The organism is Streptomyces sp. NPDC054783, assembly GCF_053611725.1.
In genome coordinates this window covers 217011-267780 of the sequence record NZ_JBSHAY010000011.1, presented here as the reverse complement: position 1 = coordinate 267780, position 50770 = coordinate 217011, and the positions used below count along the sequence as shown (strand labels likewise).

Annotated in this window: 45 protein-coding genes and 1 pseudogene (1 of these 46 running past the window's edge); 35 read left to right on the top strand and 11 right to left on the bottom strand. The window is 70.9% G+C overall.

Translation table 11 applies throughout. From position 1 onward, the window contains the following. The first annotated feature begins 179 nt into the window (after positions 1-179). Positions 180-1142, top strand: a complete 963-nt coding sequence (locus tag ACWGJ5_RS21645; RefSeq protein WP_453311291.1) for an alpha/beta fold hydrolase — start codon at positions 180-182, stop codon at positions 1140-1142. 224 nt (positions 1143-1366) lie between these two features. Here ACWGJ5_RS21645 and ACWGJ5_RS21640 read toward each other — a convergent pair whose 3' ends face one another. Both ACWGJ5_RS21640 and ACWGJ5_RS21635 read right to left on the bottom strand, forming a co-directional pair. After that, positions 1367-1843 (bottom strand): (2Fe-2S)-binding protein, encoded by a 477-nt coding sequence (locus tag ACWGJ5_RS21640; RefSeq protein ID WP_453311290.1) that lies wholly within the window; start codon positions 1841-1843, stop codon positions 1367-1369. 8 nt (positions 1844-1851) lie between these two features. Then, on the bottom strand, positions 1852-4161 hold the full coding sequence (locus ACWGJ5_RS21635) for a molybdopterin cofactor-binding domain-containing protein (RefSeq protein WP_453311289.1): 2310 nt from the start codon (positions 4159-4161) through the stop codon (positions 1852-1854). A gap of 172 nt (positions 4162-4333) precedes the next feature. Here ACWGJ5_RS21635 and ACWGJ5_RS21630 point away from each other — a divergent pair, with 172 nt between their 5' ends. From ACWGJ5_RS21630 to ACWGJ5_RS21620, 3 genes are all read left to right on the top strand, one after another. Further along, positions 4334-5536, top strand: coding sequence for a PucR family transcriptional regulator (locus ACWGJ5_RS21630; RefSeq protein WP_453311288.1), 1203 nt, complete (start codon positions 4334-4336; stop codon positions 5534-5536). Between the two features lie 130 nt (positions 5537-5666). Beyond that, a complete protein-coding gene (locus ACWGJ5_RS21625; protein WP_453311305.1) occupies positions 5667-6488 on the top strand; it encodes an SDR family NAD(P)-dependent oxidoreductase in 822 nt (273 codons plus the stop codon). A gap of 93 nt (positions 6489-6581) precedes the next feature. After that, entirely contained in the window at positions 6582-7313 is a 732-nt protein-coding gene (locus ACWGJ5_RS21620; RefSeq protein ID WP_453311287.1) for a DUF7873 family protein, read from the top strand. A 487-nt stretch (positions 7314-7800) separates the two neighbouring features. Here ACWGJ5_RS21620 and ACWGJ5_RS21615 read toward each other — a convergent pair whose 3' ends face one another. Then, the gene (locus ACWGJ5_RS21615; protein ID WP_453311286.1) at positions 7801-9870 is read right to left on the bottom strand and encodes a SpoIIE family protein phosphatase; all 2070 of its coding nucleotides are present in this window, start codon (positions 9868-9870) and stop codon (positions 7801-7803) included. A 201-nt stretch (positions 9871-10071) separates the two neighbouring features. Between ACWGJ5_RS21615 and ACWGJ5_RS21610 the strand changes: the two genes are divergently transcribed. The 6 genes from ACWGJ5_RS21610 to ACWGJ5_RS21585 all read left to right on the top strand — a co-directional run bounded on the left by ACWGJ5_RS21610 (position 10072) and on the right by ACWGJ5_RS21585 (position 18708). Then, on the top strand, positions 10072-11040 hold the full coding sequence (locus tag ACWGJ5_RS21610; protein ID WP_453311285.1) for a cyclase family protein: 969 nt from the start codon (positions 10072-10074) through the stop codon (positions 11038-11040). A gap of 130 nt (positions 11041-11170) precedes the next feature. Next, positions 11171-13987: a SpoIIE family protein phosphatase gene (locus ACWGJ5_RS21605; RefSeq protein WP_453311284.1), complete on the top strand. Its 2817-nt coding sequence runs from the start codon at positions 11171-11173 to the stop codon at positions 13985-13987. A gap of 153 nt (positions 13988-14140) precedes the next feature. Continuing rightward, positions 14141-15664: a sugar ABC transporter ATP-binding protein gene (locus ACWGJ5_RS21600; protein WP_453311283.1), complete on the top strand. Its 1524-nt coding sequence runs from the start codon at positions 14141-14143 to the stop codon at positions 15662-15664. Beyond that, positions 15661-16707, top strand: coding sequence for an ABC transporter permease (locus ACWGJ5_RS21595; protein WP_453311282.1), 1047 nt, complete (start codon positions 15661-15663; stop codon positions 16705-16707). The genes ACWGJ5_RS21600 and ACWGJ5_RS21595 overlap by 4 nt, the downstream gene beginning before the upstream one ends. 40 nt (positions 16708-16747) lie before the next feature. Continuing rightward, complete coding sequence (locus ACWGJ5_RS21590) at positions 16748-17911, top strand: substrate-binding domain-containing protein (RefSeq protein ID WP_453311281.1); 1164 nt, start codon at positions 16748-16750, stop codon at positions 17909-17911. A gap of 5 nt (positions 17912-17916) precedes the next feature. Then, positions 17917-18708: a DUF429 domain-containing protein gene (locus tag ACWGJ5_RS21585; protein WP_453311280.1), complete on the top strand. Its 792-nt coding sequence runs from the start codon at positions 17917-17919 to the stop codon at positions 18706-18708. 210 nt (positions 18709-18918) lie between these two features. Here ACWGJ5_RS21585 and ACWGJ5_RS21580 read toward each other — a convergent pair whose 3' ends face one another. The 3 genes from ACWGJ5_RS21580 to ACWGJ5_RS21570 all read right to left on the bottom strand — a co-directional run bounded on the left by ACWGJ5_RS21580 (position 18919) and on the right by ACWGJ5_RS21570 (position 22480). Then, complete coding sequence (locus tag ACWGJ5_RS21580; protein WP_453311279.1) at positions 18919-20610, bottom strand: tetratricopeptide repeat protein; 1692 nt, start codon at positions 20608-20610, stop codon at positions 18919-18921. A gap of 239 nt (positions 20611-20849) precedes the next feature. Beyond that, positions 20850-21434: a TetR/AcrR family transcriptional regulator gene (locus ACWGJ5_RS21575; protein WP_453311278.1), complete on the bottom strand. Its 585-nt coding sequence runs from the start codon at positions 21432-21434 to the stop codon at positions 20850-20852. A gap of 167 nt (positions 21435-21601) precedes the next feature. Beyond that, a complete protein-coding gene (locus tag ACWGJ5_RS21570) occupies positions 21602-22480 on the bottom strand; it encodes an SDR family NAD(P)-dependent oxidoreductase (RefSeq protein WP_453311277.1) in 879 nt (292 codons plus the stop codon). A 193-nt stretch (positions 22481-22673) separates the two neighbouring features. Between ACWGJ5_RS21570 and nthB the strand changes: the two genes are divergently transcribed. Genes nthB through ACWGJ5_RS21555 form a run of 3 tightly spaced genes read left to right on the top strand, consistent with a single transcriptional unit; the run spans position 22674 to position 24297 of the window. Next, positions 22674-23345, top strand: a complete 672-nt coding sequence (nthB, locus tag ACWGJ5_RS21565) for a nitrile hydratase subunit beta (protein WP_453311276.1) — start codon at positions 22674-22676, stop codon at positions 23343-23345. Beyond that, complete coding sequence (nthA, locus tag ACWGJ5_RS21560; RefSeq protein ID WP_453311275.1) at positions 23342-23944, top strand: nitrile hydratase subunit alpha; 603 nt, start codon at positions 23342-23344, stop codon at positions 23942-23944. Before nthB ends, nthA begins: the two co-directional genes overlap by 4 nt. Then, entirely contained in the window at positions 23941-24297 is a 357-nt protein-coding gene (locus ACWGJ5_RS21555; protein WP_453311274.1) for a nitrile hydratase accessory protein, read from the top strand. The genes nthA and ACWGJ5_RS21555 overlap by 4 nt, the downstream gene beginning before the upstream one ends. 152 nt (positions 24298-24449) lie before the next feature. Here ACWGJ5_RS21555 and ACWGJ5_RS21550 read toward each other — a convergent pair whose 3' ends face one another. Next, positions 24450-25067, bottom strand: coding sequence for a TetR/AcrR family transcriptional regulator (locus ACWGJ5_RS21550; RefSeq protein ID WP_453311273.1), 618 nt, complete (start codon positions 25065-25067; stop codon positions 24450-24452). Positions 25068-25166: 99 nt separating this feature from the next. Between ACWGJ5_RS21550 and ACWGJ5_RS21545 the strand changes: the two genes are divergently transcribed. Together ACWGJ5_RS21545 and ACWGJ5_RS21540 are read left to right on the top strand one after the other, a co-directional pair. After that, the gene (locus tag ACWGJ5_RS21545; RefSeq protein ID WP_453311272.1) at positions 25167-25607 is read left to right on the top strand and encodes a nuclear transport factor 2 family protein; all 441 of its coding nucleotides are present in this window, start codon (positions 25167-25169) and stop codon (positions 25605-25607) included. Then, positions 25604-26452 (top strand): NAD(P)H-binding protein, encoded by an 849-nt coding sequence (locus tag ACWGJ5_RS21540; RefSeq protein WP_453311271.1) that lies wholly within the window; start codon positions 25604-25606, stop codon positions 26450-26452. The genes ACWGJ5_RS21545 and ACWGJ5_RS21540 overlap by 4 nt, the downstream gene beginning before the upstream one ends. 209 nt (positions 26453-26661) lie before the next feature. Here the strand turns inward: ACWGJ5_RS21540 and ACWGJ5_RS21535 are convergent, their stop codons facing one another. Together ACWGJ5_RS21535 and ACWGJ5_RS21530 are read right to left on the bottom strand one after the other, a co-directional pair. Next, positions 26662-28155, bottom strand: a complete 1494-nt coding sequence (locus ACWGJ5_RS21535; protein WP_453311270.1) for a carboxylesterase/lipase family protein — start codon at positions 28153-28155, stop codon at positions 26662-26664. Positions 28156-28194: 39 nt separating this feature from the next. Then, entirely contained in the window at positions 28195-28842 is a 648-nt protein-coding gene (locus ACWGJ5_RS21530; protein ID WP_453311269.1) for a TetR/AcrR family transcriptional regulator, read from the bottom strand. 238 nt (positions 28843-29080) lie between these two features. Here ACWGJ5_RS21530 and ACWGJ5_RS21525 point away from each other — a divergent pair, with 238 nt between their 5' ends. From ACWGJ5_RS21525 to ACWGJ5_RS21495, 7 genes are all read left to right on the top strand, one after another. Then, positions 29081-30097 (top strand): extracellular catalytic domain type 2 short-chain-length polyhydroxyalkanoate depolymerase, encoded by a 1017-nt coding sequence (locus ACWGJ5_RS21525; protein WP_453311268.1) that lies wholly within the window; start codon positions 29081-29083, stop codon positions 30095-30097. A 238-nt stretch (positions 30098-30335) separates the two neighbouring features. Further along, entirely contained in the window at positions 30336-31352 is a 1017-nt protein-coding gene (locus ACWGJ5_RS21520) for a GlxA family transcriptional regulator (RefSeq protein ID WP_453311267.1), read from the top strand. Further along, complete coding sequence (locus ACWGJ5_RS21515; RefSeq protein ID WP_453311266.1) at positions 31349-33100, top strand: thiamine pyrophosphate-binding protein; 1752 nt, start codon at positions 31349-31351, stop codon at positions 33098-33100. The genes ACWGJ5_RS21520 and ACWGJ5_RS21515 overlap by 4 nt, the downstream gene beginning before the upstream one ends. Beyond that, positions 33072-33725 (top strand): SRPBCC family protein, encoded by a 654-nt coding sequence (locus ACWGJ5_RS21510; protein ID WP_453311265.1) that lies wholly within the window; start codon positions 33072-33074, stop codon positions 33723-33725. Before ACWGJ5_RS21515 ends, ACWGJ5_RS21510 begins: the two co-directional genes overlap by 29 nt. Then, positions 33722-34741, top strand: coding sequence for a 3-oxoacyl-ACP synthase III family protein (locus ACWGJ5_RS21505; RefSeq protein WP_453311264.1), 1020 nt, complete (start codon positions 33722-33724; stop codon positions 34739-34741). Before ACWGJ5_RS21510 ends, ACWGJ5_RS21505 begins: the two co-directional genes overlap by 4 nt. 3 nt (positions 34742-34744) lie before the next feature. Continuing rightward, positions 34745-34957: a hypothetical protein gene (locus ACWGJ5_RS21500; protein ID WP_453311263.1), complete on the top strand. Its 213-nt coding sequence runs from the start codon at positions 34745-34747 to the stop codon at positions 34955-34957. Between the two features lie 506 nt (positions 34958-35463). Next, positions 35464-35724: an aldehyde dehydrogenase family protein gene (locus tag ACWGJ5_RS21495; protein WP_453311262.1), complete on the top strand. Its 261-nt coding sequence runs from the start codon at positions 35464-35466 to the stop codon at positions 35722-35724. 70 nt (positions 35725-35794) lie between these two features. Here ACWGJ5_RS21495 and ACWGJ5_RS21490 read toward each other — a convergent pair whose 3' ends face one another. Beyond that, positions 35795-36793, bottom strand: coding sequence for a 4,5-dihydroxyphthalate decarboxylase (locus ACWGJ5_RS21490; RefSeq protein ID WP_453311261.1), 999 nt, complete (start codon positions 36791-36793; stop codon positions 35795-35797). Between the two features lie 107 nt (positions 36794-36900). Between ACWGJ5_RS21490 and ACWGJ5_RS21485 the strand changes: the two genes are divergently transcribed. Continuing rightward, entirely contained in the window at positions 36901-37755 is an 855-nt protein-coding gene (locus ACWGJ5_RS21485) for a LysR family transcriptional regulator (protein WP_453311260.1), read from the top strand. Between the two features lie 55 nt (positions 37756-37810). Continuing rightward, positions 37811-38092: a GMC oxidoreductase gene (locus ACWGJ5_RS21480; protein WP_453311259.1), complete on the top strand. Its 282-nt coding sequence runs from the start codon at positions 37811-37813 to the stop codon at positions 38090-38092. Positions 38093-38489: 397 nt separating this feature from the next. Here ACWGJ5_RS21480 and ACWGJ5_RS21475 read toward each other — a convergent pair. Then, positions 38490-38629, bottom strand: a pseudogene (locus ACWGJ5_RS21475) (transposase family protein); the annotation flags it as partial. 228 nt (positions 38630-38857) lie between these two features. Between ACWGJ5_RS21475 and ACWGJ5_RS21470 the strand changes: the two are divergent. From ACWGJ5_RS21470 to ACWGJ5_RS21420, 11 genes are all read left to right on the top strand, one after another. Continuing rightward, the gene (locus ACWGJ5_RS21470) at positions 38858-39871 is read left to right on the top strand and encodes a L,D-transpeptidase (RefSeq protein ID WP_453311258.1); all 1014 of its coding nucleotides are present in this window, start codon (positions 38858-38860) and stop codon (positions 39869-39871) included. Between the two features lie 45 nt (positions 39872-39916). Continuing rightward, positions 39917-40423: a SigE family RNA polymerase sigma factor gene (locus ACWGJ5_RS21465; protein ID WP_453311257.1), complete on the top strand. Its 507-nt coding sequence runs from the start codon at positions 39917-39919 to the stop codon at positions 40421-40423. Then, positions 40416-41138, top strand: a complete 723-nt coding sequence (locus ACWGJ5_RS21460) for a hypothetical protein (protein WP_453311256.1) — start codon at positions 40416-40418, stop codon at positions 41136-41138. The genes ACWGJ5_RS21465 and ACWGJ5_RS21460 overlap by 8 nt, the downstream gene beginning before the upstream one ends. A 157-nt stretch (positions 41139-41295) precedes the next feature. Further along, positions 41296-42663 carry a D-alanyl-D-alanine carboxypeptidase/D-alanyl-D-alanine endopeptidase gene (gene dacB / locus ACWGJ5_RS21455; protein ID WP_453311255.1) on the top strand — a complete coding sequence of 456 codons (1368 nt, stop codon included), beginning with the start codon at positions 41296-41298 and terminating at the stop codon, positions 42661-42663. A gap of 126 nt (positions 42664-42789) precedes the next feature. Next, positions 42790-44022: a cytochrome P450, cyclodipeptide synthase-associated gene (locus ACWGJ5_RS21450; protein ID WP_453311254.1), complete on the top strand. Its 1233-nt coding sequence runs from the start codon at positions 42790-42792 to the stop codon at positions 44020-44022. A gap of 112 nt (positions 44023-44134) precedes the next feature. After that, positions 44135-44527: a nuclear transport factor 2 family protein gene (locus ACWGJ5_RS21445; RefSeq protein WP_453311253.1), complete on the top strand. Its 393-nt coding sequence runs from the start codon at positions 44135-44137 to the stop codon at positions 44525-44527. A gap of 247 nt (positions 44528-44774) precedes the next feature. After that, complete coding sequence (locus tag ACWGJ5_RS21440) at positions 44775-46775, top strand: AAA family ATPase (RefSeq protein WP_453311252.1); 2001 nt, start codon at positions 44775-44777, stop codon at positions 46773-46775. A 137-nt stretch (positions 46776-46912) separates the two neighbouring features. Further along, complete coding sequence (locus tag ACWGJ5_RS21435; protein ID WP_453311251.1) at positions 46913-48400, top strand: MFS transporter; 1488 nt, start codon at positions 46913-46915, stop codon at positions 48398-48400. A 54-nt stretch (positions 48401-48454) separates the two neighbouring features. Continuing rightward, positions 48455-48895, top strand: coding sequence for an SRPBCC family protein (locus ACWGJ5_RS21430; RefSeq protein ID WP_453311250.1), 441 nt, complete (start codon positions 48455-48457; stop codon positions 48893-48895). 33 nt (positions 48896-48928) lie between these two features. Next, on the top strand, positions 48929-50293 hold the full coding sequence (locus ACWGJ5_RS21425) for a carotenoid oxygenase family protein (protein ID WP_453311249.1): 1365 nt from the start codon (positions 48929-48931) through the stop codon (positions 50291-50293). 81 nt (positions 50294-50374) lie between these two features. Continuing rightward, on the top strand, positions 50375-50770 hold the start of the coding sequence (locus ACWGJ5_RS21420; RefSeq protein ID WP_453311248.1) for an alpha/beta hydrolase family protein. The gene runs 897 nt beyond the window's last position; 396 of the gene's 1293 nt are visible here — the first part of the coding sequence; the start codon lies at positions 50375-50377; its stop codon lies off the right edge, out of view.

Here is a 50770-nt window from a genome sequence, read left to right as displayed (position 1 = left end):
GCCGGCCGGCGCTCTGCCCGTACGTCCGCGACAGGCGCGACCAGGCAGATCACGGGCCGGGCCCCGGCTGCTCGAGTGCGCTGTAGGGTTGAACTCAACGTCAGGTTCAATAATTGCAACCCCCCGTCGAGTGAGGCGCGTTCGCTCGGTGGATCAGCCGATTGGCGGTGCGCTGGCACATGACGACGAAGGCCTCACTCGCGGACTGGGAGCGTCTGGAGTCGCGTGATGTCGCGACGAACGGCATCACTCTGCGCGTCTTCGAGCACGGCCGGCGCAGGCCCGGCACACCGCCGGTCGTGCTGTGCCACGGGTTCCCCGAGCTCGCCTTCTCCTGGCGCCATCAGGTCGTCGCCCTGGCCGAGGCCGGGTACCGGGTCCTCGCGCCCGACATGCGCGGCTACGGAGGAAGCTCACGGCCGGGGGACGTCGAGGCGTACGACGTGGTGAACCTGTGCGGGGACCTCGCGGGTCTCCTCGACGACGTCGGCGCCGAGGACGCGGTCTTCGTGGGACACGACTGGGGAGCGAACGTCGTATGGCACATGGCCCGGCTGCACCCCGAACGGGTGCGTGCCGTGGCCGGCCTGAGCGTCCCCGTCACCCCGCGCTCCCCCGTCCCGCCACTGCCCGTCCTTCGCTCGCGTCTGGGCGACGACTTCTACATGGTGTGGTTCCAGGAGCCCGGAGTCGCGGACGAGGCCCTGGCGCGGAACGTCCGCAGGACGCTCGTCGCACGGGAGATCTACTCCGCCGAGTGGGCGTCGCGCGAGGAGACGGAACTCCCGCCCCCGCCGTGGCTCAGTGAGGAGGAGCTGGCCCATTACGTCAAGACGTTCGAGGAGACCGGCTTCACGGGTGGCCTCAACTACTACCGCAACATGGACCGCAACTGGGCGCTGACCGGGGAACTGGAGGGCCGCCCCATCACGCAGCCGTCCTTCTTCCTCACCGGCTCCAGGGATCCCGTCGCCATGTTCATGCCCGCACAGCACCTCGGTGCCGTCCTCACCGACCTGCGCGAGCACGTCGTCCTGGAAGGCGCCGGACACTGGGTCCAGCAGGAGCGCCCCGAGGAGGTCAACGCCGCGCTCCTCCGCTTCCTCGGCTCCTGCATCGGCGTCCCAGGCACCGGCTCCTGACGGCTCCCGGCAACCGCTCGCCCCGCGCAGCAGGCGGGGCGAGCGTACGCGCAACACGCTTCATCGCCGCGGCGCGCGAGGTCTTCCAACGCGCTGGTCATCTGCGACCCGCAGGGCCAGGAAGTCGTCGGCGATGAGCGGTCTGGCGTCGGTGAGCGGGGCGTCGAGGCACTACGGCTGAAGCCCACCGGCGACGCAGGGCACCGTCGTGGCCGGTCAGCCGCTCAGTACTTCTTCGCTCCGGCCGTGATCGCCTGCCGTATGCGGTGATAGGTGCCGCACCTGCAGACGTTGCGGATCTCGTCGAGGTCGGCCTCGGTGATCTCGCGGCCCTCCTCGCGGGCCAGGCGGACCTTGGCGACGGCGGTCATGATCTGACCGGGCTGGCAGTAGCCGCACTGCGCGACGTCGTGCTCCAGCCAGGCCTCCTGCATGGGATGCAGGTCACGGCCGACGGTGCCGGGCAGGCCCTCGATGGTGGTGATCTCGTCGTCGGCGCCGATGTCCTGCACCGGCACCGAACACGGGTTGAACGCCTTGCCGTTGATGTGGCTGGTGCAGGCCTGGCAGACGCCGAGACCGCAGCCGTACTTCGGCCCGGTGACGCCGAGGACGTCTCTGAGCACCCACAGCAGCCGGACGTCGTCCTCGATGTCGACGGTCACCCGCTTGCCGTTGAGGATGAAGGTGTGTTCGGGCACGTGGTCTCCTAGAAGGCGCGGTCGAGTCCGTCGGTGGGGGACGCGGGGATCGGCGGCGTGGTGGGCAGCGGCTCGAAGCCGAGCGGCCCGGCGTGGTTGATCGGGAAACTCGTCGGCATGGTGCCGGTGGCCCGGCCGTAGGCGCAGGCCACGGCGGCGGCCGCACCCGCCACGGCCAGCTCGCCCGCACCGCCGGGCTCCCCGGTGGTCGGCGGCATGACGACGATGTCCAGCTCGGGCGGGGTGTTCCACTGCCTGGTGTAGAAGTAGTTGTCCCAACTGCCTTCCAGGAAGTGGCCGTCTGCGAGGTGGAGGCCGGAGCTGAGGGTGATCGCGATGCCGTCCATGACGCCGCCCATCATCTGCGCCTCGAGGCCTCGCGGGTTGACCGCGAGACCCACGTCGACGGCGCACACGACCTTGGTGACGCGCGGACCGGTGCAGGCGTCGCGGATCGTGCGGCCGGTGGTCTCCGGCCGGCAGTCGATCTCGGCGAGGACGGCGACGCAGGCGTGGTACTCCGGATGGAGCGCGATGCCCTGCGCCGTCCCGGCGGGCATGCTCCGCCCCCAGTTCCCGACCTCGGCCACCTTGTCGAGGACGGCCCGCGCCCGCGCGTCCTTGAGGAACTCCCGGCGGAACCGGTACGGGTCCTTGCCCATCCTCCTGGCCAGTTCGTCGACGACCAGTTCCTGCGCACAGCGCACGTTGGGCGAGTAGATGTTGCGCATGGAGCCGGTGTTGAAGCCCTTGTCGGTCTCGCCCAGCAGCTGGGTGACGACGCCGAAGTCGTACGGCGTCTGCTGGCTGAGCGCGAAGATCGTCTCGGAGAAGGTCAGATCACCGACGGGCAGCCGCGCCGCCTGCGCGGTGATGATCTCGCCGACACCGTGGCCGAAGTCGGTGGCGACGGAGGTGTGCCGTTGGTCGTAGGTGAGCACCTGGCCGAGCGCGTACGTGGCGCGCACGCGCGAGGTGGCCATCGGGTGGGTGCGGCCCTGCCGGAAGTCGTCGGTGCGGTGCCACATCAGCTTGACCGGCTTACCCATCGCCTTCGAGACCTCGGCGGCCTCCGCGGCCGCGTCGTGGAAGAGCTTCCGGCCGAAGGAGCCGCCGCCCTCGGTGACATGGACCTTCACCGCGGAGATGGGCAGCCCCAGCTTCAGCGCGATCTGCTCCTGGGCGACGACCGGGGACTTCAGGCTTCCCCAGATCTCGGCCGAGTCGTCTCGTACGTCGGCGACGGCACAGTTGGTCTCCAGCGCGCTGTTGCTCGCGAAGTGGAAGGTGAACCGGGCGTCGACCGACTTGGTCAGCAGGTCCAGTGCGGGAAGCGGGAGTTCGGCCTTGCGCAGTTCGTCGCGGATGGTGTCGTCGCTCTGCGCGTCGGCCGTTCCGGGACCCCAGGAGACCTTCAGTGCCCGCACGGCGTCGATGCACTGACCGAACGTACGGCCGCGGACGGCGACACCGGTGGAGACGGCCACGACGTCCGTGACGCCGGGCATCACCCGCACCTCGGCGAGGTTCTCCACCGCGCGCACGGTGCCGTTGATCGTCGGGGGCCGGCACACCATCGTCGGCAGGGCGTCGGGGATCTGCAGGTCCATGGCGAACGTCTTGCGCCCGGTCACCGCTTCCCTCGCGTCGATACGCCCCTGCGCGGTGCCGATGACCTCGAACTGCGCGGCCCCCTTGAGCGCGACCGAGACCTGACTTGTCGTCACTGACGCGGCCTTTTCGGCGAGTTCACCGTAGGTGAGGCTGCGACCGCTCGACGACGAGGTGACGACCCCGGCCTTGGCGGTCAGGGTGTCCAGGGCCTCCCCGAGTTCCAGGGCCGCCGCCCTCAGCAGCCGGCCCCTGGCCACCGCGGCGGCCACCCGGATCGGCGTGAAGGTCGAGATCGTGGTGTTGGAGCCACCGGTGAGCTGGTTGAACAGCAGCTCCGGCCGCGCGTCCGCGAGCGTGACCCGGATCCGCTCCAGCGGCAGGTCCAGTTCCTCGGCGATCAGCATGGCGCTGGACGTCGTGATGCCCTGCCCGACCTCCGCACGGGGCAGCGCGAAGGAGGCCGTGCCGTCGCTGTCGATCCGGATCGTGATCAGGTTCGCCGTCGGCAGTGCCGCATCGGTGAGCATGTCGTTGAGGTCGTAGATCTCCGCCGGACCGGGCACGGAGGGCACGACGGCCGCCGCCTCGTCCGGCGCGAGCACGGCCTCACCGAGTTCGGCGGCCACGGTCAGCGTCGAGGCGGCCAGCACATACCCGAGGAATCTCCGCCGCCCCATCCCGGCCGTTCCGGGTACGCCGTCCATACGATCTCCTTCGATCCGCCACGACTTGTGCACATGCCCGATCCGCGCAACGCCGGTGAGACGCGCCGCCGGTGATTCCACCTCTCGCCACCGGTTTCGGCCATAGGCGGGGGACGGGAAAAGGCGCCGCGGCACTGTGCCGGCGCACAATCCCCCGGACTACACTGCGCCCGTGACGACGCAGCTGAGGGCCGCCGACCGGGTCGTCGAGCTGGTCGGCCGCCTGCTGACGGAGATTGACCGGCTCGCGGAGGACCTCACCGACGAGATCCTCGGAGGCGAGCACTCGTACGCCGAGAGCACGCTGATCGGCCGGGAACAGCTGCGCGTCGTGGTGCGAGACAACCTGTCCACGCTGTTCGCGGCGCTGCAGGGGCGGCCCACGACGCTCGAGGCACCCCGCGCCGCCGGCCGGCTGAAGGCCGCACAGAGCATCCCGCTGGCCGCACTCCTGCACGCCTACCGGCTGGCCGGCCGCTTCGTCTGGGACCGGCTGCTCGCGACCGCCGTGGACGAGGAGAGCACGGTCCAGCTGCTGCACATGGCCTCCGACATCTGGGCGGCCATCGACGACTACTCCAGTGCGGCCGCCGACGCCTACCGGGCCACCGTCGAGGAACAGTCGCGTCGCGACGCCACGGCCCGGGGCACGATGCTCACCACGCTGCTCGACGGCAGGGCCGGCACCGGTGCGAGCGCGTGGGAGATCGCGCGCGTGCTGGACCTCGACCGGCAGGGCCCCTTTCTGGTGGTCTGCGCCGAAGTCCACGACGGGGTCGAACCACTGCCCAGCGTGCGCAGCCGCCTGCGTGCCGCCGGAATCGGCTCCGAGTGGATTCAGCCGATAGGGGCCTGGGTGGGCCTGCTGTCCCTCCCCAACGAACAGGCCATCACGCATGCGGTCGGCCGGCTGTCCGACATCGCGCTGTCCCGTGTCGGGGTCAGCCGCGCCTTCACCTCGCCCGTGAAAGCCCCGGGGGCCTGGCGGCAGGCCCAACTGGCCGTGCAGTGCCTGCCGTACGGCACGGGCGGCACCCATCTGTACGGCAGCGCGCCGGTCTCGCTCCTGGCGGCCGCGTCCCCCGACATGGCCGAGGAAGTCGCCCGGGCGGTCCTCGGCCCCCTTCTCGCCCTGCCCCCGCGGGAACAGGCCACCCTGCTGGAGACCCTGCACGCCTGGTTCGCCTGCGGCGGATCGACGACGGCGGCGGCCGGCCGACTGCACTGCCACCGGAACACGGTCCTGTACCGCCTCAACCGCATCGCCGAACTGACCGGCCGCCGCGCCACCGACGCGGAGTCGTCCGCCGAGCTCTACATCGCCCTCGAGGCCGTACGCCTGAATGGGCGGCCGGGGCCACCCGCCCCGCACTGACCGGTCCTCGGCGCCCGGGCCCCGGGACCGCACCCCCCTGTCTCAAGACCGCCGGTGACGGGAGGCCGGGTGTGCGGTCGCTTCTACGATCGGTTTCCCGCGTGCTCCCGGAACAGAAAGCTGAACCAATCTGATGGACGAGCGAGTTGTCATCGTGACCGGCGCCGGCTCCGGCATCGGCGAGGCCACCGCCCGGTTGCTGCGCGAGCAGGGGCACCAGGTGGTGGTCTCCGGGCGCCGGGCGGAACCGCTGCGGCGGCTGGAGGACGAGACCGGCGCACTGGCGTACCCGTCCGACGTGGGCGACCCCGACGCCGCCGAGGGCCTTTTGCGTACGGCCCTCGACGCGCATGGCCGACTGGACGGTGTCGTGCTCAACGCGGGCATCGGACGCGGCGGCACCGTCGGGAACCTGTCGCCGGTGGACTGGGACGAGGTGATGCGCACCAACGTCACCGGCCCGATGCTGCTCCTGCGCGCGGCGATCCCCCATCTGGTACGCGCGCGTGGCGCGGTCGTGGCGGTCGCGTCGGTGTCCGCCCTGCTCAACGGCCCGGGCAACGCCCCGTACGCCGTGTCCAAGGCCGCCCTGCTGTCGCTGTGCCGTTCCGTGGCCGTCGACTACGGGCGCGAGGGGGTGCGCGCCAACGTGGTGTGCCCCAGCTGGGTGAGGACCGAGATGGCCGACCGGCGCATGACGCGTTTCGCCCGGGAAGCGGGTCTGGGGGACGGCGGTGTGGACTCCGCCTACGCGGAGGCGACCAGGCCGCTGCCCATGGGCCGGCCGGGCGAGCCGCGTGAAGTCGCCGAGACCGTCGGCTGGTTGATCTCCCCGGCGGCGTCCTATGTCAACGGTGCGGTACTCACGGTCGACGGCGGGGCGACGGCGCTGGATCCCGGGACCCTCGCGTTCGACTTCCACATCGCACCACGCACCGACGCGGACCTCTGACACCGGCGGGGCCACCCCCCTGGCGTGCGAAAAGCGAGTGCGCGTGTTCGAGCCGGTGAGGTACGTTCCTGCGTGTTCGAAGGGGGAGCCGAAGTGGCGAAGTTGAACCAGATCATCGCTGTCGAGAAGGGTGTCAAGAGCAAGTCGCTCCAGGACATCACCGCGGCGCACCACAAGGTGCAGAAGCCGGCGTTGCTGGCCGGCATCTCACGTACGTACCAGCCGAAGGACGAGGAGGGCGAGCAGCTGCCGCCCGAGTCCACGCGGGTGCAGGTGCAGGCCGAGGACGTGCTGCGGGAGATGTCCGGGTCGCTCACCCGGCTGTTCGACGTGACCGCCACCAAGGACTGGGCGAACTGCACCGCCCGCGCGGACGTCACGGTCGACGGCCGGACGATCCTCGCCGACGTCCCGGTCAGCTATCTCCTCTTCCTGGAGAAGCAGCTGACCGACCTGCACACGTTCGTCAGGAAGCTTCCCACCCTGGACGCCGCCGAGTCCTGGTCGCACGACCCGTCCACGGACTGGTGGAAGACGGACCCGGTGCGCACGATCCGCACCAAGAAGGTCCCCCGCAACCACGTCAAGGCGGAGGCGACCGACAAGCACCCGGCGCAGGTCGAGGTGTACTACGAGGACGTGCCCATCGGGTACTGGACGACCGTGAAGTTCTCCGGATCGCTTCCTGCGCGGCGCGTGAACGAGCTGGTGGAGCGGGTCGAGAAGCTCCAGCAGGCGGTGAAGTTCGCCCGCGAGGAGGCCAACGGCACCGAGGTCACCGACCAGCGGGTCGGCGACGCGGTGTTGGGCTACCTGTTCGGCTGACACCGGCCACGGGTAGCATCCACGATCGCCCCCGCGTGCGAGCGCGGGGGTGCGCAACAGGCGCGAGCCGGATTGAGGCCTGGTTCGCGTGATGAGCGCAAGCTGACACTGAAGTTCAGCCTGAAGACACGGTGACAGTGAAGGTTCGAGTCCTTCCCCCGGCACAGCGCCCGCAACGGGCTGGGGTGGCCCAACATGGCAGAGGCAGCCGTGATCAGTCTCAGACTCTCGCTCCAGTCTCAGCATCGCCGCCGATCGCCGGATCGACGGGGCCGGACGAACGCCGTCGGATGCGAGTTCGACTCTCGCCTGCACCTCTCACACGGTGCGGTAGTTCAAAGGAAGAACACGACGGCATGATGACTGATCCGTCCTCTTAAACGCCGCCGGCGTGCGCAATTGGGTGGCATCCCCAGGGGCCCGGGAGCTGGATACGACTCCCGGGCCCCGCCACGTTCATCGCCGTCGTCAGGTCTGTCCGTCGACGTCAAGGCTGGGCTCGGGCGATGAGCAGAGCGACGTCGTCCTCGCCGCCGGGCGGCCGCAGGACCTCCAGGATGCAGTCGCAGGTGTCTTCCAGATCGTGGCCACGTGTCGCGGTGAAGGCGTCGAGCAGGGCGTCCAGGCGGGCGTCGATGGGTTCGCTTCGGGTTTCGACCAGGCCGTCGGTGTAGAGGGCCAGTTCGTCGCCGGGGCGGAAGGCGATGGTGGTGGCCTCGAAGGGGACCCCGCCGACGCCCAGCGGTGCGCCGGTGGGAAGGTCGAGGAGCCGTGCCGGGTGGCCGACCCGCAGCAGGGCCGGGGGCAGGTGGCCGGCGAGGCATATCTGGCACTGACCCCGGTGAGGGTCGTAGACGCAGTAGATGCAGGTGGTGATGGCCTGCTCGACGCCCTCGGTCAGGTGGTCGAGGTGCCGAAGGGCCTCGGCGGGCGCGAGATCGAGTTCGGCGAACGCGCGGGCGGCACTGCGGAGTTGCCCCATGGTGGCGGCGGCCTTGATGCCGCAGCCCATGACGTCGCCGACGACCAGGGCCGTTTTGTCCCCCTGCAGGGGTATGGCGTCGTACCAGTCGCCGCCGATCTCGTACGTGGCACCGGCGGGCTGGTAGCGGCAGGCGGCCTCCAGGCCCGGCAGGTGCGTCGGGGGCTCGGGAAGCAGACTGCGCTGGAGGGTGAGGGCCGTGTGGCGCTGGGCCTGGTATCCGCGGGCGTTGTCGATGCAGACCGCGGCTCGGGCGGCCAGCTCGCAGGCGAGGAGCGCGTCGTCGTCATCGAACGGTATGGGGTTCCGGGTGCGTTTGAGGTCGAGGGCGCCGAGGACCCGGCCCCGGGCCATGAGCGGTACGGCCAGGTAGGAGTGCACCCCGGCCGTCGCGAGGAGGGAGGCGGCCTCACCGTGGCGGGCGATGCGCCCGAGGTCCCGACGGGTGGCGTGGGGCAGCAGAACCGGTTGACGGGTGCGCACGCACTGGGTGATCAGGCGGTCGCTGTCGTAGGTGGCGACTCCCCCTGGCGGATCGGCCGCGTGGACGGCCTCGGTGGAGTGGGCCGCGCTGACGGCGAGGGCGCGGAAGACGGCCGGGCCCTCGTGGGACGCGGTCCGGTCGTCGAGGGCGCTGTCGAGTATGTCCACGGCCGCCACATCGGCCAGGACGGGTACGACGACGTCGGCGAGCTCGCACGCCGTGGTTTCCAGGTCGAGGGTGGTCCCCACGGAGGCGGAGGCCGTGGCGATCAGCGCCAGGCGTTGCCGGGCCTGTGCCGCCTCGGCGGCGGCGCGATGACGCTCGGTGACGTCGATGACGGAGTAGGCCAGGCCCAGCACCCGCCCACCGGAGTCCTCCAGCCGGTAGTACGAGACGGACCAGGCGTGCTCGTGGTCCGGGTCGCCGGGGGGACGACAGACGATCTGCCGGTCCACGACCGACTCGCCCGTCTCCAGGACACGGCGCAGACGTGCCTCGGGGTCCGTGTCCAGGAAGGTCAGGACCTCGCCGGCCGTCCGGCCGAGACGCTCGGCGGCGGACTGACCGGTGATGCGTTCCAGTGCGGGGTTCACGGCCAGGTACCGCAGGTCCGGGTCGAGAATGGCGAGCCCTACCGGGGACTGGGACACCAGGCGCATGGCCAGGGCGGCATCCCGCTCGACCCGCTCCACGGCTGCCTGGTCCGCCGCAAGACCCAGGGCGTAGCTGTCACCGAGGTCGTCCAGCAGCCGCATGTTGCGGAACTCCACCAGTCGCGTGCTGCCGTCCTTGTGCCGGATCGGAAAGGCCCCGGCCCAGTCGGTGCCGGACTTCATGACCTCGGCGAAGAGCTTGATCACCTCGTCCCGGTGTTCCTCGTGGACGGTCAGCTCAGCCGCGTACTGACCCAGCGCCTCCGCCGGGGTGTAGCCGAACAGTTCCTCGGCCTTCGGGCTCCAGAAGACCACCTGGCCCAGCGGGTTCAGCACCACCGCGGCGACGCTGAGCAGATCGAGCAGGCCGCTGGGCGGCGCGGCGGAACCGGTCACCGACCGGCCGGGGCCTGCCCGGGAGGAGTCCGTCGTGCCCATGGTTCCTTTTCCCTCCGCTCGGCGCCTGGGCTTTTGGCCCACCGGCGAGCGTGCTGCCTTCATCCATGGTCGTCCCAGACCGGCGGCCGAGCACGGCCGAGCGGCGCTGCCGATGTGCAAAGCTGGAGTTGATCACGAGCACCGGGCTCCTCCGCGTCCGCCCGGAGAACGGTGAGCACAGGTGAGTACAGGTGAGTGCCGATGACCGCGAAGCCCGCCGGTGACCCCGGGCCCGGATCACCCGTGACCGGCAACGGGCCCGCCGTCTCCCGCCGGGAGTTCGACGCGCTCTTCGAGGCGGTCCGCACATGGGGCCGCTGGACGCCGGCCGACCGCGGTGCCTGGAACCGGGTGACCGCGGACCATGTACGGCGGGCCACGGCCGCCGTGCGGTCCGGGATGGTCGTCCCCTTGGCGCTGCCCTGGAACACCCGGCCCGGCCCCGACAACCGCAGGCCCGCTCTGCACCACATGACCGACCTCGGTGACGTGGAGAGCCCGGAACCTTCCACCCACAAGGACTTCATCGCCGCCGACTACCACGGCAAGGGCGTCACGCATCTCGACGCCCTGAGCCACATCGCCTACCGGGGCCAGCTCTACGACGGCCGGACGGCCCGCGACGTCGTCGGCACCGCGGGCGCCCGCTTCGGAGCCGTGTCGGCGCTCGGGGCCCTCGTCACGCGGGGTGTGCTCCTCGACCTCCCCGCTGTCCTCGGGATCCGCTGGCTGGAGCCGGGGCGGGCGGTGCACGCGCGGGACATCACCGCCGCGGAGCGGGCGCTCGGTGTGACGATCGGCGAGGGTGACGCGGTGCTGCTGCGGTCCGGGCACGTCCGCCGCCGCACGGCGCTCGGCGCCTGGGACCCGGACACGGCGAGCGCGGGCTTCCACGTGGGCGCCGTACCGCTGCTGGCGGAACGTGGCATCGCGCTGCTCGGTGGTGACGGCGACAGTGATGTACGGCCCTCGCCGGTGGAGGGCGTGCACTCGCCGGTCCATGCCCTGGCCGTGGGCGCCATGGGGGTGCCGTTGCTGGACAACCTCGATCTGGAAGCCCTCTCCGCGGCAACCGCTGAGGCCGGGCGGTACGAGTTCCTGCTGGTCGTGGCACCGCTGAACGTACCGGGCGGGACGGGCTCGCCCGTGAACCCGGTGGCGGTCCTGTGACGAACGGACCAGCAGGACATGCACATGAAGAATCAGAGCGCCTTTAATCGTGACCCCCACCCCCAATGTCCGTATTCTCGTTTATGTCAGATTGGTTCCGGAAAGCGGACTATCGCGAGTGAGGCACAGCGTGGTTCGGTTCGACGGGGCACCGACTCCGACGGGGCGTGCGACAGGCGGCACGGGACCCGTTCGTTCGCGTGAGCGCTTCCTGGAGGGTGGGACGATCGAAGCGGGCGTGCGTACGCCCATCTCTCATTCATGGCAGCGCTGCCGGTCCCTGGGGCTCTCGCCGGACCGGTCCGACCTCCCCTTCCGGGAGGACTTCGACACGGAAGCACGGATCATCCGCGCGGCCGTGCCGGTGCTCGACCGGCTGCAGTACAGGTTCGCCGGCAGTCACATGAACATCAGTGTCGCCGACGCGAGCGGAACGGTCCTCCTGCGCCGTTTCGGAGAGCCGTCTTTGGCCAGAAGCCTCCCGGCGATCCAGCGCCTGCCGGGGTTCGTGTTCGCCGAGCAGGTCGCCGGCACCAACGGCATCGGTCTCGCGCTGGCGGAACGGCAACTCATCCGGGTGTACGGTGCCGAGCACTTCGCCGAGCGCTCCCAGGCAAGTGCCTGCCGCGCGCTCCCGGTCCGCGACCCGCTCAGCGGCCGTATCGAGGGCGTCCTGTGCTTCGGCTATCCGCGCAGCTTCGACGACCCCGCGCTGGCCACCGTGCTGCGCAAGGCGGCGCGAGCCATCGAACGGCGGCTGCTCAGCCGCAGCTCCGCACGCGAGCGCGCTCTGCTGCGGGCGTACCTGGACACCGAGGCCGAAGCCGCCGTCGGCGGGCAGCGCACCATCGGCCTGGACGACCTGTCCCTCGGACAGCATCCCCGTGACCACGCGATCCTCATGGAGAAAGCCACCGAGTTGATCTCCTGCGCGCAGCGGGCCGCCGCCCACGTCACCCTGTCCGACGGCCGGCGTGTCACGCTGCTGAGCCGTCCGATGACGAGTGCCACCGGGGTGGAGGGCCTGGTCATCGAGGCCGTCATGCCCGGCCCCGCACCACGGAATCTGCTCGGCCCGCCGCAGCGGCTCGACGAGTTGCCGGGCTTCCACGGCGAGCCTGCCGCCTCCCCCGTCGTCCTGATGTCAGGAGCCGTTCCCGTTGCAGCACCGGGCGCGGCCGCCACCGGCGGCAAAAGTGTCACACCGGTCGGAGCGGAGGCCGATCACGCTGCCGCCATGCGCCCGTCGAGAGGGCTGCTGCTCGTGGGGGAGCCGGAGGTGGGACGGCACGCGCTCGCCGCACGGCGCCGCCTGGAGCTGCTGTCCGAGGCCAGCACGCGCATAGGCACCACCCTGGACGTGCGCCGCACCGCCCAGGAACTCGCGGAGACGGCGGTGCCGCGACTCGCCGACTACATCACGATCGACCTGCCCGAGGCCGTACTGCACGGCGAGGAGGCCGCCGACCCACACGGCGACCTGCGCCGCACGGTGGTCCACGGCGTCCGCGACGACTGCCCCTTCCATCCGGTCGGCAAGCAGGTCGACTACGGCCCGGCCACACCACAGCTGCGCTCCCTGACCGACGGGGAGGCGGTGCTGGAACCGGACCTGAGGGTCGCCGCGGGCTGGCTCGCCCACGACCCCGAGCACACCGAGGAGCTGCTGACCCACGTCCACTCCCTCGTCGCGGTCCCGCTGGTCGCCCGCGGGGTCGTCCTGGGCGTCGCCGCGTTCTACCGCGGCCGGGACCCGGCCCCCTTCGGCGACGACGACCGTTCGCTGGCCCAGGAACTCGCCGCCCGGGCCGCCCTGTCCATCGACAACGCCCGGCGCTACACACGCGAACGCACCATGGTCCTGGCCCTGCAGCGCAGCCTGCTCCCGCACGGGCTGCCCGACCAGGACGCCGTCGAGGTCGCCCATCGCTATCTGCCCGCGGAGTCCGACGTGGGCGGTGACTGGTACGACGTCATCCCCCTCTCCGGCACCCGTATCGGCCTCATGGTCGGGGACGTCGTCGGCCACGGCATGCTCTCCGCCGCCACCATGGGCCGGCTGCGCACCGCCGCACGCAGCTTCGCCGAACTCGACTTCCCCCCGGACGAGGTCCTCACCCACCTCGACAACCTGGTGGGACGCCTGGACCGGGAGGACCCCGACGGAGCGGACATCATCGGCGCGACCTGCGTGTACGCCATCTACGACCCGACCACCCAGCGGTGCACCATGGCCCGCGCCGGGCATCCTCCCCCCGCGCTGGTCCGCCCCGACGGCACGGTTTCCTTCGCGGAGCTGCCCGCCGGGCCTCCGCTCGGCCTGGGGGGCCTGCCCTTCGAAGCGGTCGAGACCGACCTCCCCGAGGGCAGCCAGCTGGTCCTCTACACCGACGGACTCGTCGAGGACCGGTACCACGACCTCGACGGGGCCCTCGACCGGTTGCGCGCGGCCCTGGCCCACCCGGATCGCGCGCCCGAGGAGACCTGCCAGGTGGTCCTGAACAGCGTGGCGCCCGCCCACCCCTGTGACGACATCGCCCTGCTCGTGGCCCGTACCCGTGCCCTGGCCCCCGACCGGATCGCCACCTGGGACCTGCAGCCCGACCCGGCCCTCGTCGGCGAAGTGCGCGCCGCCGCCATGCGCCGGCTGGCCGACTGGGGCCTCGACGAAGCCGCCTTCGCCGCGGAACTGATGCTCAGCGAGCTGGTCACCAACGCCATCCGCCACGGCTGCGGCCCCATCCGCGTACGGCTGCTCCACGACCGCACCCTGATCTGCGAGGTCTCCGACACCAGCAACACCGCCCCGCACCTGCGCCGGTCCGCCAGCACCGACGAGGGCGGCCGCGGCCTGTTCCTCGTCGCCCAGCTGGCACGGAGCTGGGGTACGCGCTACCTGCCCCAGGGCAAGGTCATCTGGGCCGAGTGCGGCCTCGACGGTGTCTGAGACCGGCGGCGCCGCTGGCCCGTTGGAGTCATGAAGAGCGGCGAATATGCAAAATCATCCAATATGCCCTTTACCGGCCCACTAGGATCGGTGGCGCCCGTTCAGTGGCGACAGTCGGGAAGAACTCGCCAGGCCGACCTTCGGAGATGTTCCGTGCACGACCCTCCCGACACCTCTGCGGAACCCCTGGTCCGCATCCGTGGGCTCGCCAAGAGGTTCGGCGGGACCCGCGCGCTGGACGGGGTCGACCTCGACGTCCACGCGGGCAGCGTCCTCGCCCTCCTCGGCCCCAACGGAGCCGGAAAGTCCACCCTCATCAAGGTGCTCGCCGGCGTCCACCACGCCGACGCGGGACAGGTCACGGTGGACGGGCACCCGCTCGGCAGCCGTGCCGCCTCCCGCGCCATGTCCTTCATCCACCAGGACCTCGGTCTCGTGGAATGGATGACGGTCGCCGAGAACATCGCCCTGATCATCGGATATCACCGTCGCGCCGGACTGATCTCCTGGCGGCGCACCCGGGAGCGCTGCGCCGAAGCCCTGCGGCTCGTCGCCGGACACCTCGATCCCGACACGCCGATCGGCCGCCTCTCCCCCGCCGAGCGCTCGCTGGTCGCCATCGCCCGGGCACTGGCCGCCCGGGCCAGACTCGTCGTCCTCGACGAGCCGACCGCCCGCCTGCCCGCCACGGACTGCGCCCGGCTCTTCCGCGTCCTGCACGCCCTGCGCGACCAGGGGCACGGCCTCCTCTACGTCAGCCACCGGCTGGACGAGGTGTACGAGGTCGCCGACGCCTTCGCCGTCCTGCGCGACGGCCGTCTCGTCAGCCACGGCACCCTGGCGGGCCACGGCCCCGCCCGGCTGGTCCATGACATCGTCGGCGAGGAACCGGCCCGCTACCGCCCCGCCACCGCCCCCGCCGGCGGCCCGGCCGTCCTGACCCTCGACGGCGTACGGACGGCCCGCACGGGCCCGGTCGGCCTGGAACTCGGGGCCGGGGAGGTCCTGGGCCTGGTGGGCCTCTCGGGCGCCGGGCACATGGACCTGGGCCGGGCCCTCGCCGGTTCCCGGCCCCTGCTCGGCGGCCGAGTACTCCTCGGCGGCCGACCGTACCGTCCCCGTACCGTCGCCGACGCCGTCCGCCTCGGTGTCGGCTTCGTGCCGGGTGACAGACAGCGGGAGGGCTGCGCCACCGAGCTGACCGTACGGGAGAACCTCCTGGCCAACCCGCGGGCCGGGGGCCGGCCGGCGCTGCAGTGGATCGCCCCCCGCCGCGAACGCGCCGAGGCCGCCGAGCTGATCGAACGGTTCTCGGTGCGTCCTCGCGACAGCGAGACCCCCATCGGCACGCTGTCCGGTGGAAACCAGCAGAAGGTGATGATCGGCCGGTGGCTCCGGGTGGGCCTGCGCCTGCTGATCCTCGAGGAGCCGACCGCGAGCGTGGACATCGGGGCCAAGGCCGCCGTCTACCGCCTGCTCGACGAGGCACTGGCCGCCGGCCTCGCGGTGCTGCTCGTCTCCACGGACTTCGAGGAGGTCGCGGGCGTGTGCCGGCGCGCCCTGGTGTTCGTCCACGGGTCGGTGACGGCCGAGCTGAGCGGTCCGGCCCTCACGGTCGCCGGGCTCACCCGGGCGGCCTCGGCGATGCCCCCGTCCGGACCCGCGACGGACTCATGACCGCGCCGCCACCTTCCTCCGCGTCCCCGTCCCGGCCGTACCGACGGCGCCCCGCCGGACACCTCCTCAGCGCCTACGGCCTGCTGGCGCTCACCGCTGTGCTCTTCCTGGTCTTCTCGCTCACCCTGCCGCGTACGTTTCCCACGCGGGACACGGTCGACTCGATCCTGTCCAGCCAGTCGATCCCCGCCGTCCTCGCGCTCGCCGCCATGGTCCCCGTCGTGACCGGCGCGTTCGACCTCTCCATCGGCTACGGCCTCGGTCTGGCGCACGTCATGGTCATGCAGCTCGTGGTCAACGAGCGGTGGCCCTGGCCGTGGGCCTGCCTCGCGGTGGTCGCCGGAGGGCTGGTCGTGGGCGTCCTCAACGGTGTCGTCGTCGAGTTCGGCCGGATCGACTCCTTCATCGCCACCCTCGGGACCGGCAGCATGATGTACGCCGTGACCGGCTGGGTCACGGGCGGCGGCCGGATCGTCCCCGGCCCGCAGGGTCTGCCCGCAGCCTTCACCGATCTGTACGACTCCAGGTTCCTCGGCCTGCCGGTCCCCGCCTTCTACGTGCTCGCCCTGGCGGTCGCCCTCTGGCTGGTGCTGGAGCGGCTGCCGCTCGGCCGGTACCTCTACGTCGTCGGCTCCAACCCGCGCGCCGCCGACCTCGTCGGCATCCCGACCCGCAAGTACACCGTCTACGCGTTCACCGCATCGGGACTGATCGTCGGCCTCGCCGGTGTGCTGCTCGCGGCCCAGCAGCAGATCGGCAATCCCAGCGTCGGCCTCGACTACCTGCTGCCCGCCTTCGTCGGCGCCCTGCTCGGTGCCACCGCGATCAAACCCGGCCGCCCCAACGCCCTGGGCACGCTCGTCGCCGTCGCCGTGCTCGCCGTCGGCCTCACCGGCATCGGCCAGATGGGCGCCGACTTCTGGACGATCCCCCTGTTCTACGGCGGCACCCTCCTGCTCGCCGTCGGCCTGGCCGGCTACTCCGCCCGCCGCCTGCGCACCGGGGCCGCCGCGCCCCGTGACGCACCCGCCCCACCCCCTTGAGCCGCCCTCCCCTCCGCTCAGCCCGCCGCGAGGAGCTCTCGTGCACCGCAACCGCAAGGCCGTCCCCGGCATCGCCCGGGCGCGATCGGTCTCCGTCGCCCTGCTGGTGGCGGCGACCGCCCTCGCGGGCTGCGAACGCGCCTCGTCGCCCGGCCCCGGGGTCGCCACCACGGGCGCGAGCGGCTGCCCCGCGGTGCAGGCCGGGGCCCGGGCCGCCGTCACCCGGGCGGAGAGGACCGACGTCCCCTGGAACGGGCCGACCGGCGGCCCCGCGGCCGTGCCCGGCAAGACGGTCGTCTACGTCGCACAGACCATGACCAACCCCGGAGTCGCCGGCGTCGCACAGGGCGTGAAGGAGGCCGCGAGGGTCATCGGCTGGAAGGTCCGGGTGATCGACGGCGAGGGCACCCCCGCCGGCATCCAGGCGGCGCTGAGCGAGGCCGTGGCGCTGAGACCCTCGGGCATCGTCATCGGCGGTTTCGACCCCGACTCGACCTCGCAGCAGGTAGCGCGGGCCACCGCGGCGCGCATCCCGCTCGTCGGCTGGCACGCGGTGGCGTCCCCCGGACCCAGCGTGCACCCCAGGCTCTTCACCAACGTCACCACCAACGTCGACGACGTCGCCTCGATCAGCGCGCAGTGGGTCATCGCACGCTCCCACGGCAACGCCGGGGTCGTCCTGTTCACCGACGCCTCGATCCCCTTCGCCAAACACAAGTCCGAGCTGATCAGGAAGGGCCTGGCGGCCTGTTCGGGCGTGCGGCTGCTGGCGTACGAGAACATCCCGATCCCGGACGCGAGCAGCCGTACCCCCAGGGAGGTCTCGTTCCTCCTCTCCCGCTTCGGGAGCCGGTGGACCCACTCCGTCGCGATCAACGACCTGTACTTCGCCGATGCCGCCCCCGCCTTCCGCGCGGCCGGGAGGACGGGCTCCGGGCCGCCCTTCAACATCGGCGCGGGCGACGGTGACCCGTCCGCCTTCCAGCGCATCAACAGCGAGCAGTACCAGGCGGCCACCGTCCCCGAACCGCTGTCGCTGCAGGGCTGGCAGATCCTCGACGAGTTCAACCGCGCCTTCTCCGGCCGTCCGGCCAGCGGTTACGTCGCGCCCGTCCACATCTCCACGGAGAGCAACAGCAAAGGCGCCACGGCCTGGGACCCCTCGGGCTACCGGGAGGCGTACCGGAAGACCTGGGGCAAGTGACGGGCGTGGTGGGACGACAGGTGGTGACGGTCGGCGTCGATCTGGCCGCCCGTGCACGGCGCACGGCCGTGTGCCGGGTCGTCTGGGGACCCGGGGGCGGCCTGGCGGTGGAGTTCGTCGTGCCCGAGGCGGACGAGCAGTTGCTCGCCGTGGTCCGGGCGGCCGACAAGACCGGCCTCGACTGCCCTCTCGGCTGGCCGTCCCACTTCGTGGCGACGGTTCTGGCCCACCACCAGGGGGGGCGGCTGCCGCCCCCGGTCCGGTTCGAGGACCGCGCCGACGGGCGGCCCGGTCTGGACGCCTTGCGGTTCCGGCTGACCGACGACCTGACCTGGAAGGCGACTTCCCTGCGGCCGCCGCTGTCGGTGTCCACCGACCTGTTGGGGGTCGTGGCGCTGCGCGCGGCCCACCTCCTGGATCAGCTCGCGGCATCGGGCGTCGTCGTGCCCAGGGACGGGTCCGGACCGGTCGCCGAGGTGTATCCCGCCGCCGCGCTGCGGCGCTGGGGGATCCACCTCACCGCCAGTTACAAGACCCCCACAGCCGGGGCGCGCGCCGTCCGGGAGCACATCGTCCGCTCCCTCGAGGCGGGTCTTGGCCCGGCTCTTCCCGAGGCGGTGCGTGCGCGGTGCGTCGACAGCCACGACCATCTCGACGCCCTGGTCTGCGCCCTGGTCGCCCGCGCCGTCCTGGTCGGTGACACGCTGTGGCCACGCTCCGCGGACGAACGCGCGCTCGCCCGCCAGGAGGGCTGGATCCACCTGCCCGGCACGGATCTGGCTGCCCTCCGCCACTGACTGAGACCGTCAGGGCGTTCCGGTGGTGTCCCGGGCGCGCGGCCAACTGCCGTCGGCCACCACCGTGGTGACGTACTGCCGGAAGCTGCGGGCGGCGCGCCCGATCAGGCGGGGCACTGTGTCCAGGGGCTCGGTGCCACCCAGGGCGTGGAGCGCGGCGTAGGAGACGATGTCCCGCTCGATCGACTGCTCAAGCCGGCTCCTGGCGGCTCAATGTTCCATCGTGCAGCAGTCCCCTCCGCCGGCCGCGTCCGAGACCGCGTCGAGGCGGCAGAAGCAGGACGCCTGGACCGGCACGTCCGCGATCGCGACGGCGATCTTCAACCTCTGAGCCACGATCTGCGCCTCTCCGGCCTTGCCCAGCCGGACCAGACACTCGTGCAGCCCATGGAGGGCCCAGACATTGTCAGGGTGCTGCACAGCGCGTGGAAGGGTGTCGTCGAGTCCCAGGTCGGCCCGGTAGACCGCCTCGGCCTCCGCGACACGCCCCCGTTCCAGGAGCAGGGCGCCGTACGCATGCCGGGTGGGCTGCATCCATCCCCACGGCTCGTCGTAGGGAAGGTTGTCGTCCAGTTCGATCGACCGCTCGAGCGCGGCGAAGGCGGCGTCATGGTCGCCCTTGCGGTATTCGAGTTCGCCGTCGAGCATCGCCGACGCGATCGCCAGGATGTCGGCACAGGTGTTGTTGAACAGCATGCGTGTCTCCGGCACCCGGGCGACCGCCCGGCCGAACAGCCGGCGTTCGGCCTCGGCCTCGGAGACATGGCCGGTGGCCGCGAACGCGACGCCCCGGGCGTAGTGCAGCATCGCCGTGCTCACGCTGTAGAGCTGCGGGTCGGCGGGCACGGGCATCCGCAGGATGTCGCTCCAGCGGCCGAAGCGGATCAGTACATGGACCCGCATGGCGAGGAAGCCCTCCAGCCAGTCGGCCATGGGGGGGCTCTGCACGCGCAGCAGCTCCTCGGGGATGGACGCCTCCAACTGGGCAGCGGCCTGCAGAGCGGTCCGGAACCGGCCCAGGAACATCGCGCCGTAGATCTTGAAATGGTAGTTGTGGCACCGGTACAGCGTGTAGAAGTTCATGGCTCCGGCCCGCGCACGGAACTTCTCGTCGGCGACGATCGCTTCGGCGTTGTCCGACACCACCCGACGGTAGTCACCGCAGAGCACTTCGATGTGTGAAGGCATGTGCTGCAGGTGGCCGGCGTCGGGCACCAGGCCGCGCAGGCGGTCGGCGACGGGCAGGGCGACCTCGGGCGTCGGGGACATCTCCATCAGGTGGATGTACATGTGCAGGATGCCAAGGTGTCCCGCCCCGGCATCTGTCGCGACGGCCCGGTCCAGGACGGCCCTGGCCTCGAGCGTGCGGGCGTCTTCGGCCGGCTCACCGGTCCGCAGGTTCCACAGCCGCCAGGGAGTGAGGTTCATCAGCGCGTCGGCGTACAGGGTGGTGATGTCGGGGTCGTCCGGGGCGAGTTCGTAGACGGAGCGCATGCTGTCGGCGTACGGCGCGTTCCACACGGAACAGTCGTCGACGGCCTCCGTCTGCGGATAGCGGGCACGCAACGCGCCGATCAGGGCTCGTTCGAGCGGCGTGGCGCCGGATTCCGCCTTCTCGTGGGCGAGTTCCACGGCGGCATGGGTGCGTTCGACGGTGCGTGCGAGATCCTGCTCGTCGAAGAACTCCCACGGCTTGTTGTAGTTGGGGCCGAGTGCGTATGCGATGCCCCAGTACGCCATGGCACAGCCGGGGTCGGCCGCCGCGGCGGCTTCGAAGCAGGAGACGGCTTCCTCGTGGTTGAAGGCGTACGTCCAGACCAGTCCGCGGTCGAACCAGAGTTGTGCCTCGGGCGAGGAAGTCGTCACGGAGCGGCTGTAGGTGCCGAGATCGTAATAGTCCATGCATCGTCCCTCACCACCCGACCGCCGAAGCGCCGGGAACCGACCGCACTTGTCGCGCAAAGCGCGTACTGAGCAGCGTAGTGGTCCCAGTCATGACTTGGTCGGCAGTTCGCGCAGGCCGGAGAACAGCGGATACGGCCCGTCCCAGTGCGCCGTCATGGGGCGGGCACGGTGGGGTGAAGTCGACCGCCGGGAAGTACCGTGCCCATTCGGCTCTGCTGATCCGCGGGCGAGCTCGCTCACCGCTTCGGGCCGGCCTGGCGGATGTACACACCTTCCAGTAGCGAGGCCAGATAGCGGCGCGCCGTCTCGACGCGGACTGCCGCCTCGCCGTGGACGTTCGCGGCGTAGGCGATTCCGCACATCAGCGGGACCAGGTCGGCAGAGGTCAGGTCGGCGCGCACGACCTCGGCAGCGCGGGCCCGCTCGAGCAACTCTCGGCCTACCGATCGTATGGTCTGCTTCAGTTCGGTGGTACGCGGCAGGGCGTCGGTGGGCGCGGCGGTGACCGGGGACAGAGCGGCGTCGGTGACCTGCGCTTCGATGGTGCGGGTCAGGAAGCCGGCGAGGGCGCGCCCGGGGTCGTCGTCGGCCAGGGCCCGCTCGCCATGGGCGGCGAGTGCCTCGAGGCCGGGGGTGGCGACGGTCTCCAGGAGCGCCTCGGCGGTGGGAAAGTGGCGATAGACGGTGCCCACGCCCATTCCGGCTCGGCGGGCGATGTCGTTGAGCTGCAGTGGTGTGCCCTCGTCCACGAGATCGCGAGCCACGGCGACGATCCGTTCCCAGTTACGGGCGGCGTCTTTGCGCAGGGGGGCGGTCGTCATGCGAGCAGTCTAACTGGATGGCTCATCCGGATCGTCCGGACCGCTGTGGGGCGGGACCGGACGAGCCGCCCGTTTCCTCTTCCTGCCCGACACGCCCACAGCGCCCCATCGTCCCTGGAGGGGAACCGGTCCACCGTGTGGTGAAGCCGGATCCACTTCAGGTCCCGTCATGTCGTCCTGAGTGGCGCGAGACGCTCGCTGAGGCGGCGGACGGCTTCGGCGATTCGGGGGTCGGCTGCCGGACGGAAGGGGGTGACCGGATGCGCCCGGGGCCCGATGACCACGCCGGTCCGGCCGTCCAGTGAGCCGTCGGTCGCGGCGAAGATCGAGGACTTGGCCGCCAGGGACGCAGGGCCCGAGGTCGAGCGTTCGAACCTGCGGCGGACCAGCGGCCAGAGCAGCCGCAGCCCCGGCGAGACGATTTTCGGATCACGCAGGGTGCCGTTGGTCATGTCGGTCGCGGCGCCGCCGGGGTCTGCGGCGAAGACCGAGACGCCCGTGCCCTCGAGCCGTCCGGCGAGCTCCAGCGCATAGGCGAGGCCGGCCAGCTTGGCGCGACCGTACCAGTGGAAGCCGTAGTAGCCACCCGGCGGCTCCGCCGCGTCGAAGACGCGCTTCGCGACACCGATCGCACCTGAGGTGACGTTCACGATCCGGCTCGGCGCACCGGCTCGCAGTGCGGGCAGCAGCAGCTCGGTCAGGAGGTAGGGCGAGAGGTGGTTGACGGCGAACGTCGCCTCGATCCCGTCGACGGAGTCCTGCCGGTCCGGGAACATCGCGCCGACGTTGTTGACCAGGACGGTCAGCGGACCGTCCCCGGCGATTCGGCCGGCAAGGGCGCGCACCGCGTCGAGCGAGGCGAGGTCGGCGGCGAGGAACCGGGCGGAGTGCAACGGCGCCATGGCGTTGATCCGCTCGACCGCACGGGCACCCCGCTCGGCGTTGCGCCCGACCACCGTGACCTCCAGCCCTGCCTCGGCCAGCCCCAAGGCGGTTTCCCACCCGATTCCCGCCGTCCCTGCCGTGACGACCGCTGTCTGCTTCATGCCACAACCGCCTGTGCTATCTGGATTACTTATCCGGTTCACGCTTACCGTAGCAGAACCGGATGACCCATCCAGTTGACTTTCCCCACCTGGCACGCGCACCTCCGACACGCCGCACCCCCAGCGCGAATGCGCCGGCCAATATAATTCGAGTAATTACGTCCGTTATCCCGGACAAGTGAGGGTTTGCACCATGGATGGTATTGCCGACATGGGGGGCACCCAGGGATGGGGGCCCGTTCGTCCGCCGGAACGCGATGAACCCGTCTTCGCGGAAGACTGGCAACGCAAGGCGTTCGCGTTGGCGATCCTCTCCAGCCGTATCGCGAGCGGCGGCATCAACACGGACGCCTTCCGGCACGCTCTGGAGCGCCTGAACCGGGCCGCCTACCTGGACGACGGCTACTTCGGGCGCTGGCTCAACGCGGGCGAGCTGATGCTCACCGAAAGGTCCGTCCTCGCGCCGGGCGCGGTCGAGGCCCGCGCCCGCAACCTGCGCGGCGAACAGGTGGCGCAACCGCCCGTCCCCGAGCCCGCCATACCTCACTACGCACCCACCGCCGAGGGCTCGCTGCGCTCCGTGGACACCGCACCGGCCTTCGGCATCGGCGAGCGCGTACGCGCCAAGAACGTGTCCGTCCCCGGGCACACCCGGTTGCCGGGGTACGTCCGGGGACACACCGGAGTCGTCGACGTCATCCAGCCCGCCCATGTACTGCCGGACACCAACGCGCATTTCCTGGGCGAGAACCCGCAGCACGTCTACACGGTGCGGTTCGACTCGCGCGAACTGTGGGGCTCCGACCCCGAACCCTTCGCCCTCACCGTGGACATGTACGAGAGCTACCTGGAGACCACGGCATGACCACCACCGCCGGCGGCCCGGACGAACCTCCTTCCGTGGCCTTGCGCACCGAGGCGCTGGAGCAGCTGCTCACCGAGCGGGGTCTGATCGACCCGCGGGTGATGAACGGGATCATCACCCAGTACGAAACCAACGTGGGCCCGCTCAACGGGGCCAAGGTCGTCGCCAAGGCGTGGACCGACCCCGGCTACCGGCAGCGCCTGCTCCAGGACGGCACCGCCGCCGTCAAGGAGCTGGGCTTCTCGGGGCAGCAGGGCGAGCACATCGTCGTCGTGGAGAACACTCCCGCCGTCCACAACGTCGTGGTGTGCACCCTGTGCTCGTGCTACCCCTGGCCGGTGCTCGGCCTGCCGCCGAGCTGGTACAAGGATCCCGCCTACCGGGCGCGGGTGGTGCGGGAGCCGCGCAGGGTGCTGTCCGAGATGGGACTCGAACTCGGCGACGACGTACAGATCGTCGTCCGCGACTCCACGAGCGAGGTGCGCTGGCTGGTGCTGCCCGAGCGCCCGGCCGGCACCGAGCACCTGTCCGAGGAGGAGCTGGTGTCCCTGGTGACTAGGGACGCGATGGTGGGCGTGGCGAAGGTGGCGGCACCGTGAGCGCACCGATGGACATCGAGGGCCCGGCCGCGCCCCCTCGCTCCAACGGCGAGCTGGTGTTCGCCGAGCCGTGGGAGAGCCGCGCCTTCGGCATGGCCGTCACCCTGTACGAGGCGGGCGCGTTCACCTGGCCGGAATTCCAGGCAGCGCTGATCTCCCGGATCGCCGCCTGGGAGGCTTCGGCGGATCCGGACGAGCCGTACCACTACTACCGGCTGTGGCTGGCCGCACTGGAGGACGTGCTCGTCGGCCTGCGCGCCGTGTCCACCGCGGAGGTCACCGCACGCGCCCAAGCCCTGGCACGGCGCCCCGAAGGCCACGACCACCGTGCCCACGACGACCACCCGCGCTGACCCCTGGCCCTCCGAGCGCTCTGCCCCTCACGGGAACCGACGCCGAGGGGGCCGCCTCTGCCGGTCCATGGATCCGCGAACGCCGACCGTCCTGGAAGCCTCATCGGTCCCGTCGCGCGAGAAGGGCGTGACCACCGCCGGAGCGGCCGTGGTCAGCCTTCGCCGGCCGGCGTCGGGGGCGTGTCCGCACCGAGGGTTCTGGCGGCGAACTCCGCCAGGCGGGCCCGTATCTCGCCACGGGTCAGGCCCTTTTCGCCGGCCAGGTAGGCGACCAGGTCGGCGCGGGTCGCGGCGAGCAGGGCGTGGGCGGTGAAGTCGGCGGAACCGGTACCGGTCAGGCCCGGAATCCGGTCCAGCAGATCACGCAGCAGCGCGTGCCATCGCTCGTAGTGCTCCGTGCGGTAGGGGCTGTCGGTGCCGGTCTGTTCCAGGGCCAGCGCGAGGTGACGGTTGTCGAGCTTGAAGCACAGGACGGTGTCGAGCAGGGCCAGTACACGCCGCAGCGGCTCGGTCGCGGGCCCCAGCGGCGGCGGGCCCTCCTCGACGCTCGTCCGGACCGGTTCGAGCCGCGCTTCGTACAGCGCCCGGATCAGCCCGGTGCGATCGCCGAAGGCGCGGAAGAGCGTCCCCTTCCCGACACCCGCCGCCGCCGCGATGTCGGCCATGGTGACGTCTTCGGGCTGCTCGCACCGGGTGAAGAGAGTGTCGGCGGCGGCGAGGACGGCCGCGCGGTTGCGGGCGGCGTCCTTGCGCGGGCTGCGCTCGGGCACGGGGTTCCTCCGTTGCAATCCGGACCGGCGGTCCGTATTGTCGAGGGAGAAGCGGACCGCGAGTCCGTATCGTACTGGAGCACTGGAACGGGGAGAACCATGCCCGAAAACACCCACGCGAACGGCTCACCGGCCGATCTGTACCGCCGGAGCCTGCAGCTGCTGCTGGACAAGGACATTCCGGGCTGGATCGGCCTGTGGGCAGCCGACGGAGTGCTGGAGTTCCCGTTCGCCCCGCACGGCTGGCCCACGCGTCTGGAGGGCCGGGAGGCCATCGCCGCCTACATGCGTGACTACCCCGACCACATCGACCTGCACGACTTCCCCGACGTGCGGATCCACCAGACCACCGACCCGGAGACCATCGTGGTCGAGATGCGCGGTGTGGGCCGGCTCGTCGAGAGCGGCGGACCCTTCGACATGACCTACATCGCTGTCGTGTCCGTTCGAGACGGCCGCTTCGCCTCCTACCGGGACTACTGGAATCCGCTCGCCGTCCAGGCACCCGGGCTGGACTTCGCCGGGAGCGACGCCCGATGACCATCCCCGGCACCACCCTGGTGATCGGCGCCACCGGCACGACCGGGGTCCGTACGGCCGCGGGACTGGCCGCCGCCGGACACCGCGTCAAGGCCGCGAGCCGGCGTGCCACTCCGGTCGGGGGTGCGGAACCGGTCCGCTTCGACTGGTACGACCCCACCACCTTCGGCGCCGCTCTCGACGGAGCCGACCGCGTCTACCTCGTTCCGCCGGTGGGCGACCCGGACCCGGCCGCGGTCATGCTGCCCTTCCTACGGCAGGCTCGGGCCGCCGGTGCACACCGTGCAGTACTGCTCAGCTCCTCGGCCATCTCCGAGGGAGGCCCGGGAGTGGGTGCGGTGCACCGGGCGCTGCCCGGGCTGTTCGACCAGTGGGCGGTGCTGCGGCCCTCCTGGTTCATGCAGAACTTCACCGGCACGCACGTCCACGCCCAGAGCATCCGCGCGCGCGGCGAGATCCTGACCGCGGCCGGGGCCGGTCGCGTGGGGTTCGTCGACGCCGACGACATCGCCGCCGTCGCCGTACACGCCCTGACCGGGAACCGCGCGCCCGACACCGACCTCGTCCTGACCGGACCTGAGGCGCTCAGCCACGAAGACGTCGCCACCGTCGTCACGCAGGTCACCGGCCGGCCCGTGATCCACCGGCCTCTGACGTACGAGGAGATGCGAGACCGCCTGGCCGCACAGATGCCGCTGGAGTTCGCCGAGATGCTGGCCGGCATGGACCGCGCCATCGCCGAGGGTGCCGAGGACCGCACCACCGACACCGTCCAGCGGCTCACCGGCCGCCCGCCGCACAGCTTCCGGGAAGTCGCCGTACGCGAGCTGACACGCGACGGATGACCGTGCGCCCGGCACCATGTGGCTCCGTCGCCACTGTCCCCCCGGTGCCGCTGCAGCCGGTGCCGGCCGTCACATGGCGGTGACCTCGTCGTGCGGCTCGCGTGTCGAGCGGGTGGTCGGATCGTCGCACCTGCGGCCGGCCTGGAACGCCATCGCCTCGGAAAGGGGTGCGCGGGGCGTCCTGCGTGCGACGTCGTCCGGGGCGGGGATCAGCGCACACCGTCCCACAGGGCTCGCAGGTGCTCGCGAGGGGCGTGGTCGAGGGCGGGCGTTGCGCCGAAGCGGCGGACGGCGCGGCCGGGTTCGCGGTAGGCGGGCCAGCCGGGCTCGCCGGTGGTGGCGAAGGCGGTCCAGGCGGCGTGCATGCTGTCGGCGATGTGCTGCGGAGGCGTGTCGCCGAGCAGGGCTGCGAAGCCCGGGTCGGCCAGGTTGTCGAAGACGAACGGAAGGTCGGCCGCATGGCAGGCGCCGAGATCTCCGTCGAGGGCCGGCGAGGGCCAGGCGAACTCGTAGACGAACGCGCGGGCGCCCTGGCCTTCTTGGGCCTCGGCCAGCCGCAGGGCGGGTAGCCGGTAGAACCAGTCCGTGGCGATCTCGGCGAACAGGTCGCCCGGCGCCGCGTCGGGGAAGGAGGCCCGGTAGGCGAGCACCCCCTGGGGTGGCAGACCGTAGGCCGCTGCCGCGCTGTCCAGGAGATCGTCCGTCACCAGCGGGGACAGTCCGGTGGGCACGGTGAACAGGCGGAACTCGTCTCGGGTGAAGCCCACCAGCACGTCGACGTCCGCGGCAGTGCCGTCCGCGATCGCCTCGATGGGCGGGCGCGGCAGGGTGGTGTGGTCGACCACGGGTTCGAAGGGCATCAGGTTGAGGGCCGCCTCGCCCCACAGTGCCGGGTCCGGGCGTGCGGAGATCTCCGCGCGCAGTCGCTGCTGCGCGGCCAGCAGCCGCTCCAGGGGTACGGCGGCGAGGTCCGCACGGGTGGGCGGCACACCGAGCACGGCGGCCAGTCCGGCCCCGACCCGGGCGGCGGAGCCGGGGGACAGCACGTGATGGGCCGCTCCGCTCTGCAGTACGGCGCGGTGGAAGAGGCCCTTGGCCGCGGGCATGGCGAGCAGCGCGCCGATGCTCATCGCCCCCGCCGACTGGCCGAAGACAGTGACGCGCCCGGAATCGCCGCCGAACGACGCGATGTTGTCGCGTACCCATTCCAGCGCCGCGATCTGGTCCAGCAGACCGAGGTTGGCCGGGGCGGGGTCCTCGGGGCCGAGGTGCAGGAAGCCGTGCGCGCCCAAACGGTAGTTCAGTGTCACCAGCACCACGCCGTCACGGGCGAACGCGGTGCCGTCGTAACCGGGTACGGAACCCGAGCCGTTGCTGAACGCGCCGCCGTGCAGCCAGACCATGACGGGCAGCCGTCCCGCCGGATCAGGGGTCCAGACGTTGAGATTGAGGAAGTCCTCGCCGGGGATGTCGACCTCGGGGATGAGACGGTTCAGCGGTGGGGCGTACGGGGCCTTGGGTGCGGTGGGGCCGTAGGTGTCGGCGTCGCGTGTTCCGTTCCATGGGGCCGGCGGGCGGGGCGGGGTGAAGCGGAGCGGTCCGACGGGGGCGGCGGCATAGGGGATGTTTTTGAAGCGGGCGATGCCGTCCGGGCCGGTGGTGCCGCGCACGGCACCGTGCCGGGTGGAGAGGACCGGTCGCATGGTTGCTCCTGGGCGCGAGGGGGCGGACGGGGCGCATACTCAGCGGTGGGCGCCGGCCATGCGCAGGGCGAACTGCGCGTACTGGTCGGCGACTTGTTCACGGGTACGACCGGATGCGGGTCCGAACCACTGGGCGACCTGCACCCCGAGGCCACCGATCGCGGTCACCGCCAGCAGCGGGTCGTCGATGCTGAACTCGCCCTGCTGCAGCCCCAGTTCGAGAACGTCGGCGAGCATACGACGGCACTGCCCGCGCAGTTCGAGGGAGGGCTCGGCCAGTTCGGGAGGCAGGGCGTGCAGTTCACTGTTGGTGACGACCGCCAACAGCGGATAGTCGGTGTGCAGCAGCACATGGGCGCGGACCAGAGCGGCCAGCTGCCGGCCGGCGCCGGCGTCCCGGGTGGCGGCCGCGGCCTCGCTCAGGCGGGCCAGCATCTCCTCGTGGCCGATGCGCACCAACGCGGCGAGCACATGCCCCTTGGAGGGGTAGTGCGCGTACAGCGTCGCGGAGTTGATGCCGACGATGCCCGCGATCTGCCGGATCGAGGCGCCGGCGAAGCCCGATTCGGCGAACAGTTCCAGGCCCGCCTTCAGGATCCGCCCTCGTGTGCCGGGAGGCGTCACCCCCTCGGGCAGGACGGCACCCATCGCCACGACCCGGCGGGGCTCCCAGGCGGGAAGTTCCACTGCTGCTCCTGAGGGATACGGAGAGATTCCAACCAATCGATTGGTTGACACCGTAGCGCAGAAGCCGGAAGGTATCCCGCAACGAAACCGAAACAACCGATCGATTGGTTGGCACTGTCCGTCCGAGCGGCCCGCCCGGCCGGACGGCGACGGGTTCCGGGGCCGGCCGTCGTCACCCCCGCCCCTCGGTGCCGCCCACACCGGCGGCACCGCCCTCCCACCTCACGGAGTGTGCACGATGAGGTTCCGCTCCCTGCGCACAGCCGTCCGCGGCGTGGCCGTTCTCGGCGCCGCAGCCGGTCTGACCGTCCTCGGCCTGACGGCGCCCGCCCAGGCCGCCGCCCCACCGCTGCCGGACCTCGACATCACCGGCACCTACGTCACCGGCGTCTCCTCCGGCGGCTTCATGGCCACCCAGCTCCAGGTCGCCTACTCCCGCACCTTCGACGGCGCCGGAATCGTCGCCGCAGGCCCGTACGACTGCGGCCAGGGCAAGGTCATCGACCTCGCCACCTGCGACCTGGGCCTCGGCGTCGGACGACTGGAACAACAGGCCACCGACTGGGCGGCCGAGGGCCGCATCGATCCGGTCTCCAACCTGGCGGGCAAGCCGGTCTACACCTACCACGGCTACCTCGACCCGGTCGTCAATCCGCTCGTCTCCCGTGCCGGCGTCGACTTCTACGAGCACTTCGGCGCCCAGGTCACGTACCACGACTGGGATCCGGCGGGGCACTCCTGGCCCACGCCCGACGGCGTCGTCCCCTGCGCGCTCACGCTGCCCCCCTTCCTGAACAACTGCCACGACGACCCGCAGCGCGAGATGCTCACCGCCTGGCTGGGCACGGTCAACCCACGCAACACCGGCGCTCCGGAGGGCTCGCTCACCTACTTCGACCAGAACGCCTACGCCCCCGGCGGCTCGGCCCGCGCCCTGTCCATGGACGGCACCGGCCAGCTCTATGTGCCGCCCAGCTGCGCCCAGGGCGCACCCTGCACGCTGGTGGTCGCCCTGCACGGCTGCCTGTCCGCCCAGCAACTCCTCGGCACCGCCTTCGCCGAGAAGGGCAACCTCGACACCTACGCCGACACCAACAACCTCGTCGTCCTCTACCCGCAGGCCGTCTCCAGCGTCTGGCCCGTCAACCCACAGGGCTGCTGGGACTGGTTCGGCTACACCGGCTCCGACTACGCGGTCAGGAGCGCCCCCCAGATGACCGCCGTCGTCAACATGGTCCACGCCCTGGGCGGCTGACCGGCTTCCCCGACTCCTCGCGCGATCCGGCCTCAGGGCTGCCGCGGACCACGGCATGCGGTGCTCGCCGACGGCGGCGCAACCGCACCGATCTGTGAGCTGCCTCACCCATGGCCGCCCGCCCGGCGCGCGAACCGCCTCGCCAGCGCCCTGCGTACCCGTGCGACGCCGTTTGCTGGCCGGATACGTCAGTAATCTGTCATTGCAGCCAGTACGACATCCGATACAGGCTGTGACCGTGTTGGAACGACGTGTTGTTGTGGTGGTGTACGCGGGCGCGATGGCCCTGGACATCACAGGACCGATTGAAGTGTTCGATACGGCGAACCGGCTCGCGGGCGCCTCGGGCACCCCCTACCGGACCGAATTCGTCTCCGCCGACGCACCGTTGGTGCGCATGAGTTCCGGAGTGGTGGTGGAGGCCTCGCCACTGGAGGCGGGGCGGGGCCCGATCGACACGCTCCTCGTGCCGGACGGATGGAGTCTCAACGATGCGCTCAGGGACGAGGCGCTCGTGTCCTGGATCGGCCGGGCGGCGGCCCGGTCGCGCAGAGTCGCCTCCGTATGCGGCGGTTCCTTTCTGCTGGCGGAGGCCGGCCTCCTCGCCGGCCGACGCGCCACCACGCACTGGGCGTACAGCGAGGCGATGGCGTCCCGCTATCCGGATGTGACGGTGGACGCCGAGCCGATCTTCGTCTGGGACGGCCCTTTTGTGACCTCCGCGGGCGTGTCGACGGGCATCGACATGGCCCTGGCTCTGGTGGAGGCAGATCACGGATCGGCGCTCGCGCTGGAGACGGCACGGTTTCTGGTGCTGTTCCTCAAGCGGCACGGAGGACAGTCCCAGTACAGCGCCGTCCTCGACGCCCAGTTGGCCGACCATCCGCCGATCCGGGCGGCACAGGAGTGGATCCTGGACAACCTGGGCGGCCCGTTACCCGTGGCTGAGATCGCGCGGCAGGCCAACATGAGTCAGCGCAACTTCGCCCGGGTCTTCCGGCGCGAGGTGGGGCAGACACCCGGCCAGTACGTCGAGCGGACGCGCATCGACCGCGCACGCGAGCTGCTGGAGACCACGGACCTGACGATCGGCCAGATAGCCGGCCGCTGCGGATTCACCACCGCCGAGACGTTCTTCCGCTCCTTCGGACGCACCCTGGGCCTCACCCCCAAGGAATACCGGCACCGCTTCCAGGTGATCTCGCCGTGCGGGTTCATCGACCGGCACCACGAGAGGGAAGGGAGCCCCGCATGACGATCGAGACCCCGGGACTGCGCGAGGCGGAAACGGTACGCCTGGTCGACCATCTGGCCGGGGAACTCGCCAGGGCCGGCGTCACCCACGTGTTCGGCGTCGGCGGCGCGAACATCGAGGACCTGTACGACGCGGTGCACCGCTGCGACGGCGTCCGCGGCGTCGTCGCCAAACACGAGTTCTCCGCCGTCACCATGGCCGACGGATACGCGCGCACCACCAGGCGCCTCGGCGTCGTCGCCGCCACCTCGGGCGGCGGGGCGATGAATCTCGTACCGGGTCTGGCGGAGGCGTACGCCTCCCGGGTGCCCGTGCTGGCCCTGGTGGGCCAGCCGCCGACCGGTCAGGAAGGGCGCGGGGCCTTCCAGGACTCCAGCGGCAAGGCGGGCTCCTTCGACGCTCGGGAGGTCTTCGCGCCCGTCTCCCGGTTCTGCGCCCGGGTCGATGAGCCGGACCTGCTCACGGAGTTGCTGTCCCGGGCAGTCGCGGTGGCGCAGGCCGATCCCCGCGGGCCGGCCGTGCTGTTGCTGCCCAAGGACGTGCAGCAGGCGCGGATCCGGGTACCCGCCCGCGACACGGCCCCGATACCGGGCGGTCCCGGGACGGCACCGGCGGCGCGGCTCGGCACAGCCGCCGTCAGGGCCGTCTCGGACATCCTTCGCCGAGCCGGTCGCGTCCTCGTCATCGCCGGTGAGGATGTCGCCGCCGCCGACGCGCGTGGGGATCTGGCCGAACTGGCCCGGCGCCTCGGGGCATGGGTGGCGGTCACCCCGGACGCCAAGGACGTCTTCGACAACCGTGATCCCCGATTTGCAGGCGTGGCCGGGGTGATGGGCCACGCCAACGTCGAGGACTGCCTGCGACGGGCCGACCTGTGCCTGCTGGTCGGTACCCGGCTGCCGCTCCTGGCACGCGGCGGCCTCGACCGGGCCCTGGCCGGCACCGAAGTCGTGTCCCTCGGCCCCGAACCACCGTTCGTGTCAGGCACCGTACTTGGCGGGAACCTGCGGGACGCACTGCGCGCGGTGACCGCCCGGCTGCCCTCGCCCCCACGCCCCTGCCCGCCGCATGCCGGCCCCGTTCCCACACCCGTGCCGGGTCCGCTCTCGCAGAGCCGGGAGCGAACCGTCCCCCACGCCCTGGCGGTCGCCGCGGTGGAGGCGGCACTCCCCCAGGACGCACATGTCTTCGTGGACGCCGGCAACGCAGGTGCCAGCGCGATCCATCTCCTTGCGGCACCGCGCCACGGCCGCTTCGTGGTGGCGGTCGGCATGGGCGGCATGGGCTACACCTTCGGTGCCGGCATCGGCGCCGCACTCGCCACCGGCCGACGCACCTACGTCCTCGCCGGCGACGGAGCCTTCTTCATGCACGGGATGGAAGTGCACACGGCCGTGGAGTACGACGCACCCGTGACGTTCGTGATCTTCAACAACAACGCCCACGCCATGTGCGCGATGCGGGAGGAGTTCCTCCAGGGCGGCGTCCGCAGCGACGACGTGTTCGCCCGGACCGACCTCGCCGCCGGAGTGGCCGCCGCCTTCCCGTCCCTGGAGGCCACGGGAGCCGCCGATGCGGCGCAACTGCGCACGGCGCTGCTGCGCGGCAACGCGCGCGGCGGCCCGGCGTTCGTCGCGGTGGACTGCGACCCGCGGGAGATCCCTCCGTTCCTTCCCTTCCAGTCCTTCACCGAAGCCACCAACAGCAAGGAGAGCTCAGATGAGCGAGGAGTCGTCCGCGTTGGCTGACATCCCCGGTCTGGTCCGGATCGAGAACGCCGGCAAGGAGGAACTGACCGCCCACTGCATGGAGCTGACCCACGCGGTCTACCCCCACCACCAGGTCTACGGGCAGTACTGCACCATCCACGAGTACGTCGACTGCCCCCCGGAGCAGGCCTACGACTACCTGCGCCAGGGGCACCATCTGGAGGAGTGGACCTGCAGCCTTCGGGACTTCGCGCCCACCGGCACCCCGGGGCTGTGGGTCGGTCACGACCGGCTGGAGGACGACACCAGGATCTACTGCAAGGTGCTGGCGAACCCGGAGGCCATGACCGTGGACTACCACTGTTCCTGGGACCAGGGCGAGAAGCTGTGGATGATCTACCTGATGCGGGTCGTCCCGGCGCAGCCGGTACTCGACAAGCCGGGCTCGGTGATCACCTGGACCAACTGCCGGCACCCCTACTACGACGCCAACCCGCGCCCCGACCTGGCTCCCCGCCCGAACCGGCCCTGGGTGGGCGACTACTGGGACCTCTTCTACGCAGGGCACACCGTGGAGATGCACAACCTCAAGACCATCCTGGAACACCGTCACCGGCGCGGCCTGCCGGTCGGTTCGGCTCCGGCGAGGGCGGTGGCGCGGTGACCACGGTCAGCCTCACCGACGTCGCGAGCTACCTGCCCGGCGAGCCGGTCCCCGCGGAGTTCTACACCGACTACCCCGGAGCCGAGGACAAGCTCCGCAACCATCCCATGTTCAGGGTCCCGCCGTTACGGCACCACGTGGCCCCGGACGAGACCAACGCGGACATGGTCGAGCGCGCCGTACAGCCCCTGATCGAACGGCACGGCGCGGCGGAAATCCGGGGCGTCGACGTGCTGTTGGTGCACAGCCAGTTGCCGGACCTGCCGTTCGCGGGCGCCGGAACCGAGGTGGCTCGTCGGCTGGGCCTGAACCCGGAGTGGCTCGTCGACGTGGCAAACGCGGGCTGCGCGTCCTTCGTGTACATGGTGAAGCTGGCCCGGCAGATACTCACCTCCACCGATGCGAAGACCGCACTGATCTGCAACGCACAGAGCGCCGCGGGGCAGTGGTTCACCCAGTCCGAGGTGCGCAAGCTCGCCCAGGCGGCGATCCCGGGCGACGGGTGCGGGGTGGGGTACGTGACGAGGTCGGCACAGTCGCCGGTCCTCGACGTGGAGACCCGGCACATCGGCGAGTACGCCGGCGACATGACCGTGGCGGTCGACGACGGCCGCAAGTACTGGGAACCGGGAGAGTCCCAGCTGCGGATCGGGTTCACCGACTCAAGCGTCGCCAAGGTCCTGGCACGCGGGAACCGCCTCGTCCCCGAGGTGATCGCGGACCTGTGCCGGCGGCTCGGCGTGGCGAGCACCGACATCGACGTCCTCATCACCAACCAGCCCAACCGCACCTTCCTGCGGAACTGGCGAGAGGCTCTGCAGCTGCCGGCCGAACGGCACCTGAACACCTTCGACGAGTACGGGAATCTGTTCGGAGCGGCGATCCCGGTCACCCTGGACCGCGCGATCAGCTCGGGGCAGGTGAAGGACGGCGACCTGATCGTGCTCGGGGGATTCGCCCACGCGGGCGACTTCGCCGGTGCCGTCGCCGTTCGCTGGCACGGCGGACGGGACTGAGCCATGGACATCCCCGTACTGCACCGACTTGCCCTGACCGAGAGCCCGTATCCCCCACTGCCCTGGGTACGCGAGGCGATGCGACGGGCCGTCGCACAGGCCCACCGCTACCCGCGGTTCCACCCCGACGACCTCACCGAGCGGATCGCCGCATGGTGCCGGGCGACCTCCGACCGCGTCCCGGTCGGCAGCGGATCGGTCGGCGTGGCCCTGTGATGCTCTCAAGGGCAAGCCGCTCACTTCGGCGCGTCAACTCCCGGCGCATGCGGACAACTACGGGCCGATGCATCTCGCGTACCGGAAGATGTCCTGGCCACCTAGTGTTCCCGCCACCGCGATCGTGTCCTCCAAGTCTCCCCCCTTCGCCACCCCGGTCGACGCACAGCTGTGGCACGAGGCCCAGCAGCAGTTCGTCGGCGCGGCACGCAACCGGCACCAGGCCGCGGCGAATCACAGTTCTCATGACATCCCTGTCGACCGGCCCGACGTCGTCATCGAGGCGATCACCGACAGGGTGAACCAGGTCGGTCAGGTCATGGGCCCGCCACCGACCCGCGCGTGGCCTCGCCCAGCGTGGTGGTGATCGCGCCGCGGAGCCGGCGTTGTGCGGCGTCGTTGTCCAGGCGGGGATGCCAGGACATCGCATAGCTCATCGCGCCGATCTCGCTCGGTGCCGGGATGCTGGTGCGCGCGCGTGAGCGGAACCACCGGCCACCGGCCAGGTGATCACCACCGTCCAGGGCGGCGGCGCTCCCGAGGTCGACGCCGCCGTACGCGCGGCCCACCGCGCTTTCACGCAGGACTGGAGGTGGCGTACTCCTTCCGAACGGGCCGAACTGCTGGTGCGCGGCGCCGAGGTCCTGGCCGCACATGTCGACGAGCTCGCCGAGCTCGAGTCGCGGGAGAACGGCAAACCCGTCGCCGACGCACGACGCCACGACATCGGGTTCCTCAACGGGGCGCCATGGGGGGATCGAGCATGAAGCCGCGCAGTGCCGGCCAGGTGAGACGGCACCACGCGGCAGCATCGAGCACCACCCGGCGAGCGGACACTCAGGTGTCGAAGAGTTCGGCCGCGAAGACGTCCTCGATCCTGAATTGCCGCGTGGTCAGGCCCTGCTCGTGGTGATAGCGCAGGTGGGCGTCGAGGGCGGTGCGGTTGGCCGCGATGCCGTAGGGCCACCAGTCCTCGGGGAACTCCTCGCCGTTGCGCTCGACCAGGGCGTTCATCCACGGAACCATGGTCGGAACCTGGTAGAGCCGACGGTTCTGGCGGTAGCGGTCGGCGGCGGCGTCCTTCGCCCGGGAGAAGAGGCGGTGGACGCCGTGCGCGAGGCCGGGACGGTCCCGCAGGAGATCCCGCCGGATGACGAGGGTGTGCATGATCGGGAAGATGCCCGTCCGTCGGTGGTAGTCGCGTTCCAGCGGTTCGAAATCGGGAAACAGCCGGGCGACGTTCGGGGAACCGTCGAGCACGCACTCCGGGACGTTCGCCGAGAACAGGGCATCGATCTCGCCGGCGTCCAGCATCGCACCCAGTGCCTTTCCCTCGGGCGCGACGCTCACGTCGACTTCGGCGGGATGCGGATGAGGGATGAAATCGAAGGGCGGCGCGGGGTGTTCGAGGCCGCCGATCACCCAACGGCTCTTCTCGGGCCTGAATCCGTACTCGTCCATCAGGATCCCCTTGGCCCACACGCCGGAGTCCTGACCGTAGGTGCCGAACTCGCCGATGGCCTTGCCCGCAAGATCACCCGGTTCGATGATCCCGCTGTGGGTGTTGACGTAAATGCAGGAGTGCCGGAACACGCGGTTCGGGAAGATCGGCAACGCTACGTACGGCAGGCCGGTCTCCAGTAGCCGCAGATAGAACGTGAGCCCGAGTTCGGCCACGTCGAAGTCGTTTCCGCGGATCAGGCGGTCGAAGATCTCCGGCAGGGTGGCAGCGGTCTCCATCGTGACGTCGATGCCGTCATCCCTGACGGATCCCTCGAACAGTGCACGCGTCGTGTCGTACTGGAAGCACCCGACCGTGAGAGCGGGGTTGGTCATGAACGTCCCTCCTTGTCAGCTCCACTGCCTCCATCGTTGGCCGTCGCGGGATCTGCTGTCCAAGACCATCTCGGTACGTCCGATACCCCACGGGTATCGTGTTCGGGGTGGACCTTCGCTCGCTCCGGTACTTCGTCGCCGTCGCCGAGGAACGCCACATCGGCCGGGCAGCGACCCGGCTGCACATGACACAGCCGCCGCTCAGCCGCGCGATCCGGCAGCTCGAGGACGAGCTCGGCGTCGTCCTGTTCGAGCGCAGGTCCAAGGGCGTCGCCCTCACGCCCGCTGGAACGGTTCTGTACGACGAGACGCAGGCGTTGCTGGCGCAGGCCGAACGGATCCGCAGCCGGGTGACCGACGCTGCGGGCGCGGCGAACCTGTCCGTCGGGACGCTGGCAGACGCGGCGCAACACGTCGGCGGCCGGCTGGTCCCGCTCTTCCGGGCCCGACATCCGCACGTGAACGTCACCATCCACGAATCGGACCTCGGCGACCCGACAGCCGGGCTTCGCACCGGGCTCGTCGACGTGGCCCTGACCCGAACCCCGTTCGACGACACCGGCACCAGCACGCACATCCTGCGCTCAGTACCCGTCGGCGTGGTCATGCGTGACGACGACCCTCTCGCCGATCGCACTTCGGTCTCCTCGGCCGATCTCGCCGGCCGCCGGTGGGTCCGACTCCCGCGCGGCACGGATCCCGTGTGGGCCGCGTACTGGACGGGCGGCGGCCACGACGACACGTCGCCGGTCATGCGAACGATCCAGGAGTGTCTGCAAGCAGCTCTCTGGAACGGAACATCAGCCCTCGCCCCTGTCGACCAGCCGCTGCCCGCCGGCCTGGTCGCCGTCCCGTTCAGCGACAGACCGCCGAGCGACCTCGTCGTGGCCTGGCCGAAGATCGGGCGGAGCCCGCTGGTCCGCAGCTTCGTCCAAGTGGCCGTGGACAGCTGGAACACCTGAACCGCGACGTCCGCCGACACCATGTCGACGCAGGGGGAAGCCCGACTCGCACGTCGTGAGCAGCGGCGGGGCCCAGGACTCCCTGGACCGCCTGGACGACGCGGCTCTCGAAGAGCACGTCCGCAGGTGGAGCGCGACGGCCTGTCACCCGGTGGGAACCTGTGCCATGGGAACCGGAGACGACTCCGTCGTCAATCCGGAACTGCAGGTCCACGGAGTCGAGCGACTCCGTGTCGTCGACGCCTCGGTCATGCCGACCCACATCAGCGGAAACACCAACGCACCCACGATCATGATCACCGAAAAGGCGGCCACACGGATCACGGAGCAGCCGTGAACCCAGCGCCCGACCGTCAGTGGTGGCACTAGGCAACGAACAGCTCGCGGCGTCACGTCTCTGATCGGATGCACGTGCAGACGTCCTGGCCTGTGAACGGCGCTGGGACCCACCGGGCGGAGCACGGAAAGGCGCAGGTGGGCGCCTACAGATTGAGGGAGCCCGGAAACCTACGATGGGGCCACGGCCACCAAAGAGGGCATCTGATCCAGGTAGTTGGTGGGGAGGAATGCCCTTGTGACTGGTGGCGTTGGCGGTCGCTGCACGGCATGTGAGTGCTCCGCGTCCGTATGCAGTGATGTACCCGATGCCCGCCGCGCCGTGATCGAACCGGTCTTCACGGCCTGTCGAGCCAGACGGACCGGAGGCACGGTCTTCTGCGGCATCGACCGGGCAGGCCAGTGTGGTCGACGATCCGGCCGGCTGTGGACTTCGAGAAGCCGAACACCGGATCGAGCTGCCGCAGTGTCAGATCCGGGCGCCAGTGTGCGGCTACCAGCAGGACCCGGTCTCCAGCGATAGCGGCCACGGACGTCCCAGAGGTTCGCGCTGGTGCACGTGTCCGCGATGCTGAACACGCTGGCGCGAGCCGGCGGGCCCTAGCGTCCGCTGCGTCGGCGTGCACGTTCGGCAGGGACAGGTGGTGCGCGAGCGTGGTGTGTCCCCCACGTCCAGCTGCCCGGCAAAAAGGTTTCACTCCGATGCAACCCGCCTCCGAGCCCGTGCGTATTAGAGGCGATACCGCACCACATCCAGGGGGATTACATGTACGTGGACCGTTCGGCCGGTCGGACCGCCGGCCGTTTCGGCGCCGTTGTCGTGGCCTGTGCGGCCCTGTTCTCGGCCGTCGGTTGTTCGTCGGACGCGGGTTACGGCGTCAGGGTTACCGGTGACGCGCCAGGGGCCCGGGCCTCCGGCTCGGCGGCCGGGAAGACCGCGGACAGGGACGACGACGGCGCGGACAGGGCGCCCGGCGCACGCCCAGTTCCGTCGGTGCCGGAGCCCGCCGTGCTTGCGCAGGCGCGGGTGAACATATCCGACGGGCAGACGGTGGGTGTGGGCATGCCTATATCCGTCACCTTCTCCCGGTCGGTTCCCGCTGCCGAGCGCAAGGCTGTCGAGAGCTGGCTGCGTGTGCAGACCTCGTCGGGCACGAAGGGGGCGTGGAGCTGGGTGAAGGACAGCAGCCTCCTGGACGGGCAGCGCGTCGACTTCCGCCCCAGCACCGCCTACTGGCAGTCCGGCACCCGGGTCACTCTCCGTCTGGGCTCGCACGACGCCCGGCACTTCACCATCGACCGGTCGCTGGTGGCCACGGTCGACGCGAAGACACACATGATGACCGTCCGCACCGCGGCTACCACGCGGCGTATCCCGGTCACCACCGGGGCGCCGGGGACGGACACCTGGAACGGAACGATGGTCGTCATGGACAAGCAGCGCAAGGTGCTCATGGACTCCCGCACCGTGGGCCTCGGGAACGAGTACCGCGGCGACTACTTCTGGGCCGTGCACCTGACGACGTCGGGGACATACGTGCACCAGAACCCGCGGGCGGACACCGAGGCCGGACACCGTAACGTCACCCACGGCTGTGTCGGCCTCGCCACCGACGGCACCGCCCAGAGCTTCTACGACCAGGTGCGGGTCGGCGACGTCGTCACGGTCACCGGGGCGAACAAGGACACCGTCGCCGCCGGCAACGGCTACGGCGACTGGAACCTGACCTGGAAGGAGTGGCTCGCGCACAGCGAAGCCGGCGCGACCACGACCGCATGACCCCCATCGCACCGGCCCCGCGCCGTAAGAAGAGAGCACGACAAGGTGACCGAGGACGAGTTCGACCTCTTCTACACGGCTGCCTGCCCGCGTCTGGTCGGTCAGCTGTACGCCCTGATGGGCGACTACGCCGAGGCTCAGGACGTGGTCCAGGAGGCGTTCGCACGCGCCTGGGAGCGGCGTTCGTCCGTGCTGAGCGGCGATCGGGATCCCGAGGCGTGGATCCGCACGGTGGCACACCGTCTGGCGATGAGCCGCTGGCGGCGGGCGCGCCGCTGGTGGGAGCTGGTCCGGGGCGAGACCGTGCCGCGGCCGGTGCCCGAACCGAGTCCGGACCACGTGGCATTGGTCGCCGCTCTCCGGCGCCTGCCGGAGGCCCAGCGGACCGCGATCGTGCTGCATCACCTGTGCGATCTGAGCGTGGAGCAGATAGCCGCCGAGAGCGATGCAGCCGTCGGCACCGTCAAGGCACGCCTGTCACGTGGCCGTGCGGCACTTGCCGCTCACCTGGCGAGCGAGGAAATCCACTCCACGGAGGAAACCTGTGTCTGACCAGCTGCCACCGCATCCCCTGACCGAGAAGGAGCTGTCCGTCCGGCTCCGTGGCCTGGCCGCGCAGGGCGCGGCACCGGCCACGGGGGCACAGGCGAGGAGTCGGGCGCAACAGCGCCGCCGCGGCCAGCGCGTTGTGCTCTCCGCCGGTGCGCTGGCGACGGCGGCCCTCACCGCCGTCATCTCCGGCGCCCTCGGCTCCGCCACCGGGGCGGTCGTACCTCCCGCGGCGTCCGTGTCCCACACACCCACACAGGCGCCGTCCCCGGTGCCCGTCCAGCGGGTGACGATCGACCTGGACGCCCACACACTGACCATGGAGGGCAGGAGGTTCCCCATCAGCGGGCCGCAGGACAACTGCCCGATCGGCGAGACGGCGGTCACGGTCACCACCAAGTACCCCACCCTGACAATGCCCCCCAACAAGTACAGCAAGTTCACCAAGTATGTGGACGTCAGGCAGTGGGCCGTCACCTTCACCGACCGCCGTCACCACGAGCGGCTGCTGATGTGGGCGCTGGACCCCTCCGCCGGTCTGAACAGCATCGGCCAAAATGCCGGCCTCGGCGCCATCGCCCTTGCGCCCGAGGCCGGGAAATGGGTGTACGACGCCATCAAGCCCGGCGCGCGGGTGGAGATCAAGGGCCGGCAGGCCGCGAGCGCGGACCCGGACTCCGTGTGCTACGAACGCCGGCCGATCACCGGCGACCACTGATGCCGAGCCGGCAGTGTGGCGCGGGCACACCGACGGTACCGGTCCAACGCTCCGCGCATACCACGCCGGTGACGGCCAGGGCCAAGTGTGATGGCCGGTGCAGCGCGCTTGACCTTCCCTTTCCCAAGGCCCCCCTTCCTGAAAGCCTCGAACCCCGATGACCGAAATAGCTGCCATGACACCCGAGCGCACCTTCTCTCCGGGAGGCCGGCGCCGGCACCGCAAGCCCAGACAGAATGGCGCGGGAACCGGCCGGCGCCGGGCCCTCGTCCTCGCCATGGCCGTGCCTGTGGCGTCCGCCGCCCTGGCGGGTCCGTCCGCCTTCGCCGCCCAAAAGGGTGTCGGTACGACGGCCAAGACCCACGACCTGGACACCGGCGACCAGCAGATGGCCACGAATCTGAAGACCCGGGTACTCGATCAGCGACTGGGCTCGAACGTGAGCGGTGTGGTCCTCGACGCGGACTCGAACACCACCGTCTGGGGCCACAAGGCCTCCACCGCGCTGATGCCGGCGTCCAACGCCAAGCTCGCCACTTCGACCGTCGCCCTGCACGTGCTCGGCCCGCAGCACCGGTTCACCACGAAGGTCGTCTACGGCCACGGCACCCTGACCCTCGTCGGGGGCGGCGACCGCACCCTGAGCACCGCCGACCTCGCAGAGTTGGCGAAGACCGCGATCGCCGGGCTCAAGGCCGCGGGCCGGACCACCGTGAAGGTCACCGTCGACGACAGCCTTTTCCCGGAGCCGACCCTGGCCAAGGGCTGGAACGACGGCTACTACCCCGACACCGTCGCCCCGGTCCGCGCGCTGGTCGTCGACGGGCACGGCGTCCAGGACACCTCCATCGACGCCGGGCAGGTCTTCGCCGAGCAACTCGCCGCGGACGGCATCACGGTCACCGGTCACGTCGCCCGCGCCACCGCGCACCCCACGGACGTTCCGGTGGCCCGGCACAAGTCGGCGCCGCTGTCGGACATCGTCCATACGATGCTCAAGCACAGCGACAACGACATCGCCGAGACCCTGCTGCGGATGACCGCCCTTGGCGCCGGCCGGCCGGCCACCTTCGAAGGCGGCACCGAGGTCGTGCGCCACGTGCTGAGCCGGGTGTACGGCGTTTCGCTCGACGACTTCGAGCTCTACGACGGCAGCGGCCTGTCCCGGGCCGACCGCATCCCGGCCGCCACCCTCGCGCGGATCCTCGAACTGCCGGCGCAGCCCCGCTACGCGCACACCCTCGGCTCCGTCCTCGACGGCCTGCCCGTCTCCGGCGAGGCCGGCAGCACGCTCGGCCCGGAGTACGGCCGCTTCGACGACGCCCACTCCAAGTGCGCGGTGGGCAAGGTGCACGCGAAGACCGGCACCCTCACCGGCGCCATCGCGCTGAGCGGTCTGACTCAGGGCAAGGACGGCAACTGGAAGGTGTTCTCCTTCGTCGAGAACGGCGCCACGGCCGACCCGAGCACCATCAAGGATGCCTTGGACGACCTCGCGGCGACCGTCAACGGCTGCTACGCGTAACGGATTCAGCCCCGCTACTGGTGGGCTCTGGTATTCCCAAGTCGCAGGCTGCTTGGACCGACATGGTGACAAGGCCGCCCCCGCTTCCGCCCCCTCCCCGCGCTCTGGGAAGCTTTCGTCGTGCCCATGGTCAATCCCCGTTTCAGCATCCTGTCCGAGGACTTCGCGGCCGACCCCTACCGCTGCTTCGCGCGGCTGAGGGACCAGGCACCGGTGCACTACGAGCCGGCGATCGACAGCTATTTCCTCTCCCGCTACCCGGACGTGAAGCGGGTACTGACCGATCATGAGACGTTCACCACCCAAACGCTCCAAGTACGTGCCGAGCCAGTGATGCGCGGGCCGGTCCTCGCCCAGATGACCGGCGCCGAGCACACCGCCAAGCGGAAGATCGTCGTGCGTGGCTTCACCGGGCAGGCCCTGCAGGACCAGATACGCGCCATCCACGCCAACGCCGCCGAGCTCATCGCACCCTTTCTTCCCCGGGGGCGGCTGGACCTCGTCAACGACTTCGGCAGACCCCTGGCCGTCTGCGTGACGCTCGACGTTCCCGGCCTGGACAAGAAGGACTGGCAGCAGGTCACCGCCTGGCACAGCGGGGTCGCCGAGTTCATCACCAGCATCGTCCTCACCCCCGAACGCCGGCGGCACTGCATGGACTGCGCCGAGCAACTGGAGGCCTACCTCGTTCCCGTCATACGAGAACGCCGCCGCCACCCCGGCGAGGACCTGATATCGAGGCTGTGCACCGCCGAGTTCGACGGCATCACCATGAGCGACCGCGAGGTGACCGCGCTGATCATCAATGTCCTGGCTGCCGCCACCGAGCCCGCCGACAAGACCCTCGCCCTCCTCTTCAAGCACCTGATCGACCACCCCGAGCAGATGGCGCAGGTCCGCCAGGACCCGACCCTGCTGCCCGCCGCGATCGCCGAGACACTGCGCTACACCCCACCTGTCCAGCTCGTCCCCCGCCAGGCGGAGCGGGACACCGTGATCGCCGGCAGCACCGTCCCGGCAGGTGCCACCGTCTTCTGCATGATCGGCGCAGCCAACCGTGACCCCGCCGCCTTCGCCGCCCCGGACGCCTTCGACATCCATCGCCCGGACCTGGGCACCGCCCGCTCCTTCACCGCCGCCGCCCAACACCTGGCTTTCGGCACGGGACTCCACCAGTGCGTCGGCGCAGCCTTCGCACGCGCCGAGATCGAGACTGTCGCCGCGATGCTCCTCCCCCTGCTCGACCAGGTCCGCCACACCCCCGGCTTCGGCTACCGGGAGACCGGCCTGTACACCCGCGGCCCCGTCTCTCTCTGCGTGGACTTCACTCCCGCCTCCAGCACTCCCGAACTTCACTGACTTCTGTACGTCCCTGCCCGGTTCACCGGCCCGGCGGGGCGGGCACCGCCTTCCCCCAGCCGCAGCGGCCGGTCCCGCCCTGTACCGCCATCCTCTTCGGGAGAAGACCGAGATGACAACGACCGACATCACCCGCGCCATCAACGACCTGCTCTTCAACCCCGGCCTCGACCTCGCCGAAGCCCTCGACCGACACTTCACGCCCGACTACCGTCAGCGCACCGACGGTGTGTGGAGCGACCGGACCGCCTTCGCCCAGCACATGACACGCCTCCGCTCCCTGGTCCGCAGCGGACACATAGAGGTCCACGACGAACTCCGCGACGGGCTGCGCTACGCCGACCGTCACACCGTCAGCGTGACCCAGCACAACGGCCGCACCTCTCGCACCGAGGTCTACCTGTTCGCCCGGTTCGCGCCCGACGGTCGCTTCCAGCGCGTCGAAGAGACCACCCTCCTGGTCACCGGCCACCCCGACGACGGGAACCTGGGGCTCATCAAGTGACACGGACGGGACCTTCGGCACGTGCTGCCTTCTGGAGGTCCTCATGGGGCCCGCGCGAACCTCGCGAGGCTGAAAACCGTCTGTGCGAACGAGTGCGCGGCGTGGTCTCGGCCGGCCGGAGCGGGACTGCGTAAAGAGGGGGCGGACCACCGCAGCACGTGCCTCGTGCCGGTGCCCGTCTCCGCGAGGACCGGTGGACATCTCCGGGCATGGCGTCCGGTGCCGAGACATGGGGACGGGAGCGGCCATGGCGTCCGTGGGTGAGAGACTGAGCAGAGCGCGCATACGGGCCTTCGTCGGCCGGGACGAGGAACTCGGGCGCTTCGAGAGGGCCTTGGCCGGCGATCCGCAGGCGCCGTTCGCGTTCTACGTGTTCGGGCCGGGCGGCATAGGGAAATCGACGCTTCTGCGGTGCCTGGCGGACCAGGCTCGTGCGGCAGGCCGGCTGCTCGTCGAACTGGACGGCCGTTTCGTCAGCCGGGACCCGGACGATTTCGAGCGCGCGGCCGGTCCGTTCCTGGACGTTCCCGGCACGGTCCTGGTCCTGGACTCCTTCGAGCACTGCCAGTGGCTGGAAAGCTGGCTGTGGCAGCACTTTCTGCCGCGCGCCGCCGACGGCACCCTCGTCGTGCTGGCCGGCCGGCTCACTCCGCAGCCGCAGTGGACCGCCGACCCCGCCTGGGCCGGGCTCCTGCACGTGACCGAGCTGCAGCCGTTCTCCGAGGAACAGGCCCGGAGCCTGCTGGCCGCGGCGCGGATCCGGCCCGAACTGCGGGACCGGGTGCTCCGCTTCGCGGGAGGCAACCCCCTCGCGCTGTCCCTCGCCGCGGCCGCAGGATCGACGGGCTGCAGCCGGGAGGAGATCTGGTCCCCTTCGGCGGACGTCCTGCGAACCCTGCTGACAGGGCTGATCGGTGAGGTGCCCACGGCAGCCCACCGCCGCGCCCTGGAGGTGGCGGCACAGGCTCATTCGACGTCCGAGGAACTGCTCACCGCGGTGCTGCCCGAGGAGGACGCCCATCTGCTCTTCTCCTGGCTGCGGGACCTGCCCTTCATGGAGTCCACGCATCGGGGGCTCCACCCGCACGACGCGGCACGCGAGACACTCGCCGCCGACCTGCGCTGGCGGGCTCCCCACGCGTTCGTGACGATGCGCCAGCGATTGGCGGAGGAATACCTGCGCATACTGCGCGAGGCACCCGAGGAACGCGTCTGGACCGTCATCGACGAGCTGTTCTACCTCTTCCGCGAAGGGAAGATCCTGGCCCGACTACGGACCTGGTCCCGCGAGGACGAGGTGCACGACCGCCCGCTGCACCCGGACGACATGGACGTCGTGCTGCGGATGGCAGAGGAGACCGAGGGGTCCGCCTCGGCACAACTCGTCCGCTACTGGGCACAGCGCCAGCCGCAGGCCTTCAGCGTGTACCGTCTCGTCGCTACGGGCCGCATCGTGGCGTTCACGGCCCGACTCGCTCTGCCGGCCCCTCCCGACGCCCAGGACCTGGCCACCGATCCCGTCGTCGCCGCAGCGTGGGAGCACACCGACGCCACCGCACCGGTGAACCCCGGCGAACACATCGGCATAAGCCGCTTCTCGGTCTACCCCGAGCGGTACCAGGTCCCCTCCCGCGTCATCGACCTGAGCAGTTCCCGCGCCCAGGCGGAGGCCGCCCGCGCCCGCGCCCGCGCCTACGGCTTCGCCGTCTGGCGGGATGCCGAGACCTGGGCCGAGCGTGTCGAGGGCACCCTCAGCGACACCGGTGCGCGACCGCGGGTCGGTGAGCACACCTACGGCCTGTTCGGCGTCGACTGGCGCCAAGTGCCCGTCGAGGCCTGGCTCAACCGCTTCATATCGGCCGCGGACGACCCTGCCCCGTCCGGGCCGTCGGGCTTCTCGCGCACCGGGTTCGACCAGGCCGTGCGCGAAGCCCTGACGCACTGGAGGGACCCGGCCGCCTTCGCTGCCTGCGCCCTGACGCGCACCCGGCTGGCGGCCGACCTCTCCGACCCCGTCCAAGAACTGCGGGCCCTGCTGCGTCAGGCCGTCGACGACCTCGCCGGTGACCCGCGCGGCCTGCGCGCCCGCGAGGCCCTGACCGCGGGCTACTTCTCCGGAGCGCCCACCCAGGAGGCCGCCGCCCGCCGCCTCGGCCTTCCGTACGGCACGTACCGGCGCCATGTGCGTCAGGGCCTGGACCTGCTCTGCGAGGCCCTGTGGCAGCAGGAGCTGCACGGCCCCCGATAGCCGCGGCAGGGCGCCCGACGGCCACGGCAGGCGCCCGCCGCCGGCAGGACCGGGTGGACAGGTGCGGACAGGAGTGGACAGTCGTCGCCCCTGACAGACCTGGATAGTGGACACCGCTGCGCACGAGTCTGTGCGCCATGGACCTCACACGCACACAGCCGGGGCGGACACCGCCCGGCTCGCGACAGTCAGCCGTGCTCGCGGTGCTCGCAGCAGCCCAGTTCACCGTCATGCTCGCCACCTCGATCGTGAACGTCGCGCTGCCGCAGATCCGCGCCGGGGTCGGCCTGTCGGACAGTGGCACCACCTGGGTGGTCAACGCCTACGGCCTGGTGTTCGGCGCGCTGCTGCTGGCCGGCGGGCGGGCGGCCGACCTGCTCGGCCGCCGCCGGGTGCTGGCCGCCGGCCTCGCTCTGTTCGCGGTCGCCTCGCTGGCAGCGGGAGCGGCCGCCTCCCCGGGCGTGCTGATCGCGGCCCGCGCCGTCCAGGGCCTCGGTGCCGCCGCCATCGCCCCGGCCGCGCTGGCCCTGACCATGGACCTGTTCCCGCCCGGCCCCGGGCGCGGCAGGGCACTGGGCGTGTGGGGCGCGGTGTCCGGGGCCGGAGGAGCGGGCGGCGTCCTGCTGGGCGGTGTCCTCACGCAGGCGTGGGGCTGGTCATGGATCTTCTACTCCGTCGCGCTGGGGACCGCACTGGTCCTGGCCGCCGTGGTGGCCCTCGTCCCACGGTCGGCCGGCCGCGAGGCCGAACGGTTCGATCTGCTGGGCACCGTCGCCGTCACCCTGGCCCTGACCGCCCTGGTCTGGGGGCTGACCACCGCACGCGGCGACGGCTGGACGGACAGCCGGGTGCTCGGCGCCCTCGGCGCCGCCGCCGCACTGCTCGCGGCCTTCGCCGTGATCGAGCTCCGCCGGCCGAACGCACTGATACCGCCACGGCTGTTCACGACGGGCCGGGTGGCCGCGGGCAACCTGCTGATGGCCCTGCTGGGATCCGTGTGGATCGCCCTGTTCTTCTTCCTGCCGCTCTACCAGCAACAGGTCCTCGGATCCAGCCCCCTGGCGGCCGGGGCGGGCCAACTCCCGCTCGCCGTCGCCAACATGCTCGGATCAGCCCTGGCCCCGCGCCTGTCCCGGCGCACCGGCGCCACCGCGACCGTGACGGCAGCCCTGCTCACCGAGGCCGCGGGCCTGCTGTGGCTGTCGCGGATCAGCGCCGACGGGAGCTACTTCTCCGACATCTTCGGTCCGAGCATCCTGGTCGGCCTCGGCCTGAGCATCGCCTTCGTCCAGCTCACCGCTCTCGCCGTGGACGGCGTTCCGCCACAGGACGCGGGCCTGGCCGGGGGACTGGTGAACACCACCCGCCAGGTGGGTGGCGCGATCGGACTCGCCGCCCTTGCGACGCTCGCCGGATCGGTCACCGCGCACGCCGCGGTCCACCGGTCGCGCGTGGAGGCGCTCACCGCGGGCTACCGGGTCGCGTTCACCGTCTCGTCCGCGCTGCTCTTCGGCACTGCTCTCCTCGCGCTGCTCCTCACCCGCCGTACCGGTGAGCGGACCGCAACCACCCCCACGTGCCCGGCCACCGGCCCGCACACCCCACGAACCTCCCGCATCGCCTGAACCGATGGATCAGCCGCACCACCGGCACATGCCATCAGGAAAGGAAGCACATCCATGGTCACCATCGACGAGACCGCCCCCGTCATCGTCCGCCTGAGCACCGTGATCGACGCCCCGCTCACGACGGTGTGGGACCTGCACACCGACGTCACGGCATGGCCCACCTGGAACGCGGACATCGACCAGGCCGCGACCAACGGTCCGCTGGGGCCCGGCAGTTCCTTCAGCTGGCGAACCCACGGACTGGACATCACCTCCACCGTGCGCGAACTGGTCCCCGGCGAGCGGATCGTGTGGGGCGGCCCCGCCGACGGCATCACCGGCATGCACGTGTGGACGTTCGAGCAGGACGGCGACCACGTCACCGTCCGCACCGAGGAGTCCTGGAGCGGCGCCCCGGTCGAGGCCGAGGCCGACCGGCTCGGCAAGGCCCTCCACCAATCCCTGGAGAGCTGGCTCTCCAGCCTCAGGACCCGAGCCGAACAGACCGTCTGACAACGCATCACATCACCGAATGAGGTTTCTGCCATGACTGCTGACAAGCCCTACCTGACCGGCCACTACACCCCCGTCGCCGACGAGGTCACCGCCACCGAACTCACTGTCGAGGGCACCCTGCCCCCCGAGCTGACCGGCCGGCTGCTCCGCAACGGCCACAACCCCAAGCCCGGCGTCACCCCGACCCACTGGTTCAAGGGCAGCGGCATGGTCCACGGCATCCGGCTGCGCGAGGGCCGCGCCGAGTGGTACCGCAACCGCTGGGTGCGCACCCCCGCCCTGGACGGCGCCCCCTACATGACCGAGCACGGACCGGACCTGACCGCCAGCACCGCCGGCACCCACGTCATCGAGCACGCCGGACGGCTGCTCGCTCTGTGCGAGGCGAACTACCCCTTCGAACTCGGCCAGGACCTGGAAACGGTCGGCGCGTACGACTTCGACGGCAAACTGCGCACCGCGATGACCGCGCACCCGAAGGAGGACCCGCTGACGGGAGAGCTCCACTTCTTCGGATCCTCGCCGTTCCCGCCCTACCTGGTGTACTACGTCGCCGACGCCAAGGGCGAGATCGTCCACAGTGCCGAGGTGCAGGGAGCGACGGCCTCGCTCAAGCACGACTTCGCCATCACGCGCCACCACGTGGTCTTCGTCGAGGGCAACGTCACCTTCGACCCGGCCGACCACTCCGGCATCCCCTACGGCTGGAGTGACCGGCAGCCCTCCCGCATCGGTGTCATGCCCCGCGGGAAAGACGGCGCCAGCCACATCCGCTGGTTCTCGATCGAACCGGGCAACATGCTGCACGTCGCCAACGCCTACGAGGACGGCCAGGGCCGCATCGTCCTGGAGGGCCCCACGGTGGACCGCGAGGGCTTCCACCTCTCCTGGAACTGGTGGATCGGCGCGCCCGGGCGCGGCAGTGAGCCCGTCGCCCGCTCCTACACCCGCCGTTGGGTGGTCGATCTGACGGCCGGCAGCGTCGACGAGCAGATCATCGACGACCTGCCGGTGGAGTTCCCGACTCTCAACGAGGACTACCTGGGCGCCGAGAACCGCTACCAGTACGCCATCTCCTTCCCCGACGAGAAGGGCTTCGGCGGCTACGGCCTGGTCAAGTACGACCGCACCAGCGGTGCCCGCCGCGTCCACCAGGTCGGCGACGCCCGCATGCCCAGCGAAGCCGTGTTCGTCCCCGCTGCCGGAGCAACCCGCGAGGACGACGGCTACCTGCTCACCGTCGTCTCCGACCTCAAGCAGGACGCCTCGCACCTGTTGGTCCTCGACGCCTCGGGCCTCGACCGGATCGCCACCGTCCACCTGCCCCACCGGGTGAGCGCCGGACTCCACGGCTCCTGGATCCCCGACAGCGCCCCCGAGCGGAACCGGGGCTGACCACCACCCGCCCTGGGGGACGGGCACGACTCGTCCCCCAGGGCACCGGCCCCCCGAGCCCCCTCACGACAAGGAGCGATCATGAAACCCCTGCTGTTCCCGAAGGACGCCCAGTTCTGGTACGAGACCCTGCGGTCGTTCGGCCACATCACCTACGGCGGGGCCGACTTCGGCGAGGTCGTCTCGACGAGCGTACGCATCGTGGAGGGCGATTACGGCAGTTGGCACGACGAGTGGCTGGCCACCGCCGACCGCGTGTCCGCCGAGGCCCGGCGGGCCCTGGCGCAGGGCCACCCGGTCAGCGCCCGTGACGGATTCCTCCGGGCGTCGAACTACTACCGGTCGGCGGAGTTCTTCCTGCACGGGTACCCGTGCGACCCCCGCCACCACCACGCCTACGAACGCAGCGTGGAGTGCTTCCACGCCGCCGCGGAACTGTTCACCACCCCACGGATCGAGCCGGTCCGCATCCCCTAC

Bases quoted from the DNA above. Each gene is read 5' to 3' on its own strand.
- nthA (WP_453311275.1), top strand. From the start codon at position 23,342: ATGACCACCACCGCCGGCGGCCCGGACGAACCTCCTTCCGTGGCCTTG.
- ACWGJ5_RS21615 (WP_453311286.1), bottom strand. From the start codon at position 9,870: ATGGGCACGACGGACTCCTCCCGGGCAGGCCCCGGCCGGTCGGTGACC.
- ACWGJ5_RS21510 (WP_453311265.1), top strand. From the start codon at position 33,072: ATGAGCGAGGAGTCGTCCGCGTTGGCTGACATCCCCGGTCTGGTCCGG.
- ACWGJ5_RS21490 (WP_453311261.1), bottom strand. From the start codon at position 36,793: ATGACCAACCCCGCTCTCACGGTCGGGTGCTTCCAGTACGACACGACG.
- ACWGJ5_RS21515 (WP_453311266.1), top strand. From the start codon at position 31,349: ATGACGATCGAGACCCCGGGACTGCGCGAGGCGGAAACGGTACGCCTG.
- ACWGJ5_RS21635 (WP_453311289.1), bottom strand. From the start codon at position 4,161: ATGGACGGCGTACCCGGAACGGCCGGGATGGGGCGGCGGAGATTCCTC.
- ACWGJ5_RS21570 (WP_453311277.1), bottom strand. From the start codon at position 22,480: ATGAAGCAGACAGCGGTCGTCACGGCAGGGACGGCGGGAATCGGGTGG.
- dacB (WP_453311255.1), top strand. From the start codon at position 41,296: ATGACCGAAATAGCTGCCATGACACCCGAGCGCACCTTCTCTCCGGGA.
- ACWGJ5_RS21500 (WP_453311263.1), top strand. From the start codon at position 34,745: ATGGACATCCCCGTACTGCACCGACTTGCCCTGACCGAGAGCCCGTAT.
- ACWGJ5_RS21610 (WP_453311285.1), top strand. From the start codon at position 10,072: ATGACCGCGAAGCCCGCCGGTGACCCCGGGCCCGGATCACCCGTGACC.
- ACWGJ5_RS21580 (WP_453311279.1), bottom strand. From the start codon at position 20,610: ATGGACTATTACGATCTCGGCACCTACAGCCGCTCCGTGACGACTTCC.
- ACWGJ5_RS21435 (WP_453311251.1), top strand. From the start codon at position 46,913: ATGGACCTCACACGCACACAGCCGGGGCGGACACCGCCCGGCTCGCGA.
- ACWGJ5_RS21595 (WP_453311282.1), top strand. From the start codon at position 15,661: ATGACCGCGCCGCCACCTTCCTCCGCGTCCCCGTCCCGGCCGTACCGA.
- ACWGJ5_RS21545 (WP_453311272.1), top strand. From the start codon at position 25,167: ATGCCCGAAAACACCCACGCGAACGGCTCACCGGCCGATCTGTACCGC.
- ACWGJ5_RS21425 (WP_453311249.1), top strand. From the start codon at position 48,929: ATGACTGCTGACAAGCCCTACCTGACCGGCCACTACACCCCCGTCGCC.
- ACWGJ5_RS21645 (WP_453311291.1), top strand. From the start codon at position 180: ATGACGACGAAGGCCTCACTCGCGGACTGGGAGCGTCTGGAGTCGCGT.
- nthB (WP_453311276.1), top strand. From the start codon at position 22,674: ATGGATGGTATTGCCGACATGGGGGGCACCCAGGGATGGGGGCCCGTT.
- ACWGJ5_RS21540 (WP_453311271.1), top strand. From the start codon at position 25,604: ATGACCATCCCCGGCACCACCCTGGTGATCGGCGCCACCGGCACGACC.
- ACWGJ5_RS21430 (WP_453311250.1), top strand. From the start codon at position 48,455: ATGGTCACCATCGACGAGACCGCCCCCGTCATCGTCCGCCTGAGCACC.
- ACWGJ5_RS21445 (WP_453311253.1), top strand. From the start codon at position 44,135: ATGACAACGACCGACATCACCCGCGCCATCAACGACCTGCTCTTCAAC.
- ACWGJ5_RS21450 (WP_453311254.1), top strand. From the start codon at position 42,790: ATGGTCAATCCCCGTTTCAGCATCCTGTCCGAGGACTTCGCGGCCGAC.
- ACWGJ5_RS21535 (WP_453311270.1), bottom strand. From the start codon at position 28,155: ATGCGACCGGTCCTCTCCACCCGGCACGGTGCCGTGCGCGGCACCACC.
- ACWGJ5_RS21525 (WP_453311268.1), top strand. From the start codon at position 29,081: ATGAGGTTCCGCTCCCTGCGCACAGCCGTCCGCGGCGTGGCCGTTCTC.
- ACWGJ5_RS21470 (WP_453311258.1), top strand. From the start codon at position 38,858: ATGTACGTGGACCGTTCGGCCGGTCGGACCGCCGGCCGTTTCGGCGCC.
- ACWGJ5_RS21440 (WP_453311252.1), top strand. From the start codon at position 44,775: ATGGCGTCCGTGGGTGAGAGACTGAGCAGAGCGCGCATACGGGCCTTC.
- ACWGJ5_RS21575 (WP_453311278.1), bottom strand. From the start codon at position 21,434: ATGACGACCGCCCCCCTGCGCAAAGACGCCGCCCGTAACTGGGAACGG.